Source organism: Streptomyces sp. NBC_00576 (assembly GCF_036345175.1).
Classification (GTDB): Bacteria; Actinomycetota; Actinomycetes; order Streptomycetales; family Streptomycetaceae; genus Streptomyces.
This window is the reverse complement of the sequence record NZ_CP107780.1, coordinates 1,380,408-1,437,059: the sequence shown is the minus strand read 5'-3', so window position 1 is coordinate 1,437,059 and position 56,652 is coordinate 1,380,408. Positions and strand designations below refer to the sequence as shown.

Here is a 56,652-nt window from a genome sequence, read left to right as displayed (position 1 = left end):
CCGACACCCGGCGATTGGAGGACTGTTTCGCGGCCGTCGACTTCTTCGAGCAGCGCGGCCTCGGTTTCATCGTCGCGATCAACGAGTTCGACGGCTCGTACCGCTACGACCCCGAGGAGGTGCGCGCCGCGATCGACCTCGACCCCGACATCCCGATCGTGCGCTGCGACGCCCGTATCTCCAGTTCGGGAGTGCAGACCCTGCTCACTCTCGTACGCCATCTGCTCGCCCACGCGCCCGCGCCCGCACCCAGCGCCCACAGTGAGGGAGCCCGCCCATGAGCTACGACCCGCCACGCCCGGCCGGTCGTCTGCTGCTGACCCCCGAGGACAACGAGGCGCCGGCCCGCACCCGACGGCTGCGCGGACTGGGCCTCGGGGAACGGGCCGAGCCTGTCCTCGACGCCTTCGCGGACCGCCTCGCGGAGCTGGTCGGCGCGCCGTACGCGATGGTCAACTTCATCGGCGAGGAGCGGCAGTTCTTCGCCGGGCTCCATGTCCCGGGTGCCGCCGACACTCCCGCACAGGGAGATGCCGGTGCCGACTCCGACGAGGTGAAACCCCGTGTGGGCCGCCGGCTGCCGCGCGATCACGGGTTCTGCCCGCATGTGGTGGTCCGGCGCAAGGCGCTCGTCCTGGAGGACGTCCGGGACTATCCGCGATTCGCGGGCAACCCGGTCGTCGACGAGTTCGGCATCCACTCGTACCTGGGCGCGCCGCTCATCGACACCGCGGGCATGGCGCTGGGCACGGTGTGCGTCGCCGACTTCGAGCCGCGCCCGTGGGGGAGGGAGGGGCTGGAGACCATCAAGGCCATGGCGTCGGAACTGGTCGGGCAGCTCGTGCCGGGGGAGGGCCTCCTCTGAGGGAGCCTTGTTCGGGGGGCTTGGTTCTGTGGGAGTACGTCTCCGTCACACGGAGACCGTCTCCCCGTCCGGGAACATGATCAGGGCGCGACCCTCCTCCGTCACCGCGCACGACACCGCCTCGCGCAGGGCCTGCGGATGCACGGCGTCCCGGGTCAGCGCGACCAGGGTCACGAACAGCCTGGTCGCCCCCGGGGATTCGGCCGCGCGTTGGAGGTAGGGCGTCGCAGAGTGCGGGCCGAAGGCGTTCGCGTCGACGGCGCGGGCCACGCCTGTCGCCTCGTCCCAGCCGTGCAGTGCGACGACCACGCTGGTCAGCCCGGAGCCGGTACGGGTCAGGGCCCAGCCGTCACCCCGCTCGGCCTCGGGCAGGGCGGTGTCGGCCACCGCGTAGCCGCCCTCGCGGACCGCCGCGTCGGCCGGTGTCTGGACACGGTGCACGCGGATCTCCCAGGAGCCGTGCAGCAAGCTCGTCGACTCGACCCGGAACTCCCCTTCGACACCGGGGAGTTCGGCTTCGTACCGGGAGGCGGCGACCCGTCCCGAGCAGTGCAGAGGAAGGATTCTGCGCCGGCGCGACGCCGTGCCGTCGGGGGCGAGGAGCGCCAGGTGGCCGTCCACGTTCCGCTCCCAGGCCACCGAACTCGTCTCCGGCGCGGTGGCCGTCGAGTAGCCGAACTTGGCGTAGTGCGGATCGTCCGTGGCGGGTCCCTCCATCGGGTTGTGGTCGCTGCCGTGGTTGACGAGCCGCACGATGCCGTCGTGCCGGGTGCCGTGCAGCAGCCAGCCCGGTCCCGGCAACGCCGTGTACTGGTCCGACTCCTCGATGGGCAGCGGGCGTTCGGGGGCGGTCCACACCGGGTGCTCCGGGGGCAGCAGCAGGCCCAGGAAGGCCATGCTCGACCAGTACGGCGAGCCGGGCCCCGAGGACGCCTGGGTCGCCGGCAGGAACGTTCCGTACCAGCCCAGCGGCAGCAGCCCGCGCTCGTCGGGCACCCCGCGCTCCACGAAGTGCGCCACCGCGCCCGAGGCCAGCCGCCGGGTCAGCCCCGGCGTCAGGGGAGTGCACTCCGCCAGCGCGCCCAGCCAGACGGGAGCGGTCGCGGCGAAACGGTACGTCAGGGAGCGGCCCTGGTGGACGGGGGCGCCGTCCGCCCCGAAGAAGTGCGGGTAGGAGGTGAGGAACTGGGCGAGCCGGCGCCGGTGGACCCGACCACGTCCGCCGTCCTCGCCGCCTGTCATCCGGCACCACAGCAGCGGGTAGAGGTGCAGCGCCCAGCCGACGTGGTAGTCGAACGTACGGCCGTCCCCGTCGCTGTACCAGCCGCCGCCGACATACCAGTCGTCGATCCGGTCCAGGCCGCCGTCGATGTCCTCCTGGCGGTGCGGCGCCCCGACGGAGGCCAGGAACTGCTCGGCGACGACCTGGCACAGCCGCCCGCTGTCGTCCCGGGTGCGGCGGCCCACGAAACCCCACAGCCAGTCGACGATCCGCTCCTGAACGTCCACGTCGAGCCGGTCCCAGATCCACGGCCGGGTCTCGTGCAGCCCGATGGCGATCGAGGCCGCCTCGTTCATCGGCTGGGAACAGTCGGTGAGCTCGGGCCAGGCCTCGCCGCTGTCACGGTTCGTGCCCGTTGTCAGACCCTGCGCGTAGCGTTCCACGAGACGGTGATCCACCTCGCCCGCGGCTCCCGCGATCCGGAAGGAGGCCAGCAGAAATGACCTTGCGAAGCCCTCGAGTCCGTCCGACACCACGCCCGCGGAGGAGTTCCGGCCAGGCAGCCGGTACTGCGCGAGACCCGGCGTCGCATGGGGGACCAGCGCCTCCAGCTGCCGGTCTGCGAGCGCCTCCCAGTGCGCCCGGGTCCAGCCGGTGAACAGAGACAGGACCCGGTCGTTGGGCGGAAGCGCCAAGTGCGGTGCGGGCATGACAGGTTCCTGACTCCTTGGACGGCCCCTGGCGGGGCGCGGGTGTCGGTTCAGTCGGGTCAGTCGGTTCACATGTCTGTTCGCGCGGCTTCTCAGAAGGGATACGGCTGATCGTTCCGGTCGGATCAACACGTGTGCGGCTGTTGTGGTTCTTCCGGCCAATGGGGATATGCCAGCCGACGTGCGGTCCCCCATAGGGAGGGCGTGAAGGAAAGCTGCGGCAGCGCTTAAGAAAACCTCGATGGACCGGGGAGTCGCCGTACGGCAGATTGCGTCTCGCGTTCTCAGGTTCGCGTTCTCGTCGGTCTTGCCGTCGACGTCACCATTCTCCCCGGCACGGGCTCGCTCCTTCGGCGTGCCCTCATCCGGGGTCTCACCAACAGGAGCCGCTGCGTTGAAGGCGCTGGTCAAGGAGAAGGCGGAGCCCGGGCTGTGGCTCGCGGACGTACCGGAACCGGCCGTCGGCCCCGGTGACGTACTGATCAAGGTGCTCAGAACCGGGATCTGCGGCACCGATCTGCACATCCGGGCCTGGGACGGCTGGGCGCGGCAGGCGATCCGTACGCCGCTCGTGGTCGGGCACGAGTTCGTCGGCGAGGTCGTCGGGATGGGACGCGATGTCTCCGACATCGGCGTCGGCGACCGGGTCAGCGGCGAGGGGCACCTGGTGTGCGGCCGGTGCCGCAACTGCCTCGCCGGGCGCCGCCATCTGTGCCGGGCCACGGTGGGGCTCGGCGTCGGGCGGGACGGGGCCTTCGCCGAGTACGTCGCGTTGCCCGCCGCCAACGTGTGGGTGCACCGCGTGCCCGTCGACCTCGACGTGGCGGCGATCTTCGACCCGTTCGGCAACGCCGTGCACACCGCCCTGTCCTTCCCGCTGGTGGGCGAGGACGTCCTGATCACGGGGGCCGGCCCGATCGGGCTGATGGCGGCGGCGGTGGCCCGGCACGCCGGGGCGCGGAACGTGGTCGTCACCGACGTCAGCGAGGAACGGCTCGAACTGGCGCGCAAGATCGGCGCGAGCCTGGCGCTGAACGTCTCCGGCGCGACCGTCGCCGACGGCCAGCGCACCCTCGGTCTGCGCGAGGGCTTCGACATCGGCCTGGAGATGTCAGGCCGCCCCGAGGCCCTGCGCGACATGATCGCCAACATGACGCACGGCGGACGGATCGCCATGCTCGGCCTGCCCTCGGAGGAGTTTCCGGTCGACTGGTCCCGGATCGTCACCTCCATGATCACGATCAAGGGGATCTACGGTCGTGAGATGTTCGAGACCTGGTACGCGATGTCGGTGCTGCTCGAGGGCGGCCTCGACCTCGCCCCGGTCATCACCGGCCGCTACGACCATCGCGACCACGAGGCCGCGTTCGCGGACGCGGCAAGCGGCCGGGGCGGCAAGGTCATCCTCGACTGGTCCACGTAACTCCCTTACATCTTCAGGAGCTTCTGTCATGTTCGACTCCGTGCGCGACGACCTGCGCGCCACCCTCGACGAGATCCGCGCCGCCGGTCTGCACAAGCCCGAGCGAGTCATCGGCAGTCCGCAGTCCGCGACCGTCTCCGTCACCGCGGGCGGGCGCCCCGGCGAGGTGCTCAACTTCTGCGCCAACAACTACCTCGGCCTCGCCGACCACCCCGAGGTCGTCGCCGCCGCCCACGAGGCGCTCGACCGCTGGGGCTACGGCATGGCCTCCGTACGGTTCATCTGCGGTACGCAGGAGGTGCACAAGGAGCTGGAGGCGCGGCTGTCGGCGTTCCTCGGCCAGGAGGACACGATCCTCTACTCCTCCTGCTTCGACGCCAACGGAGGCATCTTCGAAACCCTTCTCGACGCCGAGGACGCGGTGATCTCCGACGCCCTCAACCACGCCTCGATCATCGACGGCATCCGCCTGTCCAAGGCGCGCCGCTTCCGGTACGCCAACCGTGACATGGCCGATCTGGAACGGCAGTTGAAGGAGGCCGAGGAGGGCGGCGCGCGCCGGAAGCTGATCGTCACCGACGGCGTGTTCTCCATGGACGGCTACGTGGCCCCGCTGCGCGAGATCTGCGACCTCGCCGACCGCCACGACGCCATGGTCATGGTCGACGACTCGCACGCCGTCGGCTTCGTCGGTCCCGGTGGTCGGGGCACCCCCGAGCTGCACGGCGTCATGGACCGCGTGGACATCGTCACCGGCACGCTGGGCAAGGCACTGGGCGGTGCGTCCGGGGGTTACGTGGCCGCGCGCGCCGAGATCGTTGCTCTCCTGCGGCAGCGCTCACGGCCGTACCTGTTCTCGAACACGCTTGCCCCGGTGATCGCCGCCGCCTCGTTGAAGGTGCTCGACCTGCTGGAGTCGGCGGACGACCTGCGGATCCGGCTCGCCGAGAACACCGCCCTGTTCCGCCGCCGGATGACCCAGGAGGGCTTCGACATCCTCCCCGGCGACCACGCCATCGCGCCCGTGATGATCGGTGACGCCACGAAGGCCGGTCGGCTGGCAGAGCTGCTGCTGGAGCGCGGTGTGTACGTGATCGGCTTCTCGTACCCGGTCGTGCCGCAGGGGCAGGCCCGGATCCGTGTCCAGCTGTCGGCCGGGCACTCCGCCGAGGACGTGAACCGTGCTGTCGACGCCTTCGTCGCGGCCCGGGCGGAGCTGGAGGGCTGACCGTACCGTCCCGGACGTACTGGATAATCGATCGCATGATCGAAGCGCGGCGGCTCCACATCCTGCGTGCGGTGGCCGACCATCGCACGGTGACAGCGGCTGCCGCCGCGCTCTACCTCACCCCCTCCGCCGTCTCCCAGCAGCTCACGGCCCTGGAGCAGGAGACCGGCCACCGGCTCGTCGAGCGCGGCGCCAGGGGTGTACGACTGACCCCGGCCGGCGAGATCCTGCTGACGCACACCAACGTGGTCCTCGCCCAGCTGGAGCGGGCCGAGGCCGAGCTGGCCGCGTACGACTCGGGCGCCGCCGGCACGGTCACCGTCGCCGCCTTCGCGACCGGCATCGCGCTGGTCGTCGCCCCCGCCCTGGCCCGCCTCGCCGAGACCGCCCCCGGCATCCGTGTCCGCGTCCAGGACGCCGAGGGTGACGCCAGCCTGCCGATGGTGCTGGACCGGCAGGTCGACGTCGCCGTGGCCGTCGAGTACCGGGGAGCGCCGCCCGCCGACGACCCCCGTCTCACCCACGTCCCCCTCTACGCCGAACCCTTCGACGCGGTCGTCCCGGTCACCCACCGTCTCGCCGACGCCCACGAGGTGCCGCTCGCCGAACTGGCCAAGGACCCGTGGATCGGGCCGTACCCCGGCAATCCCTGCCACGAGGTGGTCGTCCTGGCCTGCGAGAACGCCGGTTTCCGGCCCCGCCTCGAACACTCCTCGGACGACTTCCGCGCGGTCGTGGCCCTCGCCTCGGCTGACGCCGGCGTGGCCCTCGTACCGCGTTCGGCGCTGCGCGGCATGGACCTGACGGGCGTGGTCGTGTGCCCGGTCGACGGGGTCGCACCCACCCGGAGGGTCTTCGCGGCCGTCCGCAGGGGAGCGGAGGAACACCCGCTGATCCGCCCGGTGTTGGATGCGCTCGGCACGGCCGCGCAGGCGTAGCCGTACCTCTCGGCGCAGGAGAGCGGGCGCTCTCGCCGGGGAATGCGCGGTGAGCGCGGGTGATTGTCAGTGGCATTGGCTACGGTGCGTTGCATGCCGGAAGCCGAAGACGTACGCCGTATCTCCCTCTCCCTGCCGGACACGACGGAGAAGATCGCCTGGAGCATGCCCACGTTCCGGGTTGCGGGGAAGATGTTTGCCACGCTGCCCGAGGAGGAGACCTCCATCGCCGTGCGCTGCCCGAAGGACGAGCGCGACGAACTGGTCCTGGCCGAACCGGAGAAGTTCTGGATCGCTGACCACGAGGCGGGCTTCGCCTGGGTGAGAGTGCGCCTGGCCGCGCTGGAGGACGAGGGCGAACTGCGCGACATCCTCGCCGACTCCTGGCGCCAGGCGGCCCCGCCCCGACTGATCGACGCCCACCCGGAGTTGGGGATGCCGGATGCCGGCTGAACCCGAACGGCGGGCTCAGGCCACGAACCCCTGGATCCGCTCCCGGAGCGTCCGTGCGTCGAGCCCGTGCGCGGCCACGTGCTCCTCGATGTCCCCGTAACGGCGGAGTTCGCGACGGCCCACGCCGAGGCCCAGGACACGGTGGGGCACATCGCTGAGCGCGTCGTTCACGACGGCTGTCGACGTGCCCGCGAGGTACGGCTCGACGAGGACGACGTCCGTGCCCGCGACGTCCGTGGCCCGGCGCAGCGTGGCCGTGTCGAAGGGCCGTACGGTCGTCGCGTACAGGACGGTGACGTCGAGCCCCTCCGTGGCGTCGAGCACCGCGTCGAGCATCGGCCCGACGCCGATCACGACACCGGAGCGGCCCTCACGAAGGGTGAGGAACCGTTGGCCGTCGACCGCGCGCCCCTCCCTGTTCGACTGCGCGGACAGCCGTACGTACACCTTGTCGTCACCCGCGGCGACCGCGTGCCGCAGCAATGTCTCGGCCTCGTCGGGGTGCCCCGGCACGTGTACGGTCCAGCCGTCCAGGGTGTCGAGAAGGGCCACGTCACCGGGTGCCATGTGCGTGTAGCCGCCCGCGGGCCAGTCGAAGGAGGCGACGGCGCTCACGAGTACCGCGCCGACGTCCTGGTGCCCGAGATCGAGCTTGACCTGCTCGAAGGGCCGCTCGACGAGAAAGCTCGCGAACGTGTGCACGACGGGGCGCATACCGGTGAGCGCCAGGCCCGCGCCCGCACCGATCAGCAGCTGCTCCCGGATGCCCACGTTGATCACCCGGTCGGGATGCCGGGCCCGCGTCCGAGCGAACTGGGCTGCGCCGATCTCGGCGAGTACGACGGCGACGCGCGGATCCTCGTCGAGCAGCCGGGTCAGGACAGGGGCGAAGCGGTCGCGCATGGTGTCCATGGGGTGTGGATCCCTTCAGGTCGGTGAGATCAGTAGGACGGGACGGGACGAGACAGTGGGGAGGGGCGGGTCAGTCGGACTTCGGTTCGACCCGCGCCACGACCGCGTGCGGGCGGCCGGGATGCGGCGTGGTGAACGCGGTGTACAGGGCCTCGTGGTCACGGCCGTCGACCGTTGCCGTGGACCAGCCCGCGGCCTCGAAGCGGGCGGCGATGCCACCGGGCCGGCCATGGCTGGCGGACGAGTTGTCGACGACGACTGTGTGCAGGCGTTCGAGGCCGGCGGGACCGGCGAAGGCGATCGCCTCGTGGTTGCTGCCCTCGTCCAGTTCGGCGTCGCCGATCAGCACCCACACCGCGGGCCCTCCGCGCCGCTGGGCGCGCAGCCCCAGCGCCGTACCGACCGCGATCGGCAGACCGTGCCCCAGCGAGCCGCTGCCGATCTCGGCCCCGGGCACCAGCACCCGGTCGGGGTGGTGACCGAGCGGCGAGTCGTACGAGCCGAAGCCCGGCAGCCAGGCCACGGGCAGGAAGCCCTTGGCAGCGAGTACCGCGTAGTACGCCATGGGCCCGTGCCCCTTGGACAGCAGGAACCGGTCGCGCTCGGGGTCCGCCATCCGGTCGGGGCCGACCCGCAGGACCCGGTCGTAGAGCACCCAGAGAACGTCCAGGGTGGAGGTCGCCGCCGGCCCGTGCTTCTCGTCGCCGGTCATCAGCCCCATGAGCCCGGTCAGCTCGGCGTATGCGTGTGTGTCGTGTGCGTCGGGTGTCTCGTACGGGTCGATGTGCGTGGCTGTGGTCGTCATGGAGACGATCGTGCGACCTCAACCAAACTTGAGGTCAAGGGCCGGGGGACGAATAAAGGAGTGCGCGACCATCGACCCGAGTGCGCTATTGTTTCCATGCGCGTTCGGCCAGGGGAAATCCCAGGTCAGGCGGCATCGGGACGTGGCGCAGCTTGGTAGCGCACTTGACTGGGGGTCAAGGGGTCGCAGGTTCAAATCCTGTCGTCCCGACTCTATGGAGTCGCAGGTGAGGGGCGGTTTCGGAGGAATCCGAAACCGCCCCTCGATCATTCTTGGGGACCAGATGGGGACCAGTGGTCCTTGACCGGTGTCAGCGGGTGAGGACAGTCGTTGCGGGAAGCGTGCGCGGGGCGCGCAGCACGCTGAGGTGTGCGGAGAGTGCCGCACCGGCAGCCGTGATCTTGTGGACGTCCGGGTGCAGGTAGCGCTGAGTGGTCGTCAGCGATCCGTGGCCGGCGATCCTGCGCAGTACGTGGAGGGGGACTCCGGCGTCCGCGAACCAGGTCAGTCCGGTGTGGCGGAGATCGTGGCGGCGCAGGTGCTCGTAGCCGAGGCGGGTGACGACCTCGTCCCAGTGGGTCGCGTCGCGCAGGACCGCGGTGGAGACGCGTCCTCCGCGTGGGCCGGTGAACAGACGTGCGTCAGGGGCGGGGCCGGCGGAGAGGATACGCTGGGCCATGAGCGGGCGGATCTCCTCGATGATGGGAACCTTCCGGGCGCGCTTGCCCTTGGTGCCCTTGTCGGTGAGTCCGCCGGGCGCGGGCGTGGTCTGCCGCCGTACCGTCCAGATCCACTGGCTGGTGTCAATATCTCCGACGCGGCACCCGGAGGCTTCCCCGATCCGGGCAGCGGTGCTCGCGGCGAACAGGACGACGTCGCCCCAGCCGCGGTAGTGGTTGTAGGAGGCGGCCACGAGTGCGTCGGCCAGCTGGACGAGCGTGTCCCAGTCGGGCAGGGCGAGGGCCCGGGGGTCGCGGAGTTCGTCCTCGGCCTGCTTGTAGAGCTTCTGCCAGCCGCTGATGCGGGCGGGGTTGACTTTGATGATGCCGTCGCGGACTGCCTGTTCCATGACGCGGACCAAGACGGCGATGGTGTTCTTGACCGTGGAGCGGCTGTGTTCGTCGACGATCCAGTTCTGCACGGTGCGGTCGACGATGCCGTTGGTGATCATCCGTACGGCGAGGTGGCCCAGGGCAGGGACCACGCGCATCCGCCAACCCGCGAGATAGGGGTCGAGGGTCTTCAACTCCAGCCCGCGCAGGGCGAGATCCATGTTCGCGTCGCCGTATTCGGCGAGTTTCATGGTGGCGAGCGATGGGGACAGTCCGGCCTGCGCGGCTTCGATGATGTCCTGGAGCCACTCCTGCGCCTCGTCCTCGTCCGCCTTTCCCTCCGACAGGGACAGGCGCCGCTTCGTAGCGGGATCGAACCAGCGGACCCGCGCTCGGTAGGGATGGGGGCGATCGGGCCGGTATTCGATGTCGGTGGAGAGTCGGACACCGACCGGAACAATGGCCTTCTCGGCCATCAGGCTTCTCGGCCCGGGACGGTCCGGCGGCTGTGCAGCCATTCCTCCACGTCGAGCGCGCTGTACAGGACGACGCGTTCCGAAACGGAGACGAACGGCGGGCCCTGCGGTGGTCGAGCGGTGCGCCAGCGCCGCAGAGTCGAGGTGTCCACGTGCAGACAGGCGGCGAGGTCGCTCGTCGAATACCAGGCGTTGGCCAGGAAAGACGAACGGTTGTCATCTTGGACGGAGACAGTGCATCTGGCTACGGAGGGTGGCGCGCCCTCCTGTTGCTTGCGCGGCTGACGGTTTGTGGAAGCTGCTATCGGTTCGGGGGGCAAGTGTGGTGGATCTCCGGGCGGTATGGAGCACCAAACGGGTACTGGAGAAGAACCTCCGGCGACGGACGACGCGCAAACGGAGAGCAGGGATTCCGCCTCTGCAGCGGTGGTGAGTTCTCGCCGATGGATCGATCCGCGGTGGTGCTCGGGCAGACGTTGGACAACAATCGTCTGCAGGAACACCGGTTTGGCTAACCGGCGATGTGCGGCTATGTTCCCCTCGCTCACGACGAGATCGCCGGAGCGCGGCTCCCACGGGGTGACGAGATTCGCCGGATGCGTGGACGATCGCGTACATGCTTGGCGTATCAGGTGCCGTGCCGATTCATGCCTTTCCGATGACGCATCATGTGGAGTGCGTCGCGACCTTGAGCCCATGAGAAAGGGCGCTCGAACCATCGGCTCGACATGATGCGCTGACCTTCACCACCATCACCATGGGCCGGGTCGGCCGCTGCCTCGCCGACGGCACTTGGCGCCGACAGACCTGGCGGCCGGCCGTCGACGGCGCCTGCTACTTCAAGGCCCCCCCGCCGGTATGCGTGTAGGGCTGCACCGAGCGCCCTGCAGCTCATCAGTGTCTCCCATGCATCGCGCACCGAGGCCGATGTCGATGTGCAGGCCAGCCTGATGCGGGCCGACCTCTTTCCCAGGTTCGCCTGGGATGCGATGGCGCTCGATCCCCGACGCCAGTTTGGCCAACCGGCGGTCCCGCGCTGTGTTGCTCCGCTTCGAAGCAGGTTGTGCTCATGCAAGCCGTGTGCGTCCGCTTGCGTCGCCGGCAGGGGCTGGATCCAGTCAGGGCAGGCTCGATGTCAGGCTTCACGGGACGACAGCACCCTGCTGCGAACGGGCTCGCTTTGGCGAGTGTTGCCCTTTTGACGACGGGTCAACGAGCCGGTCAAGGGCCATGACACCGTGCGTGGCAGTGCACGCCGTGCGACGTCGTCACCGCGGACGTGCCCGGTCTCGTCGCGCCGGAGCATGCCAAGCCCGGCCCTACCGTCACTGACGTCGGCATCCACCGCGCCCCGAGCCGGGGACGTCGCCCGGCCGAGCTCGACGGCATCGCCGCCCGGGTCACCCCGGTGCCCGGCGGCGTCGGCCGCGAGCCCTCCGACATCGCCGCCTTCCAAGCCGAGCCGGTTGGCGCACGTGGCAAGACGGCGGAATACGTCCGCACGCCCTTCGCCGGACGGCCCCCTCTGAGGCTCCGCTCACTGGCGAGCGGTCGTCCTTCTCGGCATTTCCGCGCGGTGCGCGAAAGTGTTTCGTAACCGAGGAATTCCCGTCCTTGTCCCCGGTGTGAAAGTCGTGTCAGGGTCCCGGTCAGCAGGCAGGCCACCCGCGGTGAGGCATCCGAAACCTTTTCGTGACGGTTTCCGGTTCGCCTGCCTCACCCATGCCAATGGCATGCCGAGAGAAGAGAGGCACACCATGCGGGGAATCCCTATCAGCGGAATTCTCGGAACTCCCAGAATTCGAGGCGCCGTTGCGATTGCGGTCACCGCGTCGGCGGCCCTGGGCCTCGCCGCGTGCGGGACGTCGGGGCCGTCCACGACGTCGTCGGCGAAGGGCCTGACGATGTGGGCGCTCAACGACCAGACGATCCTGAAGGAGTCCGTCGACGCCTACAACAACGACCACCCGGACGAGAAGATCACCCTGAGGCTGTTCGCCAACGACGACTACAAGCAGAAGCTGCGTGTCGCCTTCGGCGCGAACCAGGCTCCGGACATCTTCTTCAGCTGGGGCGGCGGCGCGCTGAACGACTACGTCAAGGCGGGCAAGGTCGACACGCTGAGGGCGTCGGACGTGAAGGCCGACCGGTTCACCCCCAGTGTGATGCAGAGTGCCACCTTCGACGGCAAGGTCTACGGTGTGCCCGCCAACGGTCTCGCCCCGGTCGTCCTCTACTACAACAAGAAGGTGCTGGCCGATGCGGGCGTCGAGCCGCCGAAGACGTACGCCGATCTGCTGGCGGCCGTGAAGAAGCTGAAGGCGAAGGACGTTGTGCCGATGTCGCTCGCGGCGAACTCCAAGTGGCCGACGCTGATGTACCTGGAGTACCTGCTGGACCGCCAGGGCGGCTCCGACGTCTTCACGAAGATCGCCTCCGGTGACGCCTCGGCCTGGAAGGACCCCTCGGTCACCCAGGCCAACCAGTACCTGCAGGACCTGTCGAAGGCCGGCGCCTTCGGCGACAACGCTTCCTCCGTCAGCTACGACCAGGGCGCCTCCACGGCCCTGCTCTACACGGGCAAGGCGGCGATGGAGGTGATGGGCACCTGGGAGTACGCCAACATCGCCAAGGCCGCGCCCGACTTCCTGGCCAAGGGCGACCTGGGCTACACCGCCTTCCCGACGCTGCCCGGCGGCGCCGGCAAGGCGGACAGCATCGTCGGCAACCCCTCGAACTTCCTGTCGCTGAACTCGGCCACCAAGAACAAGTCGGCCGCGCTGACGTACTTCAACGACTACGTTCTGAACGACTCCCAGGTCGACGCCTACCTCGCCGCCGGCAGTGTGCCGCCGGTCAATGGCCTGGAGTCGAAGCTGGCGACGGTGAAGTCGTCGTCCGACAAGGCGTGGCTCACGTTCGTCTACGGCCTGGTGCAGAACGCGCCGAGCTTCCAGCTCTCCTGGGACCAGGCACTGCCGTCCGACCAGGCCGACCCGCTGCTGACCAACACCGACAAATCGTTCCTGCGCCAGATCCCGCCCGCCGAGTTCGGCACGAACATGAGCAAGGCGACATCGTGACCACCGCTCTTCGAGCCGGCCGTGGGAGAGGCCGCCGCTCCAGCGGCCTCCTCATGGCTGCCCCCGCCCTGCTCCTCTTCGGCCTGTTCGGCCTCGTCCCCCTCGTGGGCGTCGTGGCGCTCAGTCTTGCCCGCTGGGACGGCCTGGGCTCCGTCGGCTGGGCGGGCGTCGCCAACTGGAGCGCTGTCCTGACCGACGGTGCCACCTGGCAGGCACTGTGGCTCACCGTCAAGGTGATGGTGATCAGCTGGCTGGTCCAGACGCCCGTCGCCCTGGCACTCGGCCACTTCCAGGCGCCCCGCGGGAGGCTGCGCGCCCTGTTCGCCGTACTGTTCTTCCTCCCGCTGCTGCTGTCCGCCGTGGCGATCGGCCTGACCTGGCAGGCGCTGCTCGACCCGTCCTTCGGCATCGGCGCCACGCCCGGACTGCACTGGCTGGCGAAGCCGCTGCTGGGCTCTCCGGACCTGGCCCTGTACACCGTGATCTTCGTGATCGCGTGGCAGTTCGTGCCGTTCCACGCCCTGCTCTATCAGGCCGGCATACGGCAGATCCCGACCGTCCTGTACGAGGCCGCCGCCCTTGACGGCGCCGGGCCGGCGACCCGGTTCCGGCGCATCACGCTTCCGCAGCTGAAGTACACGATGGTCACGTCCAGCACGCTCATGCTCGTCGGCTCGCTGACCTACTTCGACCTGATCTTCGTCCTGTCCGGCGGCACCGGCGGCCCGGGCACCGCCACCCGCGTCCTTCCTCTTTCCATGTACATCACCGGATTCCAGGCCCATGACATGGGCCGGGCCAGCGCCGTCGCCGCCCTCCTGGTGGTCTTCGGCCTCGGCCTGTCGCTGCTGACCACCCGCTTGTCCGGCTTCACCCGGATGGACAGCCAGCAGGAGGGCATGTGAGCACCATCGTCACCAAGACCCGCGATCCCCGTACCGGCAACGACCGGGAAGGTGCCGCCGAGCGCCCAGTAACGGCGCCGCGGCCCGGATCCCTCCGTCGGATCACGGCCGTCGGCGCGCTGTGGCGTGCCCTGACAGGCAGCGCCACGCTCTTGTGGGCGGCGGTGGTCGTCATACCCGTGTACTGGCTGGTGATCACCAGCCTGCGCAGCCGTGCCGACTTCACCGCCGGCAGCCCACTGGCCCTGCCCGGCCACCCCACGCTCGACAACTACCGGACCGTCCTGGCAGGCGACTTCACGACCTACCTGCTCAACAGCGTCATCGTCACCGCGGCGACGGTCGTGATCGCTGTCGTCGTCGCCCTCATGGCTTCGTTCGCGATCGTCCGCAACGCCGGAAGCAGGCTTTCCCGCGTGTCCTTCCGGCTGTACCTGCTGGGCCTGGCGATCCCCCTGCAGGCGGTGATCATCCCGGTGTACCTGCTGATCATCAGAATGAACCTGTACGACAGCCTGCTCGCGATCGTTCTGCCCTCGGCGGCGTTCGCGCTGCCGATCACCGTGATGATCCTGGTGAGCTTCCTGCGCGACGTGCCGCGCTCCCTGTTCGAGGCGATGATCGTGGACGGCGCCGGTGACTGGCGCATGCTCATCTCGCTCGCGGCGCCGCTGGCGCGCCCGGCGCTGATGACGGTCGCCGTCTACGACGGGCTGCAGGTCTGGAACGGCTTCCTCTTCCCGCTCATCCTCACCCAGAGCGGCGACAAGGCGGTGCTGCCACTGGCGCTGACCCTCTACCGGGGGCAGTTCGGCATCGACGTACCGGCCACGATGGCCGCGGTGGTGCTCTCCACCCTGCCGATGCTCGCGCTGTTCACCCTCGCCCGCCGCCAGCTCGTCGCCGGCCTCACCGCCGGTTTCTCCAAGTAGCCCACTTTGTAGGGCGGTTCGCTTCGCGCGACGGCCGGGCAGCGCGCCCGGTCCCGTCGGCATGCCCACGCACACCCCGCGCGCCCCCTCGCGCATCGGCCATCCCCGAGGAGTCGTGAATGACGACCACCATGCCGGACCACGGCGGCATCCCCCAGGAACAGGACGACCGGCCTTGGGCCGATCTCGCCCGATCGGCACCCGACCGGGCCGAGGCCCTCCTCGCCCGGCTCACCCTCCCCGAGAAGGTCGCCCAGCTCAGCAGCACCTGGGAGGACATCGAGGCCGACGGCCCGGAAGTGGCCCCGGGCAGCAACCACTTCGGCCGCGTCGGTGACCTCGACGAAACCGCCCGGCACGGTCTGGGACAGCTCACCCGGCCCTACGGGACCCTGCCCCGCCCTGCTCTGGAGCACGCCCGCCTCCTGGCCGAGCACCAGCGGCAGGTGGTGGCACAGAGCAGGTTCGGTATCCCGGCCATGGCGCACGACGAGTGCCTGACCGGCTTCACCGCCTACGGCGCCACCATCTACCCCACCTCGCTGGCGATGGCCGCCACCTTCGACCCCGAACTGATCCGCCGAGTCGGCGAGGCGATCGGCGCCGACATGGCCGAGGCCGGCGTTCACCAGGGGCTTGCCCCGGTCGTCGACGTGATCCGCGACTACCGCTGGGGTCGCTGCGAGGAGACCTACGGCGAGGACCCGTACCTGGTGGGTGAGGTGGCCGAGGCGTACGTCACCGGGTTGCAGAGCGCCGGTGTGTACGCCACCCTCAAGCACTTCGCCGGGTACTCCGCGTCCATGGGTGGCCGCAACCACGCCCCCGTGCACGCCGGCCGCCGCGAACTGTTCGACGTCATCCTGCCGCCCTTCGAACGGCTCGTCGCCGCCGGCGTGGGTTCGGTGATGAACTCGTACGCCGAGATCGACGGCGAGGCGCCCGCCGCCAGCCGGTGGCTGCTGACCGACGTCCTGCGTGAGGCGTGGGGGTTCGAGGGGACCGTCGTCTCCGACTACTGGTCCCTGCCCTTCCTGGTGAGCGCCCACCGGGTGGCCGCCGACCTGCGCGACGCCGGCGCGCTCGCGCTGAGCGCCGGGATGGACGTGGAACTGCCCGACCAGCGCGGCTTCGGCGACGCCCTCGTCCACGCCGTACAACAGGGGCTGGTGGACGAAAACCTGGTCGACCGCGCGGTGCGCCGGGTGCTGCGGCAGAAGATCGAACTCGGGCTGCTGGATCCCGACTGGGACCCACAGCCCCCTGCTCTGCGCGCGGGTGAACTGGACCTCGACAAGCCGGAGAACCGTGGGCTTGCCTACGCCGTGGCACAGTCGAGCGCCGTTCTGCTGTCGAACGACGGGACCCTGCCTCTCCCGTCCGTCGGCCGGATCGCATTGATCGGCCCGTGCGCCGACGACGTGCGCACCATGTTCGGCTGCTACAGCTTCCCCAACCACGTCCTCGCAGACCGCGACGACCTCGGCGACGGCGTCGAGGCGGCCTCCCTGCGTACCGCCCTCGCCGAGGAACTCCCGTCCGTTCATTGGGAGTTCGCGCAGGGCTGCCCGATCCGCGACGAGGACCGCTCCGGGATCCCGGCCGCGGTGGCGGCCTGCGCGGGGGCCGACCTCACCGTCCTCGTCGTCGGCGACAAGGCGGGCATGTTCGGCATCGGCACCTCGGGGGAGGGCTGCGACGTGGAGGACCTGCGGTTGCCGGGCGTTCAGGAGGAACTGGTCGAGGCGCTCCTGGAGACCGGGAAGCCGGTCGTGGTGGTCGTCAGCAGCGGCAGGCCCTACGCCTTGGGCCGGTTCGCGCCCGCCGCCGCGGCCCTGGTGCAGGTCTTCCTGCCGGGGGAGGAGGGCGGCCGGGCGCTGGCCCAACTCCTCTCCGGGCGGGCCAACTTCAGTGGAAAGCTCCCCGTGCAGATCCCCGCCTCGCCGGGCGGGCAGCCGTACACCTACCTCCACCCGCCGCTCGGCGACCGGCAGAGCTTCCTGTCCAACCTCGACCCCACCCCCGCGTTCCCGTTCGGCCACGGACTGTCGTACACCACGTTTGAGACCGACCTCATGACCGTCGACCGCGACCAGGTGCCGACGGACGGCGAGTTCACGGTCAGCGCGCGGGTGCGCAACACAGGAGCGGTGGCGGGCGCCGAAACGGTCCAGCTGTACGCCGTCGACCCGGTCGCGCAGGTGACCCGACCGGTGCGTTTCCTGCTCGGCTTCGCCAAGGTCGCCCTCGCTCCCGGCGAGCAGGCGACCATCCGTTTCCACGTCCACACCGACCGCCTGGCCTTCACTGGCCTGGACGGCCGACGCGTCGTCGAACCCGGCGAGATCGTGCTCCACGCGGGCTCCTCCAGCCTGGACACACCGGCGCGGGAGGTCATGCAACTGGTCGGCGTGGAGCGGGACGCGACGGTCCTGCGGCATCATACGGTTCCCGTGTCCGTCGAGCGGGAGTGAGCCGGCGGGAGGCGGACGAAGGGGCCGGCGGCATGCGCCGCCGGCCGGATCGCGTTACCCGGAAACCGCCGGAGTGCGAGCCTTCGTCGACGTCCGCAGCACGAGCTCCGTGGCGAGCTCGATGCGCGGGGACGCGGGCGGCCGGCCCTGGGCGAGTTCCAGGAGGATCCGCGTCGCCTCGCGCCCCAGCTCCTCGAACGGCTGCCGTACGGCGCTCAGCGGCGGGCAGGCCATGGCCGCCACCAGGGTGTCGTCGAAGGACATCACCGCGAGGTCGTCCGGTACGCCCAGTCCCTGCTGGCGAGCGGCCTCCAGCACGCCGAGCGCCTGTGCGTCGCTGGCCGCGAAGACGGCCGTGGGCGGGTCGTGGGCCCGCAGGATCTGCAGGCTGGCGGCGAGCGCTTCGTCGTAGTCGAAGTCGGTCGAGCGGACGATCGCGGGGTCGTAGGCCAGGGCGGCTTCCTCCAGGGCGGCCCGGTAGCCGTGCACGCGTGCCGCCCCGGCCAGAGAATGCGAGCGGCCCGCGACCATGCCGATCCGGGTGTGCCCGAGGTCCAGCAGGTGTTGCACGGCCTCCCGGGCGCCGCTCCAGTTCGTCACGCCGATGCTGGGAATGTCCTGCGTCGGCGCGCTGAGCGGGTCGATCAGCACCACGGGGATCCGCTGCTCGACGATCCGGCGTTGATCCTCTTCGGCCAGCATCGAGATCACGATGACCATCCCGGCCGCACCGAGCGCCACGCACTCCTCGAGCCATCCGGAAATGGACCGGCGGCCCGTGGTCCCCGTGACCACGTTGATGCCCAACTCACCGGCCGCGTCCACGATCCCGCGCGCCACCTCCAAGGTGTACGGGCCCGACAGGTCACGGAACACCGCGATGATCTGCCGGGGCGTCGAGGGATCCCGCTCCCACGGGCGGGCGTAGCTATAGCGGTCCAGCAGCTCCTCGACTCTGGCGCGCGTCGCCGCGCCGACGTCCCGACGTCGGTGCACCACCTTGGACACGGTACTGAGCGAGACTCCCGCCTCGGCGGCGATGTTCGTCAGCAAACCGTACTGAGCTTCTTGTCGGCCCCGACCTGGATGTGTCACTTCCTCGATGCCCGTTCTGTTCGCCGAACACCGATGTGCCGGACCGCGCCGCGTATCTGCCAAAACTCCGCTGCAAAGTAACGGGGCTCGGCAGGCGGCGGCAAGAGCACTGCACGGACGACAAAAACCACCGGTCACGTGGCCGTGGGCCCCGGTCGACGCCGTCAATACCCGAGGAGGACCGGGCTACGAAACTCTTTCGGAAACGCGCCGGTGACATCAGGGCTCCGCTTCCCGATACTCCGATGACACAGGCACCAGGTTATTCACCCGCCACCGCCATGAGCTCAGAGGACCTGCAATGACAAGACCCTTGGTACGGAAGGCTTTTGCGGCAGCGACGGCTGGCTGCGTCGGCATGGCAGTCGCCCTTGCCTCCGCGACGAGTGCGTCGGCATATCAGCCGAGCTCGTCGAATCTGTATGTGGCGGACAATTCCGCCGCGTGCAACAAGAGGCCCTGTGTCCTCTACCCGAAGTCGGCCCAGTTGCCGGGGGGCCGGATCGTGGCGTCGTTCGAGAACAGCCAGGGCGCTCCGGTGGGGCAGACGCTGCCGGTCTACAAGAGCGACGACGACGGCACGACCTGGCAGAAGCTGACCGATGTGAAGCCGCCCTCCGAACTGTCCAGTGACCCGAAATATGCCAAATACACCAGTAACTGGACGAACCCTTACTTCTACGTGCTCCCGCAGGACGTGGGAGACCTCCGCGCGGGCACATTGCTTCTCGCGAGCGTGGTCTCGGGGGACGACTACTACTACAAGGAGAAGAAGGCCGCCGACCCCAACTGGGCGCCGACCGGTAACGGTGACCGCAAGGACGTGGCGATCGCCCTGTACGCCAGCACCGACCAGGGTGCGACCTGGAGCGTCGAGAACATCATCGCCACCGGCAGCTGGCAGGGCGGGACCGACTCGAGCGCCAACAGCAACGCGCAGCAGGACCCGGTCTGGGAGCCGTACCTGATCGCCCGCAACGGCAAACTCGTCGCCTACTACTCCGACGAGAACGACTACCTCAGCTACGACGCCACCACCGGCATACCGGTCCTCGACCCCGACAACGACACCGCGCCGGACTCGGACGGCCAGATCCTCGCGCACAAGACCTGGGACGGCCGCAGCACGTCCTGGAGTCAGCCGGTCGTCGACATGGCGGGTACCACGGTCAGCCGGGGGAACGGCAAGACACAGATCGGCGGCAAACGCCCGGGCATGACGACGCTGGCCCCGACGACCGACGGCAAGTGGATCATGACCTACGAGTACTTCGTCGGCGGCCCGGACGTCCGCTACAGGATCGCGGACGATCCGCTGAAGTTCTACGCGGCCGCCGACCAGCCGATCACCGAGCTGCCCGTGCCGGCTGGTGGGCGCACGCTGCCGACCGGCGGCAGCCCGGTGCTCCAGCCGCTGCCGGACGGACGGATCGTGATGAACGCCGCCGGTGACAAGAACGTCTGGGTGAACGAGTCCGGCCGCAGTGACGGCACCTGGAAGGAGTACCAGACGCCGATCGCCGCCGGGTACAGCCGCAACCTCCAGTACGTGGACGGCACGGGACGCGTCCTGATCCTCCAGGCCGCGTGGGCGGGCGGCAGCGTCGGTCCGGTGAAGTACGCCGAGGTCGACCTCGGCCGGTCCGCCGGCACCTACAGCACCCTCGTCAACCGTGCGACCGGTCAGGTTCTCAGCCCGGACGCCGGGAAGACGCAGGACGCGAACCTCACCGGGAACGCGCCCGACCTCGTCCTGCGCGACAAGGATGCCGTGGACGACACACAGCGCTGGCACGTGACGGAGAAGGGCGGCAACGTCTCCCTGCTGAACAAGGCCGGTGGCCGCTCGGTCGCTGTCTGGACCGGCAGCGCGACAGCAGGGCAGCGCCTGGCCCAGTGGGTCGACGACGGAGCCACCGACAAGCAGTGGACCCTCGCCCCCTCGACCGACGGCTACTACAAGATCCGATCGGTCCGTAACGCGAGCCTCTTCATGACGGGCGCCGCCCAGAGCGGCCCCGTCACCCTGCAGGCGTCGATCAACACGGCCACGGACCCCGCGGCGGACGACGCGCAGGAGTGGCAGCTCGTCCAGGACCCGGCACCGGCGAACCCCTTCACGCTGAAGGGTGCAAACTCGGGTCGCTGCCTCGACGTGCCCAACGGACAGACGGGTGTTCAGGTACAGATCTGGGACTGCTCCGGGAACCAGAACCAGACCATCACGCAGACCGCCGCGGGTGAACTCCGCGTCGCGGGTAACTGCCTGGCCGCGGCCGGTGACGGCACGACCGCCGGTACCAAGCTGATCCTCTGGACCTGCAACGGCAAGTCCAGCCAGAAGTGGTCGTTCCGTCTGGACGGCTCTGCCATCAACCGCTCCAACGGCCTCGCGATCGATGTGAAGAACTCGGCGAAGGCCAACGGATCGCCGGTCCAGCTGTGGACGGCTCTCGGTAACGCCACCCAGAAGTGGAGCCGAGGCTAGTCAGCACCGGCGCGCGGACACATCGAGCGGGTCGGCCCTGAGGACATCTCCTGGGTACGGCGATTCGACGCCTGCCTATGGCCGGCACGGGGCGCCCCTCCCCGTGCCGGAGGTGTCTACGGTCCTGATCACGCACAGACGACCCGGCCGTTCGGCGGTTCCTCGGCAGCGCCGCGTCCCGCGTCGCGCGGCAACAGATCCCTCCAGCGGCGCAGAGACCGCGAGCTTCCCCCTCGACTCCACTTTCACCTGATCGTGGCCCCCAGAAAGACAGGATATGTACATGTCAGCGCTTCGAGCCCGGCTGACGGCGATACTCGTCGCCGCCTGCCTGCTCTTCACCGCCCAGGTCCTGACCACGCCCCAGCGGGCCGCCGCCGCCGATCCGGGCTATCTGATGGCGCACTTCATCGGGGAGGGGGCAACGGGGCAGCAGATCTACTTCTCGCACAGCACGGACGGCCTGAACTGGAACGACCTCAACGGCGGAGGCATGGTCCTGCGCTCCACGGTGGGCACGCGCGGAGTGCGTGACCCCGCCCTGGTCCGTTCTCCCGACGGGAGCAAGTACTGGATCATCGCGACCGACCTGTGCATCGGCTGCGGCCAATCGTGGGGGGACTCCACGTCCAACGGCAGCCGCAACCTCGTGGTGTGGGAGTCGAGCGACCTGGTCACCTGGTCACAGCCCTGGCTGCTGAACGTCGCCGGCGCGATCCCCGACGGGCGCAACGCGTGGGCGCCGGAAGCGATCTGGGACGAGGAAACCAACGACTACGTCCTGTACTGGGCGACCAACGCCACCCTCAACGGTGTGCTGAAGCACCGCATCTACTACGCCCGCACCTCCGACTTCCACACCATCACGACTCCGCAGCTCTACATCGACCGCCCCGGCACCCAGGGCATCATCGACACCCAGATCATCGAGCAGCCGGCCGGCGTCGGTCAGTACCGCTACGTGCGTGCCTCCGGCGACGGCCAGATCACCCTCGAGGGCAGCAATTCGATCCTGGGGACCTGGACCACCATCGGTAACCTCTCCGGCATCGGCCTCACCGGCGCCCAGGTCGAGGGCCCGATGTGGATGAAGTTCCGTGACCGCAACGAGTGGGCCCTCTACCTCGACCAGTACGCCACCAGCCGCGGTTACATGCCGGTCCTGACCACCAACCCGTCCGCATCGAGCAGTTACCGCCTGCCGGCCGCGGGAAGCTACAGCATGGGCGGGACCAAGAAGCGGCACGGTGAGATCCTGACCCTGACGGCCGCCGAGGAGAGCCGGGTTCAGGCGCGCTACGCCAACATCGCCCCCAAGCGGCTCCAGTCGTTCAACTTCCAGGACCGCTACGTGCGGCACACCAACTTCGACGTGCGCATCGACCAGAACATCACCAACCAGGACGCCCAGTTCCGGCCGCGGCCCGGCCTGGCCGGGTCCGGAACCGTCTCCTTCGAGTCGGTCAACTTCCCCGGATACTTCCTGCGCCACGTCAACTTCGACTTCCAGCTGGCCTACAACGACGGCAGCACCCAGTTCGCCGCCGACGCCACCTTCCGGCAGGTCGCCGGACTCGCCGACTCCTCCTGGTCGTCGTTCCAGTCGTACAACCACCCCGACCGCTACATCCGCCACTACGCCTTCGAACTGAAGCTCGACCCCATCACCACCGACACCGCACGCAACGACGCCACCTTCCGCGTCACGAGCTGACCTGACAGGGACGCCGGCGCCGGTCCGGCAGGTCGTTCCCCTCGGTGTCGTCTTCTTCACCGAGGTCCGCCGCTGCCAGGCGGGTGGCGTGTGCCACCCGCCCGGCCTCTCACCGAGAGGACGAGGGAGAGTATGTTGGCACGATTGATCCGAATACGGGCGTTTTTGGTCGCCCTGATCGCGATCGTCGCGGGTGTGGTCGCGCCCACGCAGACGGCCGAAGCGGCGGATGCCGATTCCGCCTACGTGATGGGCTACTTCAAGGAGTCGATCAGCGGAGCGGGCAACGTCAACGCCCTGCATCTCGCCGTCAGTGACGACGGCCGGGAGTGGACGCCGCTCAACGACAACAACGCGATCCTCACCCCGACCGCGGGCACCAAGGGTATCCGCGACCCGTTCCTGTACCGGCTGTGGGACGGCAGCTGGGTCGCTCTGGCGACCGACATCGCCGTGGGCGGCAGCTTCACGAAGGCCAACCCGAACATCCACGTCTGGACCTCGCCGGACCTGGTGAACTGGTCGGCGGACCAGCTACTCAAGGTCAACGCCACCAACGCGAATTCCTACAGCTGGGCCCCGGCCGTCCACTGGGACCCGGTCCGCAGCGCCTACGGCATCACGTTCACCACCGTCCCGCAGGGTTCCTCGCACTCCGTGATCGCCGCCGCCTACACGACCGACTTCGTCACCGCCACCGACCCCGTGGTGTTCTACGACACGGGCTCGGGCATCCTCGACTCCCACGTCGTCACCGGCGTCAACGGATCCAACTACCTCTACTACAAGAGCAACGTGACGGGACGGCTGGCCGGCGCGCGGTCGACATCGGTGGAACCGGGCAGCTTCACCAAGTACACCGAGGGCGTCGCCGAGAACCGGTGCACCGAGGCCCCGACGCTGGTGAAGTCCCTCACCTCGTCCACCTGGTCGCTGTGGGGTGACACCTTCTGCCCCAACGCGAAGTTCGACCTGTGGCAGGGCGACCTGGTGTCGGGAACATGGACCAAGGTGGGCCGCCAGTCCTACACCGCGCCGCTGAACGCGAAGCACAACACCATCCAGCCGATCACCGCAGCCGACCGCGACCGGCTCCTCGCCCGGTACGGCGGCACGGGCTGGAACCTGCTGAAGTCCTACAACTTCCCCGGCCACTACGTCCGCCACGCGAGCTTCGCCGGCCGCATCAGCGAGCTGCCCTTCGACCCCTACCAGGACGCTCAGTGGCGGCTGCGGCCCGGGCTGTCCGACCCGAGCGCGGTGTCGTTCGAGTCGGTCAACTTCCCCGGCCACTACCTGAGACAGGACAACTTCGAGATCAAGGTCGTCCGTAACGACGGAACGTCGGGCTTCGCCAGCGACGCCACGTTCACCCGTGTCGCCGGCCTCGCCGACGGAACCTGGTCGTCGTTCCGCTCGGCCCGCTTCCCGACGCGCTACCTCCGGCACTCGTCCTTCGTACTGCGGCTCGACGAGATCTCGACCGAGGCCGACCGGGCGGACGCCACCTTCAAAGCCGTCTACTGACTCAGCTGACTCACGGGGCGGGCCCGCCGTACCGCGGTCGACCGGGTACGCGGCCCCTCTGCCCACCTCTGTCCGACGTTACGCACGATGTTCGCATTCTCGAACGCGCTGCTGAAGGGGACTTTCCGTGTTCCGCACCCGTCACTGGTTCGCACTCGGGGCAGCTCTGCTGGCCCTGTTCGCTTCACTGGTCACCACACAGCCCGCCACTTCTGCCGACGGCCGGCCGTTCACCAACCCGGTCAAGTCACAGAAGGGCGCCGACCCCTGGCTGGAGTACTACAACGGCAACTACTACCTGATCACCACGACCTTCACCGGCGTCCTGACCATGCGGAAGTCACCGACCCTGGCCGGTCTCTCCACCGCCGCCAGCGTCCAGGTTTGGAGTGACACCAACCCGGCCCGCAACAACAACATCTGGGCGCCGGAGCTGCACTTCTTCGACGGCCACTGGTACCTCTACTACTCCGCCGGCCCAGCCGGAGTCGCCTGTTGCGACTCCCAGCGCACCCATGTCCTGGAAAGCGCCGGTACGGACCCCATGGGTCCGTACACGTACAAGAACATGCTCACCGGCTCCAACCTGTCGACCGGTGGCTGGCTCATCGACGCCAGCGTGCTCAAGCACGACGACAAGCTGTACCTGGTGGGCAGCGGCTTCATCAACGGCAGTACACAGAGCCTGGTCATCGCGCAGATGAGCAACCCGTACACACTCAGCAGTCAGACCTTCAGCATCATCTCCAGCCCCACCCTGAGCTGGGAGAGATCGCGCACTCCGGTCAACGAGGGCCCCGAACCCCTTTACCACGACGGTCGGACCTTCCTCACCTTCTCCGCGAGCTTCTGCTCCACCCCGGACTACAAACTGGGCCAGCTGGAGCTCACCGGCAGCGACCCGCTCCTCGCCTCCTCCTGGACGAAGAAGCAGACCCCCGTCTTCCAGCGCGACGACGCGGCGGGCGTCTACGGACCCGGTCACAACGGATTCTTCACCTCACCAGACGGCACCGAGAACTGGATCGTCTACCACGCCAACAACACCACCAACGGCGGCTGCGGCAACGGCCGCACCACCCGGGCCCAGAAGTTCACCTGGAACGCCGACGGCACCCCGAACTTCGGCACCCCGGTCGCGCTCGGAACCACCCTGCCCGGTCCCTCCGGGGAGACGGCACTCACCCCGACCTCCTACCAACTGGTGAACCGCCACAGCGGTAAGTGCCTGGACGTCGCGAACAGCGACCCCGCCGACGGCACCAACATCCAGCAGTGGGCCTGCCATACGGGCGCCAACCAGAAGTGGCGCGTCGAGGACCAGGGCAACGACACCAGCCGGCTGGTGAACGTCGCCACCGGCAAGGTCATGGACATCGCGAACTGCGGCTCCGCCGACGGCGCCGACATCCGGCAGTGGTCCTGGCTGAACAACAACTGCCAGAAGTTCAGGCTCGTTTACACCGCCAGCGGCGACTACGTCCGCATCGTCAACGAGTCCACCGGCAAGGTCGCCGACGTCGCCAACTGCTCCACCGCCGACGGCGCCGACGTACGCCAGTGGACCTGGCTGAACAACGACTGCCAGCAGTGGCAGCTCAGGCCCGTCGCCTGAGCTATCCCGAGTGGTGGCTGCCACTTACCCCTGGCTGCCACCCGTCTTCCCCTTCCACGCCTGACCCCCAGGAGTATCGCCCCATGACCCGCCTCATAAGCCGCCGCGCGCTGACCGCGGGGGCCATCGCACTGGTCGTCTTCGCCACCACCGGTGCGCCCGCCCGCGCTGCCGCGCCGGCCTCCTCGGCCGCGAACCTCACCAACCCGATCGCGCTCCAGCGCGCCGACCCGCACGTCTTCAAGCACACCGACGGCTTCTACTACTTCACCGCCACGGTACCGGCGTACGACAAGATCGTGATGCGCCGGGCCACCACCCTCCAGGGCCTCGCCACCGCCCCCGAGACCACCATCTGGACCAAGCACGCCAGCGGTGAGATGGGCGCTCACATCTGGGCCCCGGAGATCCACTTCATCGACGGCAAGTGGTACGTCTACTTCTCCGCCGGCTCCGCAGGCGACAAGTGGAAGATCCGGATGTACGCGCTGGAGTCCAGCGCCGCGAACCCGCTGACCGGCCCCTGGGCCGAGAAGGGCCGCATCACCACCAACTGGGATTCCTGGTCCCTGGACCACACGACCTTCGTCAACAACGGCACCCGCTACCTCGTCTGGGCGCAGTCCAACCCCTCCGGCCCTGGCGGCATCTACCTGGCGAAGATGTCCAACCCTTGGACGATCACCGGAGAGCAAGTACGTCTGTCCACCCCGGAGTTCGCCTGGGAGAAGCAGGGGTTCGACGTCAACGAGGGTCCTGCTGTCCTGCAGAAGAACGGCAAGGTCTTCGTCACCTACTCGGCCAGTGCCACCGACGCCAACTACTGCCTCGGCATGCTGACCGCCGACGCCACCGCCGACCTGACGGATCCCGGGTCCTGGACCAAGAGCACCGAGCCGGTGTTCAAGAGCAACGACGCCACCGGCCAGTACGGCCCCGGCCACAACTCCTTCGCCGTCTCCGAGGACGGAAAGTCCGACATCCTCGTTTACCACGACCGCAACTACAAGGACATCACCGGCGACCCGCTCAACGACCCCAACCGCCGCACCCGCTTCCAGAAGATCTACTGGAACGCCGACGGCATGCCCAACTTCGGCATCCCGGTGGCCGACGGCGTCACCCCCGTCCGCTTCTCCTCGTACAACTTCCCCGACCGCTACATCCGGCACGAAGGGTTCAGGGCCAAGACCCAGGCGAACGTCACCAACCTCGCCGACTCCCAGTTCCGCGTCGTCCCCGGCCTGGCCGGCACCGGCACGGTCTCCCTCGAGTCGGCCAACTTCCCCGGCTACTACCTGCGCCACAACAACTTCGAGGTCTGGGTCGAGAAGAACGACGGCACGATCCTCTTCAGGAACGATGCCTCCTTCACCCAGCGCGCCGGACTCGCCGACTCCGTCGACGGCATCTCCTTCGAGTCGTACAACTTTCCCGGCCGCTACATCCGCCACTACAACAACCTGCTCTACGTCCAACCGGTCAGCACGACACTCGACCGGCAGGACGCCACCTACTACGCGGAGTAGCAAGCTCACCGCTCGCGGCACCACGGTGCGGTCGACGCCCTTCTGTCAGTGTGCATTCAGGTTCAGTGCCGGTGGGGTCGCTGGTGGGCCCGCGTGTGAATGCCTGCCAGGGCCGGGGTGGGCGCCATCCGGAATCAGTCGTGCGATGGCGGTGCCTGAGCTGTGGTCAGCCGGGTCGCGATGGCGGTGAGGTGTTCGGCCAGGGCGCCGGGGGTGGAGCGGGTCATGGCGGTGAGTTCGATGGTCGTCGTCGTGTGGCGGAGGGGTCTGAAGTGTACGGCGGGGTGGGACGCGGAGGCCGCGGCGGGTACGACGGTGACGCCGAGGCCGCACTCGACCATGGCGATCTGTGAGGTCACCGACCGTGCCCAGTGGGCGGGGACAGGGCTGAAGCCGGCGGCCCGGCACATGGTTGCCATGGCGTCGTGGTAGTCGGGCGAGATGTGCCGGTGCAGCCAGACCCAGGTGTCGGCGGCGAGGTCGGCCAGATCGAGGGAGTCAGTAGTGTCGGCGGCCTGGTGGCCGGCCGGCAGGGCGGCGACGAACCGGTCGGCGTAGAGCGAGGTCGCCGTGGTGCCGCGCACCGGGGCGGTCTGGCGGACGATCGCCCAGTCGAGCGAGCGGTCGAGGAGGCCCGGGCCCGCCTCGTGGGTGTCGATCTCCCGGGTGCGGATCTCGACGTCCGGCAGCGCCTCGTGGAACCGCTTCAACACAAGGGGCAACGGCCAGGAGAACGCCGAGGTGACCGCACCCAGGGTCAGTCGCCCGCCCTGTCCGGTGGCGGCCTGACGGGCGGCGATCTCCGCCTCCTCAGCCTGTCGGACCAGTGCGCGGCAGTGGTCCAGGAAAACGGCCCCGGCGGCGCTGAGGGCGACCGACCGCTGAGTGCGGTGCAGCAGTTCGCAGCCGAGCTGCTGTTCGAGCTGCTTGATCGCCTGGGACAGCGGAGGCTGGGACATCTGCAGGCGCTGCGCCGCACGGCCGAAGTGGAGTTCCTCGGCGACCGCGACGAAATAGCGGGCCTGCCGGATCTCGACCACGATTCGTTTTGCCTCTTACTGAGAGATGAAATCAGACCTTCACAATATCAGTGGTGGCTGTTGAAGTGGAAGACATGAGCAACTCATCTCTCCTGGACCGCTTCGCGGCGCTCGACTCCGCCGCGGTCAGCGACGCGCTCGACCAGCTCGGGCTTCCCTCCGGAGTCGGCGGCATCCGTCCGGTGTGGGGCCCCGCAGCAGTGGTGGGATTCGCCGTCACCGTGGGCCTCGAACCGCGTGCCGAAGGACCGGCCGGAGCCCACATCGCCACCACGGCCGTCGAGAACGCGGACGACCAGAGCGTGATCGTCGTCGACAACCAGGGCCGCACCGACGTGTCCTGTTGGGGCGGCATCCTGAGCCTGGGCGCTTCCCTTCGTGGTGTGCGCGGTGTCGTCGCCGACGGTGTGTGCCGGGACGTGGCGGAGGCCCGTGAGCTGGACTTCCCCGTGTTCTCGCGGGGGTCGATACCCGCCACGGCGCGGGGCCGGCTGCAGCAGCGCTCCACAGGCGAGCCGGTCGCCGTCGCCGGGCTCACGGTCGAGCAGGGCGACGTCGTCCTGGCCGACGAGACCGGTCTCGTCGTCGTCCCGCGGGACCGGGCCGAGGAAGTGGCCGAGATCGCCACCGGGATCGTAGCCCGGGAGCGCGCCATCGCGGACGAGGTGCGCGCGGGTGTGCCCCTCGCCCGGGCCATGCACGACGCCCGCCTCGCCGGAGACAAGGAGTCGGTCCGATGAGTGACCCCACCGCCACCTCGAACCTCGTCACCGACCTGTCCACCGCGTCGGTCTCCGACGCCCTCGACTCGCTCGGGCTCCCCGGATCCCTCCATGGCATCGGCGCGCTGCGCCAGGGCCAGCGGACGGTCGGGCCGGTCTTCACCGTCACCTACGAACCGGTCGACGAGGCCGGCGGCACGGTGGGCGACTTCCTCGACGACGTCCCTGCCGGAGCGGTCATCCTGATCGACAACGCCGGACGCACCGACTGCACGGTGTGGGGCGGCATCATGAGCCAGATCGCCCACGCGCGCGGCATCGCGGGCACCGTCATCCACGGCACCTGCCGGGACGTCGCCATCGCGACCGACGCCGGCTACCCGATCTGGTCGGTCTCCCGGTTCATGCGCACCGGCAAGGACCGCGTCCGGGTGGCCGCGGTGCAGACGGCCGTCACCGTCGACGGCGTCCTCATCCATCCCGGCGACATCCTCGTGGCCGACGACGACGGCGCCGTGGCCGTCCCGGCCGCCCGCTGGGACGAGGTCGCGGACATCGCCCGCCGTATCGACCGCGTCGAGGACGCCATCGTCGAGGCCGTCCGCGGCGGTGCCTCGCTCGCCGAGGCGCGTGCGCGGCACGGCTACCACTCGCTCCAGACCCCGAACGACCAGACCCGGAAGGACCCCTCGTGAGCACGCACGACCTCGCCCGCGGCCACTCCAGCGCGACCCTGTCCGAGGCGTCCGGACTGCCCGTGGCCCTGTCCCCGGAGATCCGGTCCCTGTGGTCCGGTGCCCGGCTGTGCGGCCCGGCGTTCACCGTGCAGGGCGCCGGCGGCGACAACCTCGCCCTGCACCACGCCGTACTGCAGGCCCCGCCAGGGTCGGTCCTGGTCGCCGACCTCGGCGGCGCCCGCTTCGGCCACTGGGGCGAGATCCTCACGGTGGCCGCCCAACAGCGCGGGATCGCGGGCCTCCTCATCGACGGCGGCGTCCGCGACGCGGCGGAGACAGAGGCGCTCGGCTTCCCGGTCTTCTCGCGCAACAACTCCATCCTCGGCACCCGCAAGGACTTCCGCGGCGTTCCCGGGCGACCCGTCAAGGTCGGTGGCGTCACGGTCCACACCGGCGACCTCGTCGTCGGCGACGTCGACGGAGTCGTGGCGCTTCCGGCGTCCGACACCGAGCGGATCCTCGACCGGGCCGACGCGCGCGTGGCCCACGAGAATGAGCTGATGAAGCAGTTGCGGGAGGGCCGCAGCACCCTTGACCTGTACAACAACTTCGAAGCGGCCGGGCGGTGACGACACCGATGACGGACAACCCGATCTTCGCCGTGGCCGCCCAGGCCGAAGCGCTGCGCGCCCGGGGCGCGGACGTCATCACGCTCGCCGCCGGTGAACCCCAGGCGGCCAGCAGTGCCGCGGTGGTGGAGGCCGCCGTGGCCGCGGTCCGCGACCCCGCCACCCACCACTACGGGACGGCCCAGGGCGATGCCGCCCTGCGTGCGCTCGTCGCCACCACCGTCGCCGGTGACACCGGGCTCCCCTGGAGCGCGGACGACATGCAGATCGCCCTCGGCGCGAAGCACGCCCTCTTCCTCGCCACCCAGGCCCTGATCGACGCCGGTGACGAGGTCCTGGTCGCCGCGCCCGGCTGGCCCGGGCACGCCGAAGTCGTCACCGCCGCCGGCGGTGCCGCCGTCCCGGTCGCCACCGACGAGGCATTCCGGCTCTCGGCCGAGACACTCGACCACTGCCGTACCCCGCGGACACGGGCGGTGATTCTCTCCAGCCCGGGCAATCCCACCGGCGCCGTCTACCCCGAGGCGAGGCTGCGGGAGATCGCCGACTGGGCGCAGCAGCACGGCATCTGGGTCATCAGCGACGACATCTACCGGGCGTTCGACTACACCGGGACCTACCGGTCGATCCTGCGAGTGGCTCCTCAACTGCGCGGACGTACCGTCGTCGTCGGCGGAGTGTCCAAGGAACACGCCATGACAGGCTGGCGCGTCGGCTGGCTCGCGGCGCCGCCGGAGATTGTTGCCTCGGCGCGGCTGCACGTGTCGCGCACCATCACCCATGTCCCGACGGTCACCCAGCGGGCCGCCCTCGCCGCGCTGGGCGACACCGGTACCCCCGTCGGGGCCGCACGCGACTACCGGCGCCGGCGCGCGCTGCTGGTGGAGGCGCTGAACGGGATCGACGGCATCGACTGCCCGCTGCCCGACGGTGGCATGTTCGCCTTCCCCGACGTCAGCGGACTGCTCCGCGACCGCGGCTGGACCAGCAGCGCCGACCTCGCCGCGTGGCTCCTCGACAGGGTCCATCTCGCGGTCGTACCCGGCGAGGCGTTCCACGCGCCTGGACGCATCCGGGTGTGCTTCGCCGTCGACGACGACACGTTGGTCACCGCGATCGAGCGACTGCGGACCGCCTTCGGATCCACGGTGCATGAGACGGCCGCGCAACAGCTGGAGGAGGTCCGATGAGCCCGGCGAGCCCGGTGAGGAAGCTCGAACGCTTCACGCTCCCCCTGACCGTCGGCGCGACCCGCGTCGAGGTGTCCGGCCTCCACCGCGGTGGGGCCGGCACGCCCCTGGTCTTCCTGCACGGCTTCGGCTCGACGAAGGAGGACTACGCGGATGTCGTCCACCAGACCGCGCTGGCCGACCGGCCCGTCCTGGCCTACGACGCGCCCGGCTGCGGCGCCAGCAGCTGCACGGACCTGGGCGCCGTCTCCATCCCTTTCCTCGTCTCCGTCGCCGAACAGGTACTGAGGGCCCGGCAGATCGACCGGTTCCATGTCATCGGGCACTCGATGGGCGGCCTGACCGCACTCATGCTCGCCGACGGCGACCCCGGCAGGGTCGCGAGCTTCACCAACATCGAGGGCAACGTCGCACCCGAGGACTGCTTCCTCAGCCGGCAGATCGTCACTCACTCCCAGGACGATCCCGACGAGTTCCTGGCCCGGTTCGCCGAACGCGTCGGCGGCTCACGCTTCTACGGCGGCGCCTTGTACGCGGCGAGCCTTCCCCACAAGGTCCGGGCCGCAGCGGTCAGGGCCATCTTCGAGTCCATGGTCGACCTCTCCGACCACGGCAAGCTGCTCGACCGGTTCCTCGGAATCCCCGCGCCGAAGATATTCATGTACGGGGAGCAGAACAGCACCCTGTCCTACCTCCCCACCCTGGCCGAAGGCGGCGTCGAGCTCGCCGAGATCGAGCACTGCGCCCATTTCCCGATGTACTCCAACCCGCCGCAGATGTGGGCCCGTATCGCGGACCTCGTCTCACGCGCGGACGCCGACGCCTGACGGCTCAGGCCCTGAGACGACGTCGGCCGTGCTGGCCGCGACGTCCAGCCGCCACAGGACCGACCCCGCACGAACCGCAACAGCCCCGTCGACGTCACCGTCGACGGGGCCGTCCTGTCGGACGGGAGCCCTCGGGACAAAATCCGGCCCGGTAGCCTCCGCCTCGTGAACAGCCCGGAAGTCCGCACTCGGGCACCGGGCAGAGCGTGGCCTGTCAGCGGGTTTCCGATTGGGCCTCGGTGACGACGGACGGCCGGAAAGAGCACCTACTATGACCGGCTCGGCCTTCGCGTCGGCGTCGGACAGCTCTCGCGTCGTCCCGAGAGCCTGTGCGCAGACGCGTTGTTCCGCGCCCGTATGGACATGGGGCGGCGGCGCCTTCGGCGCTGGGGCGTTCGCGGTTCGGTCCGTGGCTTCCTCGACGGGACGACCAGCCCCCCGGGCCTCGCCGAGTGCCTGCTCGCTGCCGGTCGGGATCGGAACGGGAAGGGCGGTTGTGTGCCCCGGTCGAGGCACACAACCGCCCACCGCCGTGATGGGTCTCACCGCGGCGACGAACCGAGGGAGTCAGGTCGTACCGGAGGAATCGAATCCCGCCGATTGGGCGGGTACGCCGACGGGCGCCACCCGGCTGTCGTGCCCCCTCCTCTGACTCGCTATCAGGGCGATGCGGTCACGGCAGAGAAACCACCCACCGACGAGTGCGGGAATGACGAGCAGGAGGGAGGAAATCGTATAGGTGCCGATCGGATAGTCGAGTCCGATGAGCACGAGCACGGCGGCGAGGAAGGCAAGAGTCAGATACGAGGTGTACGGGGCTCCGAACAGCCGGAACTTAGGCCGTTCCACGCTTCCCTGTTCAGCCATTCGGTACAGCTTCAACTGGCAGAGCACGATCGTTCCCCAGCTTGCCAGGATGCCCAGAGAGGCGATGTTGAGGACGATCTCGAATGCCTGGGATGGGACGACAGCATTCAAAGCGACCCCCACCAGCGTCACGATGGCGGTGAGCGCTATTCCGCCGTAGGGCACGCCTGACGGGGTCATGCGTGCGGCGTAGCGGGGCGCCGAACCGTTCTTGGCCATGGAGTGCAGGATGCGGCCGGTGGAATAGAGTCCCGCGTTGAGCGACGACAAGGCGGCCGTGAGAACCACCAGGTTCATGATCGCATCGACGCCGCTGACTCCGATGGAGCCGAAGAATGTGACGAACGGGCTGGTTCCGGCCTGATAGGCCGTGTACGGCAGGAGCAGGGTCAGTAGAAGGACCGATCCGACGTAGAAGATCGCGATGCGCAGAATGACGGAGTTGATCGCCCTTGGAATGATCTTGCCCGGCTCCTCCGTCTCGCCCGCGGCCGTGCCGAGGAGTTCGATTCCCGCATAGGCGAACATCACGCCCTGGACGAGGACGACCGCCTGCAGCACTCCGTTGGGAACCAGCCCTCCGTGGTCACCGATGACACTGAAACCGACCTCGTGGCCGTCGACGGGAGTCCCGAAGATCACAAACAGCGTCCCGACGACCAGGAAGGCCACCAGCGCCAGCACCTTGATCAGGGCGAACCAGAACTCCATCTCACCGAACACCTTGACGGACAACAGGTTCAGCGCCAGCACCACGACCAGGGCGGTCAGGGCCCACACCCACTGGGGGACCGAGGAGATCGGCTCCCAGTACTTCTTGAAGAAGTCCATGTACAGAGCCGCCGCCGTCACATCCACGATGGAAGTCATCGCCCAGTTGAGCCAGTACAGCCAGCCGGCGGTGTACGCCGCCTTCTCGCCGTAGAACTCACGGGCGTACGAGACGAACGACCCGGATGACGGACGGTGCAGAATCAGTTCGCCCATCGCCCGAAGCATGAGGAAAGCGAAGAACCCGCAGACGGCGTAGATGAGGATGAGGGACGGACCCGCCTGGTTCAGGCGTCCGCCGGCCCCCATGAAGAGACCCGTTCCGATGGCACCACCGATCGCGATCATCTGGATCTGACGATTTTTCAGGGATTTTTGATATCCCGACCCCTCCGCGGCCGATCCCCCTTCCGGTGGAGAGCTCGATGACCCCGGAAGAGACGGAATGTAGGCAGGTGGAGTTGACGATGGATTGCGCATGAAATTCCTCCGGGCAGGGAAGAGTGCCGGCGCGCCTCAGTCATAGACTGCTTGGCTTGCGTCTCGTTCTGAACTCCTCGCCAAAATCACGTTCCCTGGATGCTGGAATTCCGAGAGGCGAGAGGCGAGAGGGTGGGGCGCCGGCGTGGAGTGGGCACCATTAAAGGGCAAGCCATTTATATGGAGAAGGTCCGATATCGTCTCACAATGAGAGGCGGCGCAACTCGCCGATCCTCAGGACGGGCTGCCCAAGGATGGCGCCTGGAACCCGTCCTTGGACCACGCCCGTCGCGAGGGGCAGTGTGCGGTCCCGGCCACCTGGCCACGGTCAGCCTCACGAGCGAGGCGGCGCAAGCGCACGTGAACCACACCGACTCCACCGCCGCGGCCCGGCACGTGCGTCGTACTTCGTCGCACCCGCGCTCGGAGCACCAGCCCTGTCATGTTGAGGGGTGCGGTCCGTGCGGTCCGTGGGCCTGTGCCAGGACGCGTCGTGCGCGTTCCAGCACTGGCTTGTCGACCATCTGCCCGTCGACCGTGGTGACCGACTCTCCGGCGCCGAGGACCGCGCTTGCCCACCGCACTTCCTCGGCCGAAGGGGCGAACCCGTCGGTCACGGGGAGGAGTTGGTACGGATGGACGCAGAGTTTGCCTGTGAAGCCCAGCCGTCGGGCGTGGGCGATGTCGGCGGAGAGCGTGTCCATGTCCCGTACGGCCGTGGTGACGCCGTCGATGGGCGGGGAGATGCCCGCTGCGGCCGAGGCGACGACCAGTCTGGAGCGTGCGTAGGCCAGGGCCGTGTGATCGTCCTGGGCGACGCCGAGTTGGACGGCCAGGTCGACGTTGCCGAAGGCGGCACGGGCGACGCCCGGTGTGGCGCACACCTCGCGCGCCCGTTCCACGCCGAGTGCGGTCTCGATGAGTGGGACGAGGTCGCATCGGTCGGCCGTGTGGGCGGCGAGGTCGGCCAGTACGGCGGAGTCCTCCGCCTTGGGCACCATGACAGCGCAGCCGTGGTCGGCCGCCATGCGCAGGTCGGCCTCGGACCACGGGGTCCCGGGCGCGTTGATCCTTACGATCGCGCGGTTGCCGAGGGCGAGCCAGGCCGCGGCGTTGTCGCGGGCGCGGTCCTTTTCCTCGGCGGCGACCGCGTCCTCAAGGTCGATGATCACCACGTCGGCGCCGGAGGAGGCAGCCCTGTCGAAGCGGTCGGGCCGGTGTCCCGGCACGAAGAGGAGGCTGCGGGCGGTGGTGATCGGGATCATGCGAAGGTCACCTCCGCCTCGGCGTGCCGTTCCTCCCGATGGGTGGCGACGCGCAGTTCGGCTCGGTCGCCACGGGGCGTGCCGCAGGCCACGAGGTGTTCGCCGGCGAACACCGGCCGAAGCAGCCGGTACGACAGGGAGCGCACCTGCCGGCCGGGGGCGTGGCGGCGGGCGAGTTCCAGCATCAGCAGGGCCAGCAGGGGGCCGTGGACGACGAGTCCGGGATAGCCCTCCTCGTCCCGGCAGTACGGGGCGTCGTAGTGGATGCGGTGGGCGTTCGCGGTGAGGGCGCTGAAGCGGAAGAGCAGCGCCGGGTCGGGGCGCAGGTCAAGCTGCCACGGCTCGTCCGTGTGGGGGCGGGCCGACTCGTCGACGGTGGCCGTGTGTTGTCCGGAACTGCGTCCGGACCGGTAGACGATGTCCTGCTCCTCCACGAGGCAGGTCCGCCCGTGCTGACGGAATTCGCGGCGTTCGGTGACGAACAGCATCTCCCCGGTGCGTCCCCGCTTGGCGGTCACGGAAGCGAGGGAGCTGACACGTTCGGCGGGTTCGCCGAGGCGGAGCGGCTCGGTGATTTCGCAGCGGCCGCCGGCCCACATGCGCTGCCGGTGGGGCAGGGGCGGCAGGAAACGGCCGTTCGACGGGTGGCCGTCGGTGCCGAGCTCCCGACCGGCGGGCCAGTGCAGGAAATAGAGCCACTGCCACAGCGGGGGCAGCGGGTCGCCGGCCTTCACGGTGGGGGCGGGCAGGTCCAGGACGGCTGACAGGGCCGCCGCCGGGCCGACGCCCAGCGGGTCCTGCTCCTCGATGGGCCCAGGAGTCCACGACTCCACGTAGGTGCTGAGCGGGGGTGGGATGGGCTGCATCGTCCTTCTGTCCTTGAGGTCTTGCGTGCGGCTGGGCTGTGATCAGGTGAGCGGTGCTGTCTTTGGCAGCGGACGGGAAGCGGGGGCTTCGGCGGTCTCAAGAAGCGATGTGCGGGACGGCTCGCGTACGAGGAGAGTGGCCACGAAGGTCAGCGCGATGCACCCGGTGACGTACCAGAAGAAGACCGTCTCGTGGCCGCTGTTCTTCAGGCCCAGCGCGATGGGTTCCGTCATCCCGCCGAAGGTGGCGGTGACCAGGGCGTGCGGGAGGCCGACGCCCAGGGCCCGGACCTTGGTGGGGAACATTTCCGCCTTGATGATGGCGGCCAGGGCCGAGTAGCAGGTCACGAAGGTGAGGGCGATCGTCATCAGCAGGAAGGCGATCCAGGGATTACCGGTGTTGCCGAGGAAGGTCATGATCGGGACGGTGAGCAGCATGCCGCCGACGGAGAAGACGAACATCACCGGGCGTCGTCCGACGCGGTCGGACAGATGGCCGGCCACCGGCTGGAGCAGCATGTAGACGAACAGGGCGGCGAAGCCGATGACGGAGACCGTCGACTTGGGGATGCCCGCGGTGTTCACTAGGTACTTCTGCAGGTATGTGGTGTAGGTGTAGAAGGCGACGGTGCCGCCGATGGCCAGTCCGAAGACGGCGATCAGCTGGCGTGGGTACTCGGCGAACAGGGCCCGCACCCCCTTGCGCTCCTTGACGGCCGGATCCTGCAGGGCGGCTTTCGTCTGTTCCTCCTGGAAGTGCCGCGACTCCTCCATGGTGCGGCGCAGGTACATCACAACCAGACCGGAGACGGCGCCGATCACGAAGGGGATGCGCCAGCCCCAGCTCTGCAACTGCTGCTCGGTCAGCAGGTTCTGCAGCACGATCATCACGAGCAGCGCGGCGAGCTGGCCGAGCACGATGGACACGTATTGGAAGCTGGAGTAGAAGCCCCGGCGTCCGGGTGGGGCGATCTCGGCGAGGTAGGAGGCGCTGGAGCCGAACTCGCCGCCGACGGAGAGTCCTTGGGCGAGCCTCGCCAGCACCAGGAGGGCCGGTGCCCACAGGCCGATGGCGTCGTGGGAGGGGGTGAACGCGATGGTCAGTGAGCCGATACTCATGAGGGTGACCGACAGGGTCAGTGCCCGGCGGCGGCCGTGCCGGTCGGCGTATGCGCCGAGCAGCCAGCCGCCGAGCGGACGCATCAGAAACCCGACGGCGAAGACGACTGCTGTGGACAGGAGTTGGGCCGTCTGGTTGTCCTTGGGGAAGAACACGGATGCGAAGTAGACGCTGAAGGTGGCGTAGACGAACCAGTCGTACCACTCGACGAGGTTGCCCAGACAGCCGCGTATGACGTTGGCGGTGACCCGGGTCGGTGCGGGGACGGGGGTGCTGGACTGCGACATGGGAAGCTCCGTTGCTCGTGTCGCCGGGGAGATGTCCTTGGGGGCCTTTCAGCGCAGGACGAACGGATTGCCGGTGGCCGCGCCGGTGTTGATCCAGACGCTCTTGTCCTCCAGATACGCCGTGATGGCGCCGATGCCGTTCTCGCGGCCGATGCCCGAGTCCTTGAAGCCGCCGAACGGCGTCAGGTAACTGACCGCCCGGTAGGTGTTGACCCAGACGGTGCCGGAGCGGATGCGGTCGGCCATGCGGAAGGCGCGCCCGATGTCGCTGGTCCAGACGCCGGCGCCGAGGCCGTAGCGGCTGTCGTTGGCGAGGGTGACGGCCTCGTCCTCGTCGTGGAAGGGGATCACGGCGAGGACGGGACCGAAGACCTCCTCCTGGGCGATGCGCATGCTGTTGCGTACGCCGGTGAAGACCGTCGGCTCGACGAACCAGCCTCCGCCGTCGGCGGCCTTGCCGCCGAGGGCGAGCCGGGCGCCTTCGCGCTGCGCGATGTCGATGTAGTCGAGGACCTTGGCGTACTGGGCCGGGGTGGTGATGGGTCCGACCTGGGTGGCCTCGTCCATGGGGTCGCCCATTTGGGCGGTGCGCGCGAGCTCGACCAGGCGGCCCACGACCTCGTCGTGCACGTTCTGCTGCACCAGGAGCCGGGAGCCGGCGATGCAGGTCTGTCCGGTGGCGGCGAAGATGCCGGAGACCGCGCCGTTCACAGCGGCGTCCAAGTCGGCGTCGGCGAAGACGATGTTGGGCGACTTGCCGCCGAGTTCGAGGCTGACGCGCTTGAAGTCGCGCGCGGCGGCCTGGTTGATGCGGCGGCCGGTGGCGTCCGACCCGGTGAACGTGATCTTGCGGACGAGGGGGTGCTCGACGAGGGCGGCGCCGACGTCCTGGCCGAAGCCGGTGACGACATTGACCACGCCGGGCGGCAGTCCTGCCTCGTGGAGGAGCCGGACCAGTTCGAGAGTGGAGGCGGAGGTGAACTCCGACGGTTTGACCACCACCGTGCAGCCGGCGGCCAGGGCCGGGGCGATCTTCCAGGCCAGCAGCAACAGCGGGGAGTTCCACGGTGTGATGACCGCGACGACCCCGACGGGCTCCTTCTTCGTGTAGGCGAAGTAGCCCTTCTTGTCCAACGGGGGGACGGTGCCCTCGACCTTGTCGGCGAGCCCGCCGTAGTAGTGGAACCACTGGGGCAAGTAGGTCAGTTGGCCGTACATCTCCGTGAACAGCTTGCCGTTGTCGCGGACTTCGGTCTCCGCGAGGCGGCGGGCGTTCGCGGCGATGGTGTCGCCGAGCCGCCGGAGCAGCGAGCCGCGGGCGCTGGCGGTGAGCTCGGCCCAGGGCCCGCTGTGCAGGGCGCGGTGGGCGGCTCGGACGGCGTCGTCGACGTCTTCCGCGGTGCCCTTGGCGATTTCAGCCCAGGGGGTGCCCAGGTAGGGGTTGTCGGTGGGGAACCATTCGCCCGCGCCGGGCTTCCGGCTCTCCCCGTCGATGAACATCTCGTAGCGCTGCATGGGGGAGTCCCGCCGGCTAGAAGGTGCCCAGGCCGAGTTCGGCGCGGAAGGAATTCTTGTTGGCGACGCCGTCGCGTGGCGGCAGGGTGCGCGGCGGCTCGTCGGTGGTGATCAGCACCTGTGCGTACGTCGTCGCCGCGCGCGCCTTGATGCGCAGGGCGAGGTCGTGTGTCCGGTCGGGGTCGGTGATCCGTACGGCATCGCGGATGCCGAAACCCTGGGCGACGGCGACGAGGTCGGTGCCGAGCCCGGTGTGGCTGGGTTGCATACCGGTCTCGCCGAAGTGGGCGTTGTCCAGTACCACGACCGTCAGGTTGGGCGGGAGTACGGCTCCGATGGTGGCCAGGGCGCCGATGCCCATGAGGTGTTCGCCGTCGCCGGTGACGGCGACGACCGGGCGGTCCGGCTGGGCCAGGGCGAGGCCGAGGGCGAGCGGGGCGGCGGCGCCCATCGCACCCCAGAGGTAGAAGGTGCCGGGGCGGTCGCCGGCGGCGAACACGTCGTAGCTGGGCGAGCCGAGGCCGGTGACGATCAGGGCTTCCTCGGGGAGGCGGCCGATCAGGTCGGCGACGAAGCGGCGCCGGTCGAGGCGGGGGAGAGTGGCGGTCATCAGTTGCGCTCCCACTTCTTGCGGCCGATCAGCTTCTGTCCGAGGAGCACGGCGACGCGCTCACCGGCCTCGAACACCGAGTCCAGGGCGGCCTCGACGGTCTCCGCGACGTCCTCGGGGTCGTCGGCCCGCAGGACGGTGATGCCCATGAGTTCCAGGGCCTGCTGGGTGGTCCGGCCCATAGGGCCCTGCCACGGGTTGAACTCGGCGTACTCGCCGCGCATCGTCACCAGCGTGAGGAAGGGGAACCGGGCCATCTGCAGCAGAGAGAACATGTTGACGCAGTTACCGACGCCGCTGCTCTGCATCAGCAGCACCGCCCGCTGACCGCCCAGCCAAGCTCCGCTGACCACGGCGACGCCCTCCTCCTCGGTGGTCAGCACCACGTCATGGATGTCCGGGTCGCGCCGTGCTTCCAGGATGGTGTGGGAGTGGCCGGAGTCGGGGACGTAGGCGATCTGCTGGACTCCGCGCTTCTTCAACGCGGTGAACACGTCCTCCTGCCAGGAGGGTGCCGGTGCATGTGTCTGGCTCATCCGTAGCGACTCCGCTGATCGGTCGGCTCAAGGTGCCACACATCATGGGTGCTGATGGATGAGGTTGGACAATAGAAAGGCGTGATACCCGCATGCTTCGCTCGCATAGCAGGGAGCCGCGGGCCTCTGTGACCTGCGGCTCGGCTACGGCCGTTCGTTGAGGAACGCCTCGACGAGCGGGCCGGACTCCGTGCGGCACTCCTCGAAGTAGGCGTGGCGGGCGCCGGGGAACAGATGCGTCCGGGCATCGGGGATGCGGGCAGCGAGCAGGGGGAGATTGTCCGGCGGTGTGAGCCGGTCCTGGTCGCCGTGCAGGATCAAGGTGGGCGCGGCGATGAGGGGGAGGGCGTCCCAGGCGTCGTGCCCGTTGCTGGCGACCAGATGGCCGTGGCGGGCGTGCGGGGGCATGCCGGGATCGCCGAGGGTGGTGTAAGGGCCGGGGTGGGCGGAGCGCCAGGCGGGGGAATACATCAGGTCGGTCAGCGCCTGCCGGGCCGCCTCCGGGTCCGGCTGGGCCAAGGCCCGTCGTACGGACTTGTCACGCTCGACGGCATGCGGACCACCGGGGGAGGTACAGCCCAGGACGAGTCGCCGTACGCGGTCCGGGTGGCGGGCGGCGACCCACTGGGCGACCCGGCCGCCCATGGAGGTGCCGTAGACGTCGGCCCACTCGACACCCGCGTGATCGAGGACGGCGATGACGTCCTCGGCGAACTGCTGCGTGGAGTAGGGCCCTTGGGGCTTGTCGCTGTAGCCGGTGCCGCGCAGGTCGAGGGTGAGGGTGGAGTGCGTGGCGTGGAAGTCCCCGCGTACGGCGTCCCACCAGTGGTGGTTGTTCGCCTGCCCGGCCAGGAGGACGAGCGGATATCCGTCGCCTTGGCGCTGGTAGGCCAGCGCGATGCCGTCCTGGGCGCGGGCGATGGCGGTCGACCGGGGGCCGGTGTCGTTCATGGAGGTTCCTTCGATGGTGTTCTCGGGGTGCAGCGCGTCACTCGTCCTCGGCGGCGTCAGTGCCCTGGATCTGGGCGGACGGCCATCTGCCCTCGGCCACCGCCGAGTTGATCCTGCGGACCAGCTCACGCGCGACGACCTCCACGGCGGGCGGGGTGCGCCCGGACCGCGGAGTACCGAGGACGATCGAGCGCCACACGTCGGGCTCGCTCAGCGGCGCGGCGCTCAGGACGCCGTGCGCGACATCCTCGGCGATGCCCACGCCGGGCAGCACCGTCCAGCCGTGCCCCGCCCGGACGAGCTGCTTCTGCACCCGCATGGAGTTGGTCTGCACGACGACGTCCAGGGTGGATCCGGCGCGCACCGCCGCCGCGTCGATCAGCCGGCGCAGCGCATGCCCCGAGGCGGGCATGACGAGCGGATGCCCCGCCGCCTCCGCGAACGGCACCGGACGGTCGGCACGCAGGCCGGCCGACGGCGGAGCGACCGCCCACAGGCGCTCGCGCACCAGGGGGCGGGCATTGAGTGAGGGTGTGCTGTCCAGGTTGTAGAGCAGGGTCAGATCCAGGTCGCCGTCGTCGAGCCACTGCTGCAGGTGCCCCGAGTAGGCGGTCATCAGTCGAAGTTCGACGCCGGGATGGCTGCGGCCGACGGCGGTCACCAGCGGCTCGGAAAGCAGGTCGCTGGTGCTTTCCAACAGGCCGACGGTGACGATGCCGGACACCTCGCCCGGGGTCGGCTGCACCTCGGCGCGGGCCCGCTCCAGCTCGTTCAGGGCCCGCCGGGCACGGTCGACCATGATCGCGCCCGCCTCGGTGGGCCGCATGCCCGTCCCGGTCCGCTCGAAGAGTTCGACGCCGAGTTCCTGTTCCAGGGTGCGGATCTGCCGGGTCACCGCGGGCTGCACCAGATGCAGCAGCGCCGCGGCACGCGTGACGCTGCCCACCTCGGCGACCGTGACGATCGCCTTGAGCTGCTTGACGTCCAAGAGGGGCCTTCTTTCCGCAGCCATCCGGTGTGCGCATGGGGGTATCACGTAATGGTATTTCACTGACATCACCATGAGCATTCATGATGGTAGCCCTGGTTCGGGACCCGCATCCCCCTGGAGGCCACCCATGACCGAGCCCGCCGAAGCGCTGCCGCTGGCCGGCTTCACCGTCGTCAGCCTCGAACAGGCGGTGGCCGCCCCCTTCGCCACCCGCCAGCTGGCCGACCTCGGCGCCCGGGTCATCAAGGTGGAGCGGCCGGACGGAGGCGACTTCGCCCGCCGCTACGACACCACGGTGCACGGCGAGTCCAGCTACTTCGTGTGGCTCAACCGGTCAAAGGAGTCCGTCACACTCGACCTGAAGTCGGCCGCGGGAAGAGCCGTCCTGGAACAACTCCTCGCAGACGCGGACGTGTTCGTGCAGAACCTTGCCCCCGGCGCAGCCGCACGCATGGGCCTGGGCGCCGATGCCCTCGCCGAACGATTTCCCTCCCTTATCCCGTGCGCCATCACGGGCTACGGCTCCAGCGGCCCGTGGGCCGACCGCAAGGCATACGACCTGCTGGTGCAGTGCCAGACCGGCCTCGTCTCACTCACCGGCAACGAGCACGGCTCAGCCCGTGTCGGAGTATCGATCGCCGACATCGCCGCAGGCATGTACGCCTACTCCGGCATCCTCACCGCACTACTCACCCGCGCCACCACAGGCATCGCCCGTGCCGTGGAGGTCTCGCTGTTCGAGGCACTGGCCGAGTGGATGAACCAGCCCGCCTACTACACCCGCTTCGGTGGCACCCAGCCCCCGCGCCTCGGCACCCAGCACGCCACCATCGCCCCGTACGGCGCCTACACCGCCGCCGACGGCAAGGACGTGCTGTTCTCCATCCAGAACGAACGCGAATGGGCAGCTCTGTGCGGCCGGTTCCTCGGTCTGCCAGGGCTCGTCAAGGATCCACGTTTCGCCACCGGCTCCGCCCGCGTCGCCCACCGCGAGGAGCTGAACGCCATCGTGGCCGAGCGGTTCGGTGAGATGGACAGCGACGAGGTGATGAAACTGCTGGACGCAGCGGGCATCGCCAACGCCGGGGTGAACGACGTGACGGAGTTCCTGGAGCACCCGGTGCTCAGCGGCCGGGACCGCTGGCGGGACGTACGGATTCCCGGCGGAGCCACCGTGCGGGCGTTGCTGCCGCCGGCGGACCTGACGGGTCTGGCGCCGCGTATGGATCCCGTCCCCGCGGCCGGCGAACACACCGAGACGGTCCTGGCCGAGCTGGGGTACAGCCCGGCCGACATCGACAGCCTGCGGGCCGACCACGTCATCTGAAACGCCGGCCCGAGAGATCGGCGGCACCAACGCCGTCAACACTTTCCACGAGGAGCGCCACGCATGAGCACTCTCGACACCCTGTCCGAGGACGAGCAGTTCATCGTCCATACGGTGCGCGACTTCGTCGACAAGGAGGTGAAACCGGTCGTCCGGGAACTGGAGCACGAGAACACCTACCCCGAGGCTCTGATCGAGCAGATGAAGCGGCTCGGCGTCTTCGGCCTCGCCGTCCCCGAGGAGTACGGCGGCACCCCCGTCTCCACCCCGTGCTACGTCCTGATCACCGAGGAACTGGCCCGCGGCTGGATGAGCCTGGCCGGCGCGATGGGCGGCCACACCGTGGTCGCCAAGCTGCTGCTGCACTTCGGGACCGAGGAGCAGAAGCGCCGGTACCTTTCCAAGATGGCCACCGGCGAGATCCGCGCGACCATGGCCCTGACCGAGCCGGGCGGCGGCTCCGACCTGCAGGCAATGTGCACGGTCGCCCGCAGGGACGGCGATCGCGGATACGTGGTCAACGGGGCGAAGACCTGGATCACCAACTCCCGCCGATCCGGCCTGATCGCCCTGCTGTGCAAGACCGACCCGGACGCCACGCCGGCTCACCACGGCATCTCGATCCTGCTCGTGGAGCACGGCCCGGGGCTGACCGTCTCCCGTGACCTGCCCAAGCTCGGCTACAAAGGCGTGGAGAGCTGCGAGCTGTCCTTCGAGGACTACCGGGCCCCGGCCGACGCCGTACTCGGCGGTGTGGAGGGCAAGGGCTTCGCGCAGATGATGAAGGGTTTGGAGACCGGACGCCTCCAGGTCGCCGCCCGCGCGCTCGGGGTCGGCCGGGCGGCGTTCGAGGACGCCCTCGCCTACGCCCAGGAGCGGGAGTCGTTCGGCAAGCCGATCTGGAGGCACCAGTCGATCGGCAACTACCTCGCGGACATGGCCACTTCGTTGACGGCGGCCCGCCAGCTCACCCTGTACGCGGCCCGGGAGGCGGACGCCGGACGTCGGGTGGACATGGAGGCCGGGATGGCGAAGCTGTTCGCCTCCGAGACCGCCATGCAGATCGCCCTCAACGCCGTGCGCATCCACGGTGGTTACGGCTACTCCACGGAGTTCGACGTCGAACGCTACTTCCGTGACGCTCCGTTGATGATCGTCGGCGAGGGCACCAACGAGATCCAGCGGAACGTCATCGCGAGCCAGCTCGTCAAACGCGGTGGTCTGGACGCATGAGGATCGTTGCCACTGTGAACTACCTTTCCGATGCCGCAGGTGACAGGCATCTCGCCGAGACCTGACCTTCGCCCGGGAGAATGTGGACTGCCTGCTGCCCGATCTGGGCGAGTTCGAGGTCGAGCAGGCGCTGAAGATCTCGGAGATCCCCGGCGACGACGCGGAGATCGCCGCGCTGACGCTGGGGCTTGAGGACGCCAAGGACGAGGTGCTCCGAGATCGGACCCTGCGCCGGCGCCTGGGGTGCTCGCCGTGCGCGAGGTGGTAGCGACCGTCCGCTGGAGTCATCGTGTATCGGTGCTGCGCGAGGAGGCCGGGCGCCGGCGTGAGGCAGTCGTGATCGGCGAGTACTGCGATGCCCTGCAACGTCGTCTTGCTGAACTGGATGGGTACTTGGACGAGCAGGCCCTGCCTTCGGCCCGACGTTGGCTGGAGTGGGCACGCGAGTATGTGCGGGGGATCGACCCCCTACAGCATCTTCCGGGCATGCCGACTCCGCGTGATCCGACGCCGGATGAGCTCCAGCCGTATCTGAAGGGCTGGAGTCCTCAGGCACCCGAACGACATGGCGGCCTGTGATGTAGGGGAGTGAGCATCTACTTTTGGGGCTCCGTCTTCTGCCGCTGGCCCTTCCCAGTGGTCTCGGCCGCTGCTTCAGCGCTGATTACGACCGTCAGTCCGGATTGGTGCCTTCAGGCGTCTCGTCGCTGTGGCGTTTCGGAATCCGCCGCTGTGTCCAGGGAGGTGGCCCTCAGCGAGGGGTCGGGCCCGAAGTCGTCCACCACCATGGTGGCTTGACCGCCCGGCGGGCTGGTGAGCAAGCCTTGGACGCGGACCGGGACGCCGGTGTCGTGGCAGTGGACCGCCGCGTGGTAGTCGGTGTCGCGCAGGTCCATCCACACGGTTCTGACGCGGCGCTTGATGAGGGTCTGAACACCTACCCGGCCGGTTTCGTCGTCTGGGTGGCGGCTGAGATCGGTGACGATGCCGTAGATCAGGTGCCGACTCGTGTAGATCCGCGTCTTGAGCTGGGCCGATACGCGGTCAACGACATCGATTGCCTCCTGGTTGAACTCGACGAGCGGTGGTGTTCCCAGGGGCGGGGCGGCCACGCGGGACCAGTTGAAGGAGACGGCGAGGGTTCCGATCGCGTCCGCGTTCACCACCTTGCTGAGAGCCTGGCAGAGCTCGTACGAGACGCCCTCGCCTACCAAGTCGGTGATCTCGCTGGGGGTGGGCTCCCGGTCGGCGCCCGCCATTTCCTCGAGAACGCCCAGGGCGCGGGACATGGTGGCGGTGACGCGTCGGTCGAAGAGGGTTTCCTCCACTCCCACGTCGATCCGGCCCTGGCCGGGGGAGTAGACGTCCTCAGGGGCGCGGGCCTGGCTGATGATGGGCACGATGTACGAGCCGCGTCGGGTCTGTCCAACGCGGACGTCCCGGGCCTGTTCCCTCGCCCGTGTCGGGAAGGTGCGGAAGTGGCCTTGCCGGCGGATGGTCGCGGCGGCGGAAGCCACGCGCAGACGCTTCGCGGAGACGAAGAGCTCGTAGCCGGATTCCAGGGGGATGGATCCGTCGCTCAGGGTGGGGTGGGAGGCTTGGAGGTCGGTGACGTCGTTGAACACGGTGGCGACCGCGTCTTGGACCGTGCGCATGTCGCGTGACTCGACGCGGGCCAAATCCCCGAGCAGGATCCGGGCGCGTTTGGTGAAGTCCGGGGCACCCGGCTTCATGGGGACCAGGACAACCTCGTCGGCGGGACCAGGCAGGCGCCACAGTTCGGCGACGGCACCGCCGGAGATCGGGGTCCATCCGGTGACCTTGAGATAGCTGCGGATCTCCTCGGGACCGAAGTCCGGCTCTGGGTGCACCACGTCAGTGCACCTCTCGGCCGACGGGGTTGAGCAGCTGACGCGCTGTGTCGAACATGCTCCCTATCGACTTGGCGGTCAGGGGCTGGTGCTCTGGGAGGCTGATCGCGGTGGTGCCGTTGCTGCGTGCCTCACCCGCGCCGTGCAGGGAGGCCCAGTAGCCGTGGCAGGCCAGGATGATCGACTCGGGATGGTGGGTCACCCAGCGGCCTATGTCCGGCGGCACGATCAGTAACGCGAGGTGGCCGGGTGCGGAGCGGTCGAGGTCACGGAGTTTGTCGTACGTTTCGATGTCAAGGTCAAAGCTGTAGCCGCCCCGGACGATGCGTGGGCTCTGTGTGCATTTGAGCTGGACGTCGACCATCAACCCGCGCATACGGAGGGTCATGTCGACGCCGTCCTTGTCGACGTTCCAGTCGCAGATGGTGTAGCCGCCCTGGGTAGCGAGTACGTGGACGTAGGCCCGACTCACTTGCTCCTTCTGCCAACTCGTCGCCTCCGTGGCCACTGGGACCCCCTCCCTGGCATGGACGTGAGGGTAAGGGAGCCGGATGGCTGGGGGAATAGGGCGTCTACGATTCCGAGGCGGTGGCGCTGAGTAGCGGCGTCAGCTGCCGTGGTGAGAGAGGCCGGCGCCGGTAGTCGTGGAATACGGGTCGCGCCGAAAGCCGAGTACTCGGTGACGCCGGGGAACTCGATGTCGTCGAGGGTATGAACGCGAGCAGAGCCACGAAGTGAACGAGGGCGGGGAAGGAAGGTGCCAATTCTCTTGGTGGTCTCGCCCCGTCTGACTTCCTTGTGGGCTTAGGGGCGACAAGTCCGCTTGAAAAAATCCTCCTCGGAGAGTAGGGGCACGCCGGACGTCACCGGGTGTTTCGTGATCGGTTCCGTCTGTGTGTACTGCTCTTTCGAACGGAGCCAGGTGTTCGTCGCGCGCATCCATCGAGGCACACAGCGGAATCGTTCGGGCTGCTGTCGTGTCATGGGTTGGTCGACCGTGAATAGGCTAAGCGCTTAGAAGGCGCTTGAGCGGACCACTGGGTGAGCGGGTCTGACCTGGCCCTTTCCGGGCACCGACTCCGGACGTTCGGCGACTTCGACACGCATTCGACCGACGAGGATACGAACGCGCTTCGGCTACGTCCACGCATCCCGGGCGCACTTGGATGTCAGCGGAACAGCTGCGGCACTGGGCAGGCCTCCAATGGTTCCTCCGGCCGGTCGGCCCAGTTCCACCAGACATGCCGACCGGCACATCTCCACAGCGACCGGCAGACCCGTCGGCCGTCGTCCTCCCGCCTGGACAGTAGGAGGCCACCGAACTCCATGGGCTGGCTGCAATCGGGGCAGCCCGGGGCGTCGTTGGTCATGCGGTGCACACTAGTGCTGGTGACCGCATAGGTTCACCGGGTTGCGGTGGAGTCCCCTTGACGCACCAGTGCCTGGCAGGATCTCCCACATGTTCGAAGAGAAGCTGGACGCGCTGGCACAGATGATGGCCGAGCATATGGCCGCGCCGTTCCCTCCGGGCTTCCGCGGCCTGGACATCGAAGGCCGGGACATGGTGCTGCTCGATGCGGACTCCTACGCCTACGCGGCCGTTGTCCTCGAAGGCCCACTCGATGAGCGGCGTCGCGCCGGCTTGAGCAGGCTCACAGCGGCGTTCGAAAAGGTACTTCCCGCGATCGGCGACGAGTACGGGGCCAAGTACTACACGCACGTGCGCGACATGGTCGTTCTGGCGGCCGAAATCGAGACCTCGCGCGACAAGTAGACCTCCGACCGCCAGCCGGTGAACCTACGCGCTCACAGCGCTACCGGTTGATCGGGATCTCATAGACGATCTCGCAGTGCGCGGCGGGTACCACGATGTCCGCGGTTTCCACGGGCCTTCCCTTGTCGCTGTAGTACGTCCGCCGGATGTGCGTGACGAGCGCTGCCTTCTGGACGCCCAGTAGCGAAGCCTCTTCGGCGGTCGCTTGCCGAGGCTCCGGCTGCTCCACGGCGTGGCTGACGGTGATGCCGATCGCGGCCATGCGGTTCACGACGCCCGCCCCGGCGTGCGGCCCTCCCTCGGGCAGGACGACGAGAGTGCCGGCCGTGAGGTCGTACGGCTCCCAACTCGTCGACAACTGCACGGGCCTGCTGTCCGCCAGGAACTCGTACGTCGTACGGACGCACAGCTCGCCCTCGGTGATGCCCAGACGTGCCGCGATCTCCGCCGTCGGCGGCACCTTGGCGTCGGTCCGGCTCTCCCAATGCCCTTGCCTGCCGACAGCCTTCATGTCCGCACGGAAGGGTGACCCGTTGGGCTGCTCGCGCGCCGAGGAACGGACCACCCGCACTCGCTGCCGGGGCTCGGCGACGTACGTGCCTGATCCGGCACGTCCCTCCAGCACGCCCTGGGAGATCAGCAACTCCTGCGCCCGGCGCACCACGTTCTCGCCCACGCCGCACTCCTGGCCGATCTGGGCGCGGGAGGGCAGGCGGTCTCCCGGTTCCCATACGTGCTCCGCGATCCGCCGCCGGAGTTCGTCGGCGATGCGGAGATAGGGCGGTTGCTCAGGCATGTAGAAAATCTAGTCCACTAGCTCTAGTCTAGTTAACTAGCTTCACTGAAAGTGATTGCTGGTGACGGAGGCTGCCCTGTGCCCGCTTCGGGAGTTAGCGCGGCGGCCCTCGCCGCCCGACTGTCCGCCCTCGGGCTCCCCGTGCGCGTGGAGGAGCACGCCTTACACACGTCGATCGAGGTAGAGGTCCCGGAATCGCTCGACGCCGAATTATGGCGGGAGGCCCTCGAAGTAGTGGCCGACGCCGATCGTTTCGGCCTCCTCGCCACCAGCCTGAATGACCGCACCCTCTGGGCGGTCGTACGCAAAGCGGTCCCCACGACGGGCGATGTCGGGGGACCGAGCCATCAGCGATAGGAGCTGAGCAGCGTGCTCAACCGTATCCGCCGTGCCGTCTCGCTCACCAGAGAGCGGCACTTCCCCAAGGGCAGGCACCGTCGCCCCTTAACGTCCACCAGTCCGTCGCCAGCCTATGCACCCCCTGTGCCCGCGGAAGGGCCGACGGCAGTCCTGCGGCGGGGCCCAGCTCCGGCGAACCTTGCGGGTTCGCTCACGGGTGAGGACAACGCGCTAGTCCGCCCGTACGTCCTGGCCTGGGAGAAGCGCGAACGGCCGCGGCGTTCGATGGTCATGGCGCCCCATCTGCCGGCCGAAGCCTGGTCGGCCCTCGCGGGAGTCCGCTGATGCCTCCTCGCCGACAACCTCACATCACGGACGCCCCGTCCGCCCCCTACCGATCGGTTGCATGCCGGATCGGCACTCACCCCACCTGCGTGGAGTCCTCCCCGACGGTGGCGCCGGTCGACCTTCCGGTGATCTACGAGGTGTGCGACTGCCTGTGTCACGCGGCGCCCAACCAGCCCACGCCTGCGGAGGTGCAGCAGTGAGGCAACGGGCGTTCACCGGCGCGCTGATTTCCCAGCCCGTTGAGATCACCTCGACCACTGTGCAGCGCGGCGACATCATCCAAGTCGGTGGCCGGGCATGCCGGGTGAGTAACCTCTTCCAGCTGTCCCAAGGCGCCAAGCAACTGCTGTTCGAGTCGGGCGAGTTGCTGACCATGCACACACGGACCCGGCTCCTCGCCGTGCGGATGCTGAGAAGGCGGTGACACAGACCGTGCCCTCTCGCCATCACGACATCGCCGACGACCTCAGGCGTCAGATCACGACCGGTCACATCAAGCCCGGCGAACGCCTCCCGTCTGAAGTCGGACTGGCCGGCCAGTACAAAGTCAGCACGGCGACGCTGCGGAGCGCCCTCGCGGTGCTTCAGGGGGAAGGTCTCGTCGAGAAGATCCACGGCAAAGGCAACTTCGTCCGCCACCGCCTCCGCAAGATCATGTATGTCGGCGGCTGGGGGACGCTGGACCCGTGGACAGCCGCTGAAACGGCTCTGCGCGTCACGGACCGCGCCACTGCGATCGAGGCGCATGGGCATCTGGCAGCCCTATTACGAGTTCCGAACGGTAGCCCGCTGACCGAGTTCTTCAGCATCAGCTACCAGGGCGAATCTCCGCACAGCCTGGCCCGCATCTACGTCCCGCGCGACCTGGAGCCCGCCGGAGCACTCGGTGACAACCCCTCATACGTGCGGACAGAAGAGAGCTTTGCTGTGCTGAGCCCTCTGTCGTCGGAGGTCCGGGAGACGGTCTCCGCCCGCCTCCCCACACCAGATGAGGCGTCCACCCTCCGGATCAACCCCACCTTGGCGGTGCTCGCGATCACACGCGTTGCCGCCGACACCGCCGGGCGCGTGGTCGAGGCCGCGCTTCTGGTGTTCCCGGGGGATCGCGTCGACGCGGTCTTCACTACCCACCACGTGACCGACGAGAGGCAGACGCAAGGATGACGGCACAGAACGAGCTGCGGCTTCTCCCATGGTCGGGGCCGGAGGGCAAGCCCTGCTACCTGAGCACCGACGACAGGGACGGCTACATGTCCCGCCTGGCCGACAACATCGAATCGGTACAACTCGGGACGGCGGCCGAACTGCTGAAGCAGGCCACGGAAACCCTCGGCGACGAGCACGCGTGCCCGGAGGACATGCAGCTCTTGGCGAAGGAACTGACCGAAGCCCTGCGAGACGTACTCCGCGTAGCCACCAGCCGCAGTCACCTCCTGGAGGTGAGCGAACCTCACTGCATCTGAGGAGGACGGTCGGCAAGGGCGGGTGCCGGGGCTGCCTCCGGTTCAACCCGCACTGGAGGAGGGACTTGGACAAGATCCGGGTCCCTCTCCCTGTTGGTCACGCTGAACGGCTTATTGCACGTCGGAGGCCTGCCAACCCGGAGGTGTTTTCGGGAGACCGATCAGGACGTCCATGTTCAGGTACTCCTTGAGTAGCGCCTTCAGGTTGCGCCCGTTGATGAGTTGCATCCTGCCCGTTCTGTGAGCGAAGTCATCGCTTGCCTTGCCGAACCATGAAGTCGTTACCAGGACCCCACGGCTTGCAGCCTTGTCGTGCATCACTCCTGCCAATGCGCGGACCGTCTCAACGGGCACCGCGTTCTTCGACCGCTTTGCTTGGATGGCGAAGACCGTGGTCCCCACCGGGTCACGTTGAACAGCGACGGCGTCCACACCATCATCCCGAGAACCCTGGGTACGCCAGGTCTCGAAGCCCATCGCTTCGAACAACTCGCGTACGAGCCGTTCGAAGGCGTAGGGGTCCATCTGTAGGAGGTCGGGTCGGCTGTCGAGCCCTGCTACGGCACCAGCATCGGCAGTGATGCGGTACATCGACAGGTCGATCTCCACGACCGGGGGCACCGGCTCGAGATCGTGCGGATGGCGGGAGACGACAGCGCCGAGGTATTTGAGGCAACTCTGTGGATCTAGCTCGGGCTCGTCCAGAACGAGTTGGTCGAAGGCCTCGCGCTGGGCAACCACACTCACAAGGCAAGGCCGAACCGGTCGCCCGGTTGCGCGGTCCTTGGCACTCACGTGCCCGTTGAACACCACAGTCGTGACGAGACTGGGTGGGGTGGTCGAAAATGCTTCGTCCAGTGCTCGAAGGGCGAGGCGGGCAACCAGAGTGCGGTATGCCTCTTTGGACTCGGCCTCCTTACGAGGTTGGGCGACGATCTCGACTCGCTGGGCCACAACTCGGTATGACATCACGGCCGGCACCACTTCGTGCTGAGGTAGTTCGACTTCGATGAGGAGCCGCTGAGCCTCCGGAACGTAAGCCGCTCCCGCACCCGCTCGGCACCCCTCGGGCACGGGCGAGCGATTAAGCACTTCCTCCACAGCGTCTGCCACGCCCTGCGGGCCCTGCTCAGCGAATGACTGCTCGACATACGGGTGCCAACTCTTCAGCCTCTTGGGCCGGTCTGTCAGCACAGCCTGTAGCGCCGTCATGCGCTCCTGGGCCTGGAGCGTGCGTTGCTCTGCCTCGTCCTTCAACTGAGCCAAGCGGGTCTCTCGCACCTGCTTCTGTCGTTCCTTCTCCGCGCGTGCCTGCTCCCGCTCCTGCTGCTCGGCAGCGCGCTCCCGCTCGGCTTGGCGCTTAGCCAACTCCCGCTCGATACGGGCAACCTCCCGCGCCTGTGCAGCCTGTTCCCGATTGAGGTGCTTTTCCCCTGCGGCCAGCAGGCGGGCATGTTCGGCCTCGGCCTTGGCAGCCTCTCGTTTCTGACCGCGCCGACGCTCCTCAGCAGCCTTCGCTGCCCTCTGCTCCTTCTGCTGGGCGCGCTTCAACTCAGCAGCCTTTGCCTGTTGCTTCGCCTTGTACGCCTCAGCGAGCACTTGCATCACTGTTTTGCGGCGCGCCACGAGTCCCCCCACCTGTACTCACGCAACCTTCGAAAGCTGCACTCAGACGGCTCGCCCCGTCGGGGCACCCCTCAGCGATACCCAGACCGGCTAAGCGGGAATCGTTGCGCTGACCGACTGCGGTCTGCCCACTGCAAGGCCATCAGCTTGGGAAGCTGCGGGCATTTGCGAGTGGTTTGGACGCTGACCTGGCCGAACGCCCACGGCGTGGCCCCGTCGTGGCCGGGCCGCTTTCACCGCTGTTCCCCGCCCTTTCTGGTGCGCTTGTGGTGCGGTCTCGTCGGTGCGCGTCCTGTGACGGACCTCCTGTGCGAACAAGTCCATCGGGATGCGTATCAGAGGTGGTGCTTTGATGCCTTCACCAGTCGGCTGACGTCGTCGCGGGTGGTGACTCTGCGCTGGTCAAGATCGGTTCTGGTATCCGACTTGGACAGTGCCGTGATGTCCGTCAATACGGCTTCCGCAGTCTGGGCCAGGGTTTCGTCATCCGTCAGCATCTGCACCCGGAACATTGCCTCTTGGGCGTTGGAGCGCAGATCGTAGGCGCGGATCCGCACAGCGTCGGGGTTCTCCGGTGGTGGCTGTTCGTTCTCGCAGAACCAGAGGTGCACCAGGCAGCGACGGTAGTTGATGAGTGCGCCGGCGTAGGCGGAGTAGGCATCCAGCCGCTCCTGCCGGAGCTTCTCGCGGCGGGTGAACTGGTGCCCCTTGTCGGTGGTGCGCTGCTGAAACGCCAGGGTGAGCCCCGAACCGAGCAGGGTTCCCAGAACGGCTATGGCACTGGCGATGATGGTCTCCACGTTCCCAGCTGATCACGTGTCGTGTATCCGGGTGTGGCGCACGCTCAACTCGACCGTCACCACCACGCTTTCCAACTGTGGGGGTGTCACCGGAGCCCCTGTACAGGGGCGTTCAGCTGGGTTCATGGGCGGTTGGACCGCGAGACGATTCCCGCGTGTGGTCCTTCCTGAACGGCCGTGAACGGGGCTGAACGAGACGGAAACTGAGACGGAGAGATACGCAGGGCTGAAACGCCTGACCGGCGGGATCGCTGGTCTGACAGCTTCGTTCGTACAAGGATGCTGGCATGCGCTGCACCCGTGAGGAGTACGAGATACTCAAGTTGACTCGCCGCTATGTCACGCGCGACCTTCGGTATCTCAAGCTCGGTGGCGCACTTCTCGGTATGAGTGGGCGCGACCGAGCCAAGTTCATGCGGAAGCTGGGCAAGGCTGCCGGTGAGATCAGTCCTCGTGAACTGGGCGTGCTGCTCGACCGAGGATGGCGCGAGAGGGGAACGGCCGCCTGGCTCATCGCCGTTGCCGGCAGAACCGAGTTCCGGGAACGTCTCGGCGAACTCCTGCTCGCCAGTGCGGGGCCCTTCGCGGGGCAGGATTACTGCGTCGCCCTGGCCACCTTCGGCACCTCCGCCGACGCTGACCTCCTGGTTGCTTACCTCGACCGCTATCTGCCTCGCCTTGACCTCGACTACGACCAGAGGGCCGCCCTTGGCGCGCTCTTGTTGCTCGACGCCAAGGCCGGTACCGACCGCGCGGCCCGGTTCCTCGTCCCGGGCGGGCTCTGGCAGCAGTGGATCGAGGGGCCGGCCAGTAAGGCACGCGACGACCCCGAAGACCCCGAGGAGTACCGGGAGTTCATCGGGATGCTCTGCGCTTTCGCTGATGAAGCTGCCAAACACTGTTCGATCTGATCCTCAGCCGACGACAGCCCGCCACGATGGCGGGCTAGCCGACCGACCAGGCGCGCGTATGCCTCGCTGTACCCCCACCAGCCTCAACCACGCTGCCGGACCGTCGACCAGAGCAAGCCGCGGTAACCGGCCCGTGACGACGCAGCGGCGCCCTCGGCTTGGGAACGTGCGACGGCGGACGTGTAGCAGCGGGGCTTTCGGTGATGACCTCTTCGTCCCGAAGCAACTTGGGCGTGGGCGCTGCCTTGGACTTCCGCGCCACTGGCCTGCGCTGATGGTTCGCAGGCGTTCGTGCCTGTTCACCGTTGTGCGCGGGCGTTGTCACGCAGTTAGACACGCAGGGGACGCCCGACCCTCCGATTAGCGGTAGATCAGCTTTGCTCTTCGAGCTGTGCCATCCACGCGAAGGCGCCCGAGGTGAGACCAGCCCGTGTTCCGGTCCGCCAGCGGTCCGTGATGTCGCTCCAGCCGTGAAGTACGGCGTTCTTGGCGCCGTCCTCCAATTCCTGGTCGTAGAAGAGGCTGAACTCGAAGACCCTGCCGTCGGCGGAGATGACTTGTCCGTCCTCGTGGTCCGGCCCTCCTGACAGGAGGTCGACGACGACCGTACGGTCCGGGTCGAGCCCCTGGCCCTCCAAAAGCTCCCGCAACCTGCTCCAGAGGCCGTGCTCGCCGACCCGCAGGAGTTCGGTGTACTGAACGACGATGCTGGACACCATGGGCCTCATGATCGGGTCCGGCTCTGGCAAAGGGAAGTAGCAGGCGCCGACCAGAGCGAGCTACGACGGACCGCGCGTTACCACGACTCCGGGGCCCTCAGCTTGGGAAGCTTGGGTTTTCTGGGCGCTATGACTGCACTGGCCTGCGGCGGAACGGTGCACCAACCCCTCCGGATCCGCGGCCGAGTCCCCGCTGTTCCCCGTGAGTCTCCGCAGCATCTGGCACGCGAATGGATCGACGCCCACCCCTCACCTCAACGCACTCTGAACGGCTGCGGGGCCTTGGCCGTTGGTGCCTCAGCCGACGAACGTCAGCCACAACGTCGGGTGCGCCGACTGATCAGGCGCGCGTGTGCCAGGGCAACCACCATCGGTTCCTCAGCCACGCTGTCCGGCGACGTCCGTCATAGCTAGTCGCACCGGCGGAAGCGTTGCGGCGAGGCCTTGGCCGATGACTGCTTCGTCCTGAAGCAACTTGGGTGGGGGAGCTGCCTTGAGCTGATGCGTCTCTCAACTGCTCTGATGGCCTGCAGACGTTCGTGCTAGTCCGCCGTTGAACGACTGGACCCTCTGGGCAGCCATGCGAATTGTCTCGATCTCCCACCGCACACCCACCTTCTCGGTAGCATAATAATGTGAACTCCACCCCTGAATT

General features: G+C 68.5%; 53 protein-coding genes and 1 tRNA gene (2 of these 54 running past the window's edge). 32 read left to right on the top strand and 22 right to left on the bottom strand.

Annotation, left to right across the window (positions count from 1 at the left end; all coding sequences use genetic code 11):
- Both OG734_RS06060 and OG734_RS06055 read left to right on the top strand, forming a co-directional pair.
- Positions 1–281: the 3' end of a GTP-binding protein gene (locus tag OG734_RS06060; RefSeq protein ID WP_319201443.1), read on the top strand. Its footprint begins 328 nt before the window's first position; only the last 281 of its 609 coding nucleotides appear in the window; its start codon lies beyond the left edge, outside the window; it ends in the stop codon at positions 279–281.
- A complete protein-coding gene (locus tag OG734_RS06055; protein WP_330286424.1) occupies positions 278–865 on the top strand; it encodes a GAF domain-containing protein in 588 nt (195 codons plus the stop codon). The genes OG734_RS06060 and OG734_RS06055 overlap by 4 nt, the downstream gene beginning before the upstream one ends.
- Positions 866–910: 45 nt before the next feature.
- Here OG734_RS06055 and OG734_RS06050 read toward each other — a convergent pair whose 3' ends face one another.
- A complete protein-coding gene (locus OG734_RS06050) occupies positions 911–2,797 on the bottom strand; it encodes a DUF2264 domain-containing protein (RefSeq protein ID WP_330286423.1) in 1,887 nt (628 codons plus the stop codon).
- Between the two features lie 394 nt (positions 2,798–3,191).
- Between OG734_RS06050 and tdh the strand changes: the two genes are divergently transcribed.
- The 4 genes from tdh to OG734_RS06030 all read left to right on the top strand — a co-directional run bounded on the left by tdh (position 3,192) and on the right by OG734_RS06030 (position 6,839).
- Entirely contained in the window at positions 3,192–4,220 is a 1,029-nt protein-coding gene (tdh, locus tag OG734_RS06045) for an L-threonine 3-dehydrogenase (protein WP_330286422.1), read from the top strand.
- Between the two features lie 28 nt (positions 4,221–4,248).
- The gene (locus tag OG734_RS06040) at positions 4,249–5,448 is read left to right on the top strand and encodes a glycine C-acetyltransferase (protein ID WP_330286421.1); all 1,200 of its coding nucleotides are present in this window, start codon (positions 4,249–4,251) and stop codon (positions 5,446–5,448) included.
- A 35-nt stretch (positions 5,449–5,483) separates the two neighbouring features.
- The gene (locus OG734_RS06035; protein ID WP_330286420.1) at positions 5,484–6,386 is read left to right on the top strand and encodes a LysR family transcriptional regulator; all 903 of its coding nucleotides are present in this window, start codon (positions 5,484–5,486) and stop codon (positions 6,384–6,386) included.
- Positions 6,387–6,479: 93 nt separating this feature from the next.
- Positions 6,480–6,839, top strand: coding sequence for an MmcQ/YjbR family DNA-binding protein (locus tag OG734_RS06030; protein WP_330286419.1), 360 nt, complete (start codon positions 6,480–6,482; stop codon positions 6,837–6,839).
- 15 nt (positions 6,840–6,854) lie between these two features.
- Here OG734_RS06030 and OG734_RS06025 read toward each other — a convergent pair whose 3' ends face one another.
- A complete protein-coding gene (locus OG734_RS06025) occupies positions 6,855–7,751 on the bottom strand; it encodes a transketolase family protein (protein ID WP_330286418.1) in 897 nt (298 codons plus the stop codon).
- Positions 7,752–7,821: 70 nt separating this feature from the next.
- Complete coding sequence (locus tag OG734_RS06020) at positions 7,822–8,556, bottom strand: transketolase (protein WP_330286417.1); 735 nt, start codon at positions 8,554–8,556, stop codon at positions 7,822–7,824.
- Positions 8,557–8,692: 136 nt separating this feature from the next.
- On the opposite strand from OG734_RS06020, the gene OG734_RS06015 reads away from it, so the two are divergent.
- Positions 8,693–8,766: transfer RNA gene (locus OG734_RS06015), tRNA-Pro, on the top strand.
- Positions 8,767–8,866: 100 nt separating this feature from the next.
- On the opposite strand, the gene OG734_RS06010 is transcribed toward OG734_RS06015, so the two are convergent.
- Positions 8,867–10,084, bottom strand: coding sequence for a tyrosine-type recombinase/integrase (locus OG734_RS06010; RefSeq protein WP_330286416.1), 1,218 nt, complete (start codon positions 10,082–10,084; stop codon positions 8,867–8,869).
- Positions 10,084–10,236: a hypothetical protein gene (locus OG734_RS06005; RefSeq protein WP_330286415.1), complete on the bottom strand. Its 153-nt coding sequence runs from the start codon at positions 10,234–10,236 to the stop codon at positions 10,084–10,086. Before OG734_RS06005 ends, OG734_RS06010 begins: the two co-directional genes overlap by 1 nt.
- A 1,605-nt stretch (positions 10,237–11,841) precedes the next feature.
- Between OG734_RS06005 and OG734_RS06000 the strand changes: the two genes are divergently transcribed.
- The 4 genes from OG734_RS06000 (at position 11,842) to OG734_RS05985 (ending at position 17,478) form a co-directional block, all read left to right on the top strand.
- Complete coding sequence (locus tag OG734_RS06000; RefSeq protein ID WP_330286414.1) at positions 11,842–13,167, top strand: ABC transporter substrate-binding protein; 1,326 nt, start codon at positions 11,842–11,844, stop codon at positions 13,165–13,167.
- 53 nt (positions 13,168–13,220) lie between these two features.
- Positions 13,221–14,072 carry a carbohydrate ABC transporter permease gene (locus OG734_RS05995; protein ID WP_330286413.1) on the top strand — a complete coding sequence of 284 codons (852 nt, stop codon included), beginning with the start codon at positions 13,221–13,223 and terminating at the stop codon, positions 14,070–14,072.
- Positions 14,069–15,004, top strand: coding sequence for a carbohydrate ABC transporter permease (locus tag OG734_RS05990; protein WP_330286412.1), 936 nt, complete (start codon positions 14,069–14,071; stop codon positions 15,002–15,004). Before OG734_RS05995 ends, OG734_RS05990 begins: the two co-directional genes overlap by 4 nt.
- A 119-nt stretch (positions 15,005–15,123) precedes the next feature.
- The gene (locus OG734_RS05985) at positions 15,124–17,478 is read left to right on the top strand and encodes a glycoside hydrolase family 3 N-terminal domain-containing protein (protein WP_330286411.1); all 2,355 of its coding nucleotides are present in this window, start codon (positions 15,124–15,126) and stop codon (positions 17,476–17,478) included.
- Between the two features lie 54 nt (positions 17,479–17,532).
- On the opposite strand, the gene OG734_RS05980 is transcribed toward OG734_RS05985, so the two are convergent.
- On the bottom strand, positions 17,533–18,531 hold the full coding sequence (locus tag OG734_RS05980; protein WP_330286410.1) for a LacI family DNA-binding transcriptional regulator: 999 nt from the start codon (positions 18,529–18,531) through the stop codon (positions 17,533–17,535).
- Positions 18,532–18,874: 343 nt separating this feature from the next.
- On the opposite strand from OG734_RS05980, the gene OG734_RS05975 reads away from it, so the two are divergent.
- The 5 genes from OG734_RS05975 to OG734_RS05955 all read left to right on the top strand — a co-directional run bounded on the left by OG734_RS05975 (position 18,875) and on the right by OG734_RS05955 (position 27,446).
- Complete coding sequence (locus OG734_RS05975; RefSeq protein WP_443064831.1) at positions 18,875–21,061, top strand: RICIN domain-containing protein; 2,187 nt, start codon at positions 18,875–18,877, stop codon at positions 21,059–21,061.
- A 283-nt stretch (positions 21,062–21,344) separates the two neighbouring features.
- Entirely contained in the window at positions 21,345–22,775 is a 1,431-nt protein-coding gene (locus OG734_RS05970; protein ID WP_330286408.1) for a glycoside hydrolase family 43 protein, read from the top strand.
- Between the two features lie 144 nt (positions 22,776–22,919).
- Positions 22,920–24,302: a glycoside hydrolase family 43 protein gene (locus tag OG734_RS05965; RefSeq protein WP_330286407.1), complete on the top strand. Its 1,383-nt coding sequence runs from the start codon at positions 22,920–22,922 to the stop codon at positions 24,300–24,302.
- Positions 24,303–24,429: 127 nt separating this feature from the next.
- On the top strand, positions 24,430–25,917 hold the full coding sequence (locus OG734_RS05960; RefSeq protein ID WP_330286406.1) for a family 43 glycosylhydrolase: 1,488 nt from the start codon (positions 24,430–24,432) through the stop codon (positions 25,915–25,917).
- Between the two features lie 83 nt (positions 25,918–26,000).
- Positions 26,001–27,446 (top strand): family 43 glycosylhydrolase, encoded by a 1,446-nt coding sequence (locus OG734_RS05955; protein ID WP_330286405.1) that lies wholly within the window; start codon positions 26,001–26,003, stop codon positions 27,444–27,446.
- 134 nt (positions 27,447–27,580) lie between these two features.
- Here the strand turns inward: OG734_RS05955 and OG734_RS05950 are convergent, their stop codons facing one another.
- A complete protein-coding gene (locus OG734_RS05950) occupies positions 27,581–28,486 on the bottom strand; it encodes a LysR substrate-binding domain-containing protein (protein WP_330286404.1) in 906 nt (301 codons plus the stop codon).
- A gap of 74 nt (positions 28,487–28,560) precedes the next feature.
- On the opposite strand from OG734_RS05950, the gene OG734_RS05945 reads away from it, so the two are divergent.
- From OG734_RS05945 to OG734_RS05925, 5 genes are read left to right on the top strand one after another with little or no spacing between them, the layout of a single operon-like run.
- Positions 28,561–29,226 (top strand): RraA family protein, encoded by a 666-nt coding sequence (locus OG734_RS05945; protein ID WP_330286403.1) that lies wholly within the window; start codon positions 28,561–28,563, stop codon positions 29,224–29,226.
- Positions 29,223–29,903, top strand: coding sequence for an RraA family protein (locus OG734_RS05940; protein ID WP_330286402.1), 681 nt, complete (start codon positions 29,223–29,225; stop codon positions 29,901–29,903). Before OG734_RS05945 ends, OG734_RS05940 begins: the two co-directional genes overlap by 4 nt.
- Positions 29,900–30,514 (top strand): RraA family protein, encoded by a 615-nt coding sequence (locus OG734_RS05935; RefSeq protein ID WP_330286401.1) that lies wholly within the window; start codon positions 29,900–29,902, stop codon positions 30,512–30,514. Before OG734_RS05940 ends, OG734_RS05935 begins: the two co-directional genes overlap by 4 nt.
- Before the next feature lie 8 nt (positions 30,515–30,522).
- Entirely contained in the window at positions 30,523–31,704 is a 1,182-nt protein-coding gene (locus OG734_RS05930) for an aminotransferase class I/II-fold pyridoxal phosphate-dependent enzyme (protein ID WP_330286400.1), read from the top strand.
- Positions 31,701–32,531 (top strand): alpha/beta fold hydrolase, encoded by an 831-nt coding sequence (locus tag OG734_RS05925; protein WP_330286399.1) that lies wholly within the window; start codon positions 31,701–31,703, stop codon positions 32,529–32,531. Before OG734_RS05930 ends, OG734_RS05925 begins: the two co-directional genes overlap by 4 nt.
- Positions 32,532–33,098: 567 nt before the next feature.
- Here OG734_RS05925 and OG734_RS05920 read toward each other — a convergent pair.
- The 9 genes from OG734_RS05920 to OG734_RS05880 all read right to left on the bottom strand — a co-directional run bounded on the left by OG734_RS05920 (position 33,099) and on the right by OG734_RS05880 (position 42,787).
- Positions 33,099–34,649 carry an amino acid permease gene (locus OG734_RS05920; protein WP_443064830.1) on the bottom strand — a complete coding sequence of 517 codons (1,551 nt, stop codon included), beginning with the start codon at positions 34,647–34,649 and terminating at the stop codon, positions 33,099–33,101.
- Positions 34,650–35,089: 440 nt separating this feature from the next.
- Positions 35,090–35,914 (bottom strand): HpcH/HpaI aldolase/citrate lyase family protein, encoded by an 825-nt coding sequence (locus OG734_RS05915; protein WP_330286398.1) that lies wholly within the window; start codon positions 35,912–35,914, stop codon positions 35,090–35,092.
- Complete coding sequence (locus OG734_RS05910) at positions 35,911–36,780, bottom strand: hypothetical protein (protein ID WP_330286397.1); 870 nt, start codon at positions 36,778–36,780, stop codon at positions 35,911–35,913. Before OG734_RS05910 ends, OG734_RS05915 begins: the two co-directional genes overlap by 4 nt.
- Before the next feature lie 42 nt (positions 36,781–36,822).
- Positions 36,823–38,187 carry an MFS transporter gene (locus tag OG734_RS05905; protein ID WP_330286396.1) on the bottom strand — a complete coding sequence of 455 codons (1,365 nt, stop codon included), beginning with the start codon at positions 38,185–38,187 and terminating at the stop codon, positions 36,823–36,825.
- 48 nt (positions 38,188–38,235) lie between these two features.
- Positions 38,236–39,702 (bottom strand): aldehyde dehydrogenase, encoded by a 1,467-nt coding sequence (locus tag OG734_RS05900; RefSeq protein WP_330286395.1) that lies wholly within the window; start codon positions 39,700–39,702, stop codon positions 38,236–38,238.
- 16 nt (positions 39,703–39,718) lie between these two features.
- On the bottom strand, positions 39,719–40,312 hold the full coding sequence (locus tag OG734_RS05895) for a thiamine pyrophosphate-dependent enzyme (RefSeq protein ID WP_330286394.1): 594 nt from the start codon (positions 40,310–40,312) through the stop codon (positions 39,719–39,721).
- Positions 40,312–40,848: a phosphonopyruvate decarboxylase gene (locus OG734_RS05890; RefSeq protein WP_330286393.1), complete on the bottom strand. Its 537-nt coding sequence runs from the start codon at positions 40,846–40,848 to the stop codon at positions 40,312–40,314. Before OG734_RS05890 ends, OG734_RS05895 begins: the two co-directional genes overlap by 1 nt.
- 144 nt (positions 40,849–40,992) lie before the next feature.
- Positions 40,993–41,799 (bottom strand): alpha/beta fold hydrolase, encoded by an 807-nt coding sequence (locus OG734_RS05885; protein ID WP_330286392.1) that lies wholly within the window; start codon positions 41,797–41,799, stop codon positions 40,993–40,995.
- Positions 41,800–41,836: 37 nt separating this feature from the next.
- Complete coding sequence (locus tag OG734_RS05880; protein ID WP_330286391.1) at positions 41,837–42,787, bottom strand: LysR family transcriptional regulator; 951 nt, start codon at positions 42,785–42,787, stop codon at positions 41,837–41,839.
- Between the two features lie 130 nt (positions 42,788–42,917).
- Here OG734_RS05880 and OG734_RS05875 point away from each other — a divergent pair, with 130 nt between their 5' ends.
- The 4 genes from OG734_RS05875 to OG734_RS05860 all read left to right on the top strand — a co-directional run bounded on the left by OG734_RS05875 (position 42,918) and on the right by OG734_RS05860 (position 45,929).
- The gene (locus OG734_RS05875) at positions 42,918–44,117 is read left to right on the top strand and encodes a CaiB/BaiF CoA transferase family protein (RefSeq protein WP_330286390.1); all 1,200 of its coding nucleotides are present in this window, start codon (positions 42,918–42,920) and stop codon (positions 44,115–44,117) included.
- A 63-nt stretch (positions 44,118–44,180) separates the two neighbouring features.
- Positions 44,181–45,350 carry an acyl-CoA dehydrogenase family protein gene (locus OG734_RS05870; RefSeq protein WP_330286389.1) on the top strand — a complete coding sequence of 390 codons (1,170 nt, stop codon included), beginning with the start codon at positions 44,181–44,183 and terminating at the stop codon, positions 45,348–45,350.
- A gap of 82 nt (positions 45,351–45,432) precedes the next feature.
- Positions 45,433–45,618 (top strand): hypothetical protein, encoded by a 186-nt coding sequence (locus OG734_RS05865; RefSeq protein WP_330286388.1) that lies wholly within the window; start codon positions 45,433–45,435, stop codon positions 45,616–45,618.
- 29 nt (positions 45,619–45,647) lie between these two features.
- Positions 45,648–45,929, top strand: a complete 282-nt coding sequence (locus OG734_RS05860) for a hypothetical protein (RefSeq protein WP_330286387.1) — start codon at positions 45,648–45,650, stop codon at positions 45,927–45,929.
- A gap of 113 nt (positions 45,930–46,042) precedes the next feature.
- On the opposite strand, the gene OG734_RS05855 is transcribed toward OG734_RS05860, so the two are convergent.
- Positions 46,043–47,224, bottom strand: coding sequence for a hypothetical protein (locus tag OG734_RS05855; protein WP_330286386.1), 1,182 nt, complete (start codon positions 47,222–47,224; stop codon positions 46,043–46,045).
- Position 47,225: 1 nt separating this feature from the next.
- The gene (locus OG734_RS05850) at positions 47,226–47,693 is read right to left on the bottom strand and encodes a DUF4365 domain-containing protein (protein ID WP_330286385.1); all 468 of its coding nucleotides are present in this window, start codon (positions 47,691–47,693) and stop codon (positions 47,226–47,228) included.
- Between the two features lie 987 nt (positions 47,694–48,680).
- Between OG734_RS05850 and OG734_RS05845 the strand changes: the two genes are divergently transcribed.
- Positions 48,681–48,995, top strand: coding sequence for a hypothetical protein (locus OG734_RS05845; protein WP_330286384.1), 315 nt, complete (start codon positions 48,681–48,683; stop codon positions 48,993–48,995).
- Positions 48,996–49,035: 40 nt separating this feature from the next.
- Here the strand turns inward: OG734_RS05845 and OG734_RS05840 are convergent, their stop codons facing one another.
- A complete protein-coding gene (locus OG734_RS05840; protein WP_330286383.1) occupies positions 49,036–49,791 on the bottom strand; it encodes a GntR family transcriptional regulator in 756 nt (251 codons plus the stop codon).
- Positions 49,792–49,869: 78 nt separating this feature from the next.
- Between OG734_RS05840 and OG734_RS05835 the strand changes: the two genes are divergently transcribed.
- From OG734_RS05835 to OG734_RS05820, 4 genes are all read left to right on the top strand, one after another.
- Entirely contained in the window at positions 49,870–50,148 is a 279-nt protein-coding gene (locus tag OG734_RS05835; protein ID WP_330286382.1) for a hypothetical protein, read from the top strand.
- 526 nt (positions 50,149–50,674) lie between these two features.
- The gene (locus OG734_RS05830; RefSeq protein ID WP_330286381.1) at positions 50,675–50,902 is read left to right on the top strand and encodes a hypothetical protein; all 228 of its coding nucleotides are present in this window, start codon (positions 50,675–50,677) and stop codon (positions 50,900–50,902) included.
- Positions 50,899–51,642: a GntR family transcriptional regulator gene (locus OG734_RS05825; protein WP_330286380.1), complete on the top strand. Its 744-nt coding sequence runs from the start codon at positions 50,899–50,901 to the stop codon at positions 51,640–51,642. The genes OG734_RS05830 and OG734_RS05825 overlap by 4 nt, the downstream gene beginning before the upstream one ends.
- Positions 51,639–51,941 carry a hypothetical protein gene (locus tag OG734_RS05820; RefSeq protein ID WP_330286379.1) on the top strand — a complete coding sequence of 101 codons (303 nt, stop codon included), beginning with the start codon at positions 51,639–51,641 and terminating at the stop codon, positions 51,939–51,941. Before OG734_RS05825 ends, OG734_RS05820 begins: the two co-directional genes overlap by 4 nt.
- A 111-nt stretch (positions 51,942–52,052) precedes the next feature.
- Here the strand turns inward: OG734_RS05820 and OG734_RS05815 are convergent, their stop codons facing one another.
- Both OG734_RS05815 and OG734_RS05810 read right to left on the bottom strand, forming a co-directional pair.
- Positions 52,053–53,567, bottom strand: coding sequence for a restriction endonuclease (locus OG734_RS05815; protein ID WP_330286378.1), 1,515 nt, complete (start codon positions 53,565–53,567; stop codon positions 52,053–52,055).
- A gap of 335 nt (positions 53,568–53,902) precedes the next feature.
- Complete coding sequence (locus OG734_RS05810; protein WP_330286377.1) at positions 53,903–54,367, bottom strand: hypothetical protein; 465 nt, start codon at positions 54,365–54,367, stop codon at positions 53,903–53,905.
- A gap of 287 nt (positions 54,368–54,654) precedes the next feature.
- Here OG734_RS05810 and OG734_RS05805 point away from each other — a divergent pair, with 287 nt between their 5' ends.
- Positions 54,655–55,278: a DUF6000 family protein gene (locus OG734_RS05805; RefSeq protein WP_330286376.1), complete on the top strand. Its 624-nt coding sequence runs from the start codon at positions 54,655–54,657 to the stop codon at positions 55,276–55,278.
- 371 nt (positions 55,279–55,649) lie between these two features.
- On the opposite strand, the gene OG734_RS05800 is transcribed toward OG734_RS05805, so the two are convergent.
- Positions 55,650–55,997, bottom strand: a complete 348-nt coding sequence (locus OG734_RS05800) for a hypothetical protein (protein WP_330286375.1) — start codon at positions 55,995–55,997, stop codon at positions 55,650–55,652.
- Positions 55,998–56,632: 635 nt separating this feature from the next.
- On the opposite strand from OG734_RS05800, the gene OG734_RS05795 reads away from it, so the two are divergent.
- Positions 56,633–56,652 carry the 5' portion of a hypothetical protein gene (locus OG734_RS05795; RefSeq protein ID WP_330286374.1) on the top strand. Its footprint extends 943 nt past the window's final position, so 20 of the gene's 963 nt are visible here — the first part of the coding sequence; its start codon is at positions 56,633–56,635; the stop codon falls past the right edge of the window.

Bases quoted from the DNA above. Each gene is read 5' to 3' on its own strand.
- OG734_RS06055 (WP_330286424.1), top strand. From the start codon at position 278: ATGAGCTACGACCCGCCACGCCCGGCCGGTCGTCTGCTGCTGACCCCC.
- OG734_RS06050 (WP_330286423.1), bottom strand. From the start codon at position 2,797: ATGCCCGCACCGCACTTGGCGCTTCCGCCCAACGACCGGGTCCTGTCT.
- OG734_RS06040 (WP_330286421.1), top strand. From the start codon at position 4,249: ATGTTCGACTCCGTGCGCGACGACCTGCGCGCCACCCTCGACGAGATC.
- OG734_RS06035 (WP_330286420.1), top strand. From the start codon at position 5,484: ATGATCGAAGCGCGGCGGCTCCACATCCTGCGTGCGGTGGCCGACCAT.
- OG734_RS06030 (WP_330286419.1), top strand. From the start codon at position 6,480: ATGCCGGAAGCCGAAGACGTACGCCGTATCTCCCTCTCCCTGCCGGAC.
- OG734_RS06025 (WP_330286418.1), bottom strand. From the start codon at position 7,751: ATGGACACCATGCGCGACCGCTTCGCCCCTGTCCTGACCCGGCTGCTC.
- OG734_RS06020 (WP_330286417.1), bottom strand. From the start codon at position 8,556: ATGACGACCACAGCCACGCACATCGACCCGTACGAGACACCCGACGCA.
- OG734_RS06010 (WP_330286416.1), bottom strand. From the start codon at position 10,084: ATGGCCGAGAAGGCCATTGTTCCGGTCGGTGTCCGACTCTCCACCGAC.
- OG734_RS06000 (WP_330286414.1), top strand. From the start codon at position 11,842: ATGCGGGGAATCCCTATCAGCGGAATTCTCGGAACTCCCAGAATTCGA.
- OG734_RS05995 (WP_330286413.1), top strand. From the start codon at position 13,221: ATGGCTGCCCCCGCCCTGCTCCTCTTCGGCCTGTTCGGCCTCGTCCCC.
- OG734_RS05985 (WP_330286411.1), top strand. From the start codon at position 15,124: ATGACGACCACCATGCCGGACCACGGCGGCATCCCCCAGGAACAGGAC.
- OG734_RS05975 (WP_443064831.1), top strand. From the start codon at position 18,875: ATGACAAGACCCTTGGTACGGAAGGCTTTTGCGGCAGCGACGGCTGGC.
- OG734_RS05970 (WP_330286408.1), top strand. From the start codon at position 21,345: ATGTCAGCGCTTCGAGCCCGGCTGACGGCGATACTCGTCGCCGCCTGC.
- OG734_RS05955 (WP_330286405.1), top strand. From the start codon at position 26,001: ATGACCCGCCTCATAAGCCGCCGCGCGCTGACCGCGGGGGCCATCGCA.
- OG734_RS05945 (WP_330286403.1), top strand. From the start codon at position 28,561: ATGAGCAACTCATCTCTCCTGGACCGCTTCGCGGCGCTCGACTCCGCC.
- OG734_RS05940 (WP_330286402.1), top strand. From the start codon at position 29,223: ATGAGTGACCCCACCGCCACCTCGAACCTCGTCACCGACCTGTCCACC.
- OG734_RS05930 (WP_330286400.1), top strand. From the start codon at position 30,523: ATGACGGACAACCCGATCTTCGCCGTGGCCGCCCAGGCCGAAGCGCTG.
- OG734_RS05925 (WP_330286399.1), top strand. From the start codon at position 31,701: ATGAGCCCGGCGAGCCCGGTGAGGAAGCTCGAACGCTTCACGCTCCCC.
- OG734_RS05920 (WP_443064830.1), bottom strand. From the start codon at position 34,649: ATGCGCAATCCATCGTCAACTCCACCTGCCTACATTCCGTCTCTTCCG.
- OG734_RS05915 (WP_330286398.1), bottom strand. From the start codon at position 35,914: ATGATCCCGATCACCACCGCCCGCAGCCTCCTCTTCGTGCCGGGACAC.
- OG734_RS05910 (WP_330286397.1), bottom strand. From the start codon at position 36,780: ATGCAGCCCATCCCACCCCCGCTCAGCACCTACGTGGAGTCGTGGACT.
- OG734_RS05905 (WP_330286396.1), bottom strand. From the start codon at position 38,187: ATGTCGCAGTCCAGCACCCCCGTCCCCGCACCGACCCGGGTCACCGCC.
- OG734_RS05900 (WP_330286395.1), bottom strand. From the start codon at position 39,702: ATGCAGCGCTACGAGATGTTCATCGACGGGGAGAGCCGGAAGCCCGGC.
- OG734_RS05895 (WP_330286394.1), bottom strand. From the start codon at position 40,312: ATGACCGCCACTCTCCCCCGCCTCGACCGGCGCCGCTTCGTCGCCGAC.
- OG734_RS05890 (WP_330286393.1), bottom strand. From the start codon at position 40,848: ATGAGCCAGACACATGCACCGGCACCCTCCTGGCAGGAGGACGTGTTC.
- OG734_RS05885 (WP_330286392.1), bottom strand. From the start codon at position 41,799: ATGAACGACACCGGCCCCCGGTCGACCGCCATCGCCCGCGCCCAGGAC.
- OG734_RS05875 (WP_330286390.1), top strand. From the start codon at position 42,918: ATGACCGAGCCCGCCGAAGCGCTGCCGCTGGCCGGCTTCACCGTCGTC.
- OG734_RS05870 (WP_330286389.1), top strand. From the start codon at position 44,181: ATGAGCACTCTCGACACCCTGTCCGAGGACGAGCAGTTCATCGTCCAT.
- OG734_RS05845 (WP_330286384.1), top strand. From the start codon at position 48,681: ATGTTCGAAGAGAAGCTGGACGCGCTGGCACAGATGATGGCCGAGCAT.
- OG734_RS05840 (WP_330286383.1), bottom strand. From the start codon at position 49,791: ATGCCTGAGCAACCGCCCTATCTCCGCATCGCCGACGAACTCCGGCGG.
- OG734_RS05820 (WP_330286379.1), top strand. From the start codon at position 51,639: ATGACGGCACAGAACGAGCTGCGGCTTCTCCCATGGTCGGGGCCGGAG.
- OG734_RS05805 (WP_330286376.1), top strand. From the start codon at position 54,655: ATGCGCTGCACCCGTGAGGAGTACGAGATACTCAAGTTGACTCGCCGC.
- OG734_RS05800 (WP_330286375.1), bottom strand. From the start codon at position 55,997: ATGGTGTCCAGCATCGTCGTTCAGTACACCGAACTCCTGCGGGTCGGC.